The organism is Bradyrhizobium sp. LTSP857, assembly GCF_000938285.1.
In the GTDB taxonomy this organism is placed as follows: Bacteria; Pseudomonadota; Alphaproteobacteria; order Rhizobiales; family Xanthobacteraceae; genus Bradyrhizobium.
In genome coordinates this window covers 1-57,671 of record NZ_JYMS01000038.1, presented here as the reverse complement: position 1 = coordinate 57,671, position 57,671 = coordinate 1, and the positions used below count along the sequence as shown (strand labels likewise).

The window sequence follows — 57,671 nt, the reverse complement described above, 5'->3', positions numbered from 1 at the left end:
ACGGAAAATCCTGGGACGACCACCGCGACGAGGTCGCCGATCTCATGATCGCGACGGTGGACAGCTACGCGCCGGGCTTTGGGACAAGCGTGCTCGGGCGCCAGATCCTCTCGCCGCTCGATCTCGAACGACAATTCGGCCTGCTCGGCGGCGACATCTTCCACGGCGCCTTGACGCTGAACCAGCTGTTCTCGGCGCGACCGATGCTCGGCCATGCCGACTACCGCGGCCCCTTGAAGGGCCTCTACCATTGCGGCTCCGGCGCCCACCCCGGCGGCGGCGTCACCGGCGCCCCCGGCCACAACGCGGCGCAGGCGATTTTGCGGGATCACCGCGGTCTGTTCGCAAGCCGTGGATAGGCCTGTGGATGGGCTGTGGACAGGCTGTTGGGAGAGCTGTGAGAAGGCGGTGCGCGCCGGCCCGACCAAACTGGGTACAAGGCGGTGGAAAACCTGGGGATGAGCGGCGGGATAAGGCCGTGGACAGCATGCGAAAAATGAGCGGACTGCCTGTGGGCATTCGGTAGTGTCTCAGTTTGAAATTGGAGGCTGGGAGCATGGAGATCGGCGACCGCATTCGAATCGACGGTATGACTGGCCGTGTCGTCGCACTAATCTCTGAGGGCAGATTTTCTCCAGATTACCCTGCCGAGCAATGGGCCTATCTTGAAGTAGGGACGCTCGTCGATACCGATGAGGCGGGCCTGATTCATTATCAAAACTTCGACGGCGTCCAGGTCGAGAGAATTTCAAACTGAGACGCTAACGAGCATTTCCGGTGAGAAGCCCCAAAACGACTCCGCCCGCCGGAAGGCAATTCCCCCAGCGGGCGCGTGTCAAAAAAGCTGTCTATGAAGAAAGGAGCCCCCGCTGGGAAATGGGAGGCAGAAATTACTTCAAGGAGCTGCTAATCGAACCGAACTTGTCGTTCAAGCTGGTGCCCAAATTGTTCACCACGGTGATGATCGCCAGCGCGATACCGGCCGCGATCAGGCCGTATTCGATCGCAGTCGCACCGGACTCATCGGACCAGAACTTCGAAACCATGCGCTTCAAGACTCGCCTCCATTTCCATTTCAAGGTGTGTTGGTTGGTTCCAACACCCGGAAAACTACGGAATACAACCTACGGGTAGATTAATCTTGGAACTGCAAGTTATGCGGAAAATTGGGAACAAAAGTTCCAAAAATTGAACCGAGCGGAACCCTAGGATGCAGCCTTCACCTACCCATCGCGCCAGTTTTTCGATCGGCAACGAGGCCGCCGCCAGGCGCGTCGTCGACGTGCTCACGGAGGTCTTTTTCGAGGGTGATGCCGCGGTTGCCGCGTTCGAACGGCCAGACGGAGAATGGGACGTCACGCTGCATTTTGCCGAGGCGCCGGATCAGGTGGGCTTACGCGAACTCATTGTAACTTCAGCAGGAAACGAGATCGCGGCAACGCTCGCCTTCGACACGATCGAGGCCAAGGACTGGGTCAAGGCGAGCCTGGAAGATCTCGTCCCGGTGCCGGCCGGGCGCTTCGTCGTCCATGGCAGCCACGACCGCGACCGCGTGGCGCCAAACAAGCTCAAAATCGAGATCGAGGCGGCACTCGCCTTCGGCACCGGCCATCACGGCACCACCCGTGGCTGTTTACTGCTGCTTGACCATGTCTTGAAACACGCGCGGCCGAAGCGCGTGCTCGACCTCGGCACCGGTACCGGCGTATTGGGAATCGCGGCTGCGAAGGCGCTGCATCGCGCGGTGCTGGCTTCCGACATCGACCCGCCCTCGGTGCGGGTCGCGGCCGAGAACGCGGCCCTGAATGAAGTTCGCAACCACGTGCGGGCGATCCGCGCCACCGGGTTTGCCGCGCCGGACTTTGGCAAGGCCGGCCCATTCGATCTGGTGCTGGCCAACATCCTTGCCAATCCGTTACGACAATTGGCGGGTCCGATGACGCGGCACCTCGCGCCCGGCGCTCGCGTCATCCTCTCCGGCCTGCTGACGCACCAGGCGCCCGCCGTGATCGCTGCCTATCGCGCCCGCGGCCTCGTGCCGCTGCGGCACCTGCGGATCGAGGGGTGGAGCAGTCTATTGCTAAGGAAGGTTGGGTGAGCTGCGTAGGGTGGGCAAAGCGAAGCGTGCCCACCAAATTCATTGCGATCGAGGAAACATGGTGGGCACGGCACTTCGCGCCTTTGCCCACCCTACGGCATCATCAACGTGGTGCTACTTCGCCGGCTTCTCGTGACCAGGCGCAGATGCGCGCAAGGCACGCCGCGCGCGGCGCTCGGCAAAACGACCGATCATCTGGCTGATGAGGCCGCGCGGCTTCTTCGGGGTCGCTACCACGGGCGCGCGGCGCACCGGCGGCGAAATCTTCTCAAACGTGAACGCTGGCATCGTGTGTCCTCTCGCCGTTGAGATGAACCACTTGCTCGAATTTCCCTGTTATCTGGACGAAGCGCAACAGCCGCATCCTTTTACTCCACTCAATTCGAATGGAACTTTTTCAAGCACAGTCCGTGCCAGATGCGACCTCAAATGCGTCCACATTGCGGACTGATCCCCATGATCCTAAACTGAGCCATGTTCGAAGCACACTTCCAGACATTCGAGGAGCCCGAGGCCGGCGTCGCATTGACCGCCCGGCTCTCTGCACTCCGTGAAGAACTCGCCCGCCGCAAGCTGACCGGCTTCGTCATTCCGCGCGCCGACCAGCAGCAGAACGAATACGTGGCGCCATCAGAGGAGCGGCTCGCCTGGCTGACCGGTTTTACCGGATCGGCGGGACTTGCCGTCGTTCTGACCCAGAAGGCCGCGGTGTTCGTCGATGGCCGCTACACGCTTCAGGCGCCCAAGCAGGTCGATACAAGAGCATGGGCGGTGGAATCGCTGATCGATCCGCCGCCGGAAAGCTGGGTATCGGCGCACCTAAAGCCTGGCGACCGCCTCGGATTTGATCCGTGGCTGCACACTTTTGCGGCAGCCGAGCGATTGTCCGCCGCCTGCGCCAAGGTTGGCGCCGAGCTGGTCGCCGTCGACAGCAATCCGGTCGACGCGATCTGGCAGGACCGGCCGCCGCAGCCGATCGCCCCGGTCGCGGTCCACGGCCTGCAACATGCCGGCGTCGCAGAGGCTGAGAAGCTGACGCAGATCAAGAGCGAGATCGACAGGCTCGGCGTCGACGCGCTGGTGCTCTCGGACAGCCACGCGGTCGCCTGGACCTTCAACATCCGCGGCGCCGACGTCGCGCATACGCCGCTGCCGCTGTCCTACGCGGTGGTGCCGAAGGACGGCCGCCCGACGATCTTCATCGACCATCGCAAACTCTCCAACCTCTCGCGCGACCATCTCGAGCAGTCGGCCGACGTACGCGAGCCCGACGCGCTGGCGCCGACGCTGATGGCGCTGGCCAAGAGCGGTGCCGCGATTGCGCTCGACAATGCCACGGCAGCCGACGCACTCAGCCGATTGATTTCGGGAGCCGGCGGCAAGCCGGTGCGCGGCAGCGATCCGATTGCGCTGTTGAAGGCGGTCAAGAACACGACGGAGATCGCGGGTACGCGGACGGCGCATCGGCGCGACGCGATCGCGCTGGCGCGCTTCCTCGCCTTCATCGATCGCGAGGCACCAAGCGGCAAGCTCACCGAGATCGACGCGGTCGAGGCGCTGGAGACCTTTCGCCGCGACACCGGCGCGCTGAAGGACGTGTCGTTCCCGACCATTTCCGGAACTGGGCCGAACGGCGCCATCGTGCACTACCGCGTCACTCGCAAGAGCAACCGGCGGATCGCGCGCGGAGACCTGCTGCTGATCGATTCCGGCGCGCAATATGAAGACGGCACCACCGACGTCACCCGCACCATGGCGGTGGGCGAGCCGACGGATGAGATGCGCGACCGTTTCACCCGCGTGCTGCGCGGCCATATCGCGATCGCGCGCGCGGTGTTTCCCGACGGCGCCACCGGCGCGCAGCTCGACACGCTGGCGCGACAATATCTCTGGGCGGCCGGCGTCGATTTCGAGCACGGCACCGGCCACGGCGTCGGCAGCTATCTCTCGGTGCACGAAGGGCCGGCGCGGATCTCGAAGCTCGGCACCACGCCGCTGAAGCGCGGCATGATCCTCTCCAACGAGCCCGGCTATTACAAGACCGACGGCTTTGGCATCCGCATCGAAAATCTCGAGCTGGTGGTCGCCGCCGACATCAAGGGCGCCGAGAAATCGATGAACGCGTTCGAGACGCTGACCTTGGCGCCGATCGACCGCCGGCTGATCGATGTCGCGATGCTGAACAGGGACGAGCTCGACTGGCTCAATGCGTACCACGCCCGTGTGAGGGCCGAAGCACGGCCGGCGCTGGATGAGGCGACGAAGGCCTGGCTCGATCAGGCGACGGCGGAGCTGAAATAACGCCGCGCATAGTGCTACGCGATTTGCGCAAGGCTGCTTCCTCACCACCATGACTGGATGCCCCGCGAAGGCGGGGCATCCAGTACGCCGCGGCATCTCCGTATACGACTTCTGCCTCTAGAATACTGGATTCCCCGCCTTCGCGGGGAATGACAGCGGAGACAGCAGCGAGAGCAACGCGCCCAATTCGTCGCCATCGCGCTGTTATTATAACCGTCCCGGAATCCGTATAGCCGCATTCCGAAACGCCGATATCCGTCTTGTGTGAGCACGCTACAGTCCGATTCGAATTCGAAAGACGGACACGCATGCACGGCATGATCAGCAAGCCGCCGGGAACGGCGACGACAAACCTCGCGACCTCGCGCCTGGTGCTGCTGCTGCTCGTCGTCATGACCGGGATCGCACCGATCTCGCTCTACATCCTGGTTCCGGCACTGCCAGTGCTTGCGACGACGTTTGGGCGCGACATCTCGATCGCGCAGATGACGGTGTCGCTCTACATGGTCGGCATCGCGCTGTCGCAGCTGATCATGGGGCCGTTGTCAGACAAATTCGGCCGACGCCCGGTGCTGCTTGGAGGCCTCACGCTGATGGTCGCCGCCAGCATCGCCTGCATCTTCGCCGAAACCCTGCCGCAACTGATCGCGGCGCGCTTCTTCCAGGCCTTGGGCGGCGCCTCCGGCATGGTGGTGAGCCGCGCCATTATCCGCGACATCTACGAGCGCGACCGCGTTGCCTCCATGATCAGCCTCGTGGTCGCCGCCCTGATGATCGGCCAGATGGTCTCTCCGCTGACCGGCGGCCTGATCGAGACCGCGTTCGGCTGGCGCGCCATCTTCTACGCCGTCACGATTGGCGCGATCGCGGTCGCAATCGGCATCGCACTGGCCCTGCCGGAGACGCGCCGCAGCCGCGCCGCCGGCAGCGGCTTTCGCGGCGACGTCGGCACGCTGATCAAGAGCCGCGCGTTCGTCGGCTATGTGATGTGTCAGGTGTTGGCTTCGCAGATCATCTTCGCATTCGCCGGTGGCGGCCCCTACATCGTGGTCACCCAGATGGGGCGCACCAGCGCGGAATACGGCGCATGGTTCGCCACGACGGGATTCGCCTATCTGGTCGGCAATCTACTCTGCGTGCGCTTCGCGCCGCGACACTCGCTGGAAAAACTGATCTGGTTCGGGCTCGGGCTGCAGCTGTGCGGCAGCTTTTTGAACCTGCTCTGGAGTTTTACCGGATGGAACGAGGCACCGGGCTGGCTGTTCGGCACGCAGATGATCGTGATGGTCGGCAATGCCTTCGTGATGGCGAATTCGGCCGCGGGCGCCATCAGCATCCGGCCCGAAGCGGCCGGCACCGCGTCTGGCGCGATGGGCTTCCTCCAGCAGGGCATCGGCGCGCTGATCTCGCAATTCGGCGCCTATCTCGGCGGCCACTCCGCCACAACGCTGCCGCTGACCTCAGCCGTCCTCGCGATCTCGCTGCTCTGTGCCTCGACGATGCTCTTCATCGTGCCCCGCCGCGAAGTGGTGGTGAGCGAGACGCTGATCGAGCAGGCGGAGGAGGAAGAGAGCGGGATGATGTGAGGGGTGCGCGGCGCGTCTCCAATGACAGTGTCATGCCCCGCGAAGGCGGGGCATCCAGTACGCCGCAGCCTCTCCGTATCCTCGCTCTGCCTCTGGAATACTGGATTCCCCGCCTTCGCGGGGAATGACAGCGGAGCGTGAGGCCTCAGGACACCCTCCTCACTCCCCGATCAGCGTCAGCCACTCATCCTCGGTCAACACCTTGACGCCGTGCTTGTTGGCCTCTGCGAGCTTCGAGCCCGCACCGGGACCAGCGACCACGAGGTCGGTCTTCTTCGACACCGAGCCCGACACTTTTGCACCTAGCCGCTCCGCGGTCGCCTTTGCTTCGTCGCGCGTCATCTTCTCCAGCGAGCCGGTGAACACAACCGTCTTGCCGGCGACAGCCGAGTTGCTCTTCGGCTTCTCGGCGTCGACGATCTCGACTTCCTTGGTCAGCCGCTCGACGATACCGCGGTTGTGGCTCTCGCCGAAATAGTCGGCGATGCTCTTGATCACGGTATCGCCGATCTGGTCGAGCGCATCCATCTCGGCGATCGCCTCCTCGTCGCCCTTGGCGACCTTGAGACTGGCGTCATGGAAAGCATCCCAGGAGCCGTAGCCGCGCGCCAGCGCCAGCCCCGTCGTCTCGCCGACATGGCGCATGCCGAGCGCGTAGATGAAGCGCTCCAGCGCGATCTTACGCCGGCTCTCGATGGCGCCGAAGAGATTACGCACCGAGGTTTCGCCGTAACCCTCGATCTCCTCGAGCTTGAGCTTTGAATTGCGTTTCTCGAGCGTGAAGATGTCGGCAGGCTCCTTCACAAAACCCTCGTCGAAGAAATACTGGAGCTGCTTCTCGCCAAGGCCGTCGATGTCGAAGGCGCGTCGCGACACGAACAGTTTCAAGTGCTCGATCTTCTGATAGGGGCAGGCAAACTCACCGGTGCAACGGGATCGCGACTCCTCCTCGCCCGCCGCCGTCGCCCCGCGCACGACGTCGGTGTGCAGCGGGCACGGGCACTTCTTCGGGAGGTGAAACTCCTTGGCGCTCTTCGGCCGCTTGTCGATGATGACGTCGACCACCTGAGGAATGACATCGCCGGCGCGCTGGATCACGACAGTGTCACCGATCCGGATGTCGCGCCCCTCGCGCAGCACTTCGCCCTTGTTGCCGATGCCCCTGATGTAGTCCTCGTTGTGCAGCGTGACGTTCTGCACGATCACGCCGCCGACACCGACCGGCTCGAGCTTGCCGACCGGCGTGAACGAACCGGTGCGGCCGACCTGGATCTCGATGTCGCGCAGCACCGTCATGGCGCGCTCGGCGGGAAACTTGTGCGCGACGGCCCAGCGTGGACGACGCGACACGAAGCCGAGGCGCTCCTGCCAATCGATGCGATCGACCTTATAGACGACGCCGTCGATGTCGTAGTCGAGTTCGGAGCGCTCTTCCTCGATGCTATGGTGGAACGCGATCAGCTCCTCGACGGAGTGACACAGCTTGGTCAGCGGATTAGTCTTGAACCCGCAGCGCTCGAACCAATCAATCATACCGCTTTGCGTACCCTTAGGCATCGCGCTCATCTCGCCCCATGCGTACGCAAAGAAGCCGAGCGGGCGCGAGGCGGTGATGGTGGGATCCTTCTGTCGGAGCGAGCCCGCCGCCGAGTTGCGCGGATTGGCGAAAATGGTGTCGCCGGCTGCCTCCTGTCGCTCGTTCAGCGCCAGAAAGGCCTTCTTGGTCATGTAAACTTCGCCACGCACCTCGCAGATGTCGGGGATATTGCGGCCCCTCAGCTTCTGCGGCACGTCTTCGAGAGTGCGGATGTTCGCGGTGACGTCCTCGCCCTCAGCGCCGTCGCCGCGCGTCGCCGCGGTGACGAGCTCGCCGCCCTCGTAGCGCAGCGACATCGAGAGTCCGTCGATCTTCGGTTCAGCCGAGAAATCGATCTCTTGACCGTCTAGCTTAAGGAAACGGCGAATTCCATTTACAAACTCTACGACGTCGTTCTCAGCGAATGCATTTTCGAGCGACAACATCGGAATCGCATGGCGTACCTTCTTGAAACCACGCGCTGGACTCGCACCAACTTGATAAGATTCACTGAAGAGATCAACTAGTTCGGGAAATCGCTCTTCTACCTGTCGATACCGCGATCGCAGCGCGTCATATTCCGCATCCGATATCGTGGGAGCATCCTTTGCGTAGTAGGCATCGCTGTGTTTCTTTAGCTCGCCCGTCAGCCATTCATGCTCCGCCTTGGCCTGCTGCTCGGTGAGTTTGTCAGCGCCTATTAGCAGCGATGTTTTTGGCGCTCGAGCTTTCGCTCGCCCACCAACTGCAATTTTGCGTGAGGACATCTTCGTCATGGCAGGCCTAGCTCGCCGCCTTGAGCAGCCGGTCCGCGGCGGCCCTCGCCTCGGCCGTGATCTCGGCGCCCGCGAGCATGCGCGCGATCTCCTCGCGGCGGTGGTCGGCGGCCAGTGCGTTGACGCGGGTGGCGACGCGTTTGCCCTTGTCGAGGGCATCCTTGGAAATGAGCAGATGCTGGTCAGCACGGGCGGCGACCTGCGGGGCGTGGGTCACGGCCATCACCTGCACCTTGCCGGCAAGCCGCGCCAGCCGTGCGCCGATGGCGTCGGCGACCGCGCCACCCACGCCGGTGTCGATCTCGTCGAACACCAGCGTCGGCGCCGAGCCGCGGTCGGACAGCACGACCTTCAGCGCCAGCAGGAAGCGCGACAGCTCGCCGCCGGAGGCGACCTTCATCAGCGGGCCCGGCTTGGTGCCCGGGTTGGTCTGCACCCAGAATTCGACGCGGTCGAAACCTTGCGGCCCCGGCGAGGTCTCGTCGGTCTCGACCTGGGTCATGAATTTTGCGCGTTCCAGCTTGAGCGGAGCGAGTTCGGCGTTGACGGCCTTGTTGAGCTTCTCGGCCGATTTCTGCCGCGCCAGCGACAGTTTCTTGGCGGCAGCAGCATAGCGCGCATCGGCCTCGATCGCGGCCTGCTCCAGCTTCTTCAGGCGCGAGGCGCCGGCGTCGATCAGCACGACATCGGCGGCGTATTTGGCGGCGAGCGCGGCCAGGCCATCGACCGGCGTCGAATATTTGCGCGAGGCCGCGCGCAACGCGAACAGCCGTTCCTCGATGCGTTCGAGCTCAGCCGGATCGAAATCGGTTGCGGCAAGTGCGGCCTGGAGATGCTGATCGGCCTCCTCCAGCGCGTTGATCGCAATATCGATCGCCCTCACCGCGGGCTCGACCAGTGCCGGCGAATTGACGCCGCGGCGCTCCAGCCTGCGCACCGCGGCCGAGAGAGCCGCGGACGGCGAATTGTGGCCGCCAACGACCTCCTGCGCCTCGCGCAGGTCGGAGGCGATCTTCTCACCCTGCATCATGGTGGTGCGGCGGGAGGCAAGCGAGGTTTCCTCACCGTCCTTGGGCGCGAGCTGCTTCAGTTCGTCGGAGGCGTGGCGCAGATAGTCGGCCTCGCGCGCGGCACGCTCCATGCCCGCGCGATGCTCCTCGAGTTCGGTGTTCGCAGTACGGCGCGCGTCCCAGAGAGCTTCTACGGCCACGACATCCTTCTCCAGTCCGGAGAAGGCATCGAGCAGGCGGCGGTGGGTGGCGGCATCGACCAGCGCGCGCTCGTCATGCTGGCCATGAATCTCGACCAGCGTGGCGCCGACCGCCTTCAGCGTCTGCACGCTGATCGACTGGTCGTTGATGAAGGCGCGGGTGCGGCCGTCGGCAAGCTGGACCCGGCGCAGGATCATCTCACCGGTATCGTCCAGGCCGTTCTCGGCGAGGATCTTCGTCGCGGGGTGATTCTTCGGGACATCGAACACGGCAGTGACCTGCCCCTGCTCCGCGCCATGGCGCACGAGGCCGGCGTCGCCGCGGCCGCCGAGCGCCAGCGCAAAGGCATCGAGCAGGATGGATTTGCCCGCACCGGTCTCGCCAGTCAAAACCGCAAGGCCTGTGGCGAATTCGATATCGAGCCGTTCGATCAGGACGATGTCACGGATCGACAGACGCGCCAGCATGGAACCAAATTTCCTAGCCGAGACCTATCTTCTTGAAGGTCCTGCTGATCCAGGACCCCTGATTCTCGCTCGGTTCGAGACCGCCGGATTTTACAAGATTATAGGCGTCCTTGTACCAGCGGCTGTCAGGAAAATTATGCCCGAGCACGGCGGCGGCGGTCTGGGCTTCGCCGACAATGCCGATCGCCATATAGGCCTCGGTGAGGCGGTACAGCGCCTCCTCGACGTGACGCGTGGTCTGATACTGCGTCACCACGGCCTTGTAGCGGTTGATCGCAGCCGTGTAGTCCTTCTTCTGCATGTAGTAGCGGCCGACATTCATTTCCTTGCCGGCGAGCTGGTCGCGGGCGCCCTCGATCTTGGCCTTGGCGGAGGTCGCATATTCCGAGTTCGGATATTTGCGGTTCACCTCTTCCAGCGAGGCGATCGCCTTCTCAGTCCGGGCCTGGTCGCGGCTGATGTCCGGAATCTGGTCGTAGTGCGAGGCGGCGATCAGATATTGCGCGTAGGCGGCGTCCGGGCTGCCGGGATGCAGGGTGACGTAGCGGGTGGCCGCACCGATGCAGCCGTCATAGTCGCCGCCCTGGTAGGACGCATAGGCCGACATCAGCAGCGATTTGCGCGCCCAGTCGGAATAGGGATGCTGGCGGTCGACCTCTTCGAACTTCTTGTTCGCCGCCTTCATGTCCTTCTTTTCGTTCATGAGGTACAAGCCCTCATTGTAGATCTTGTCGGCAGGCTCTTCGACGAAGGTGTCGTCCTTGGCGGTGAACTTGTCCCAGAGCGCGCCGGTGCCGCAGCCGCCAAGCGGCAGCGCGATCAAGAAGAAGGTCGCAGCCTGGAGCAGCCCGCGAGCCTTTGGCGAAACCGATGGATATCCGCGCGTCATACGCTGTGCCGACATGAATTTAAGACCTGACGCCTTGTGATGCGGTGCCCGCCAGCCCATGAATCCCGTCATGGGCGCAAAATGTAACTGTGGTGCCTGCCATGCGACCACGCCGATGTAACCGAAAAACGATCGTTAACCCACGGGATAGGCAGGCATTCCGCCCGGATTAAGGCGAACGTGCCGCAATCCTAGTGGATCATGGTTACCGGGAGTTTCCCGGGGGAAGCAGCGGCCAACCGCTAGCGGCAACAGATCTTCAGGATACATCCGGCCCGTAGGCCGCGGCAAGCCGGCCACCGACCATGCCGCTGCCGATCTCGACAACGGGACGCGTGGTGCGGCGGGCCGCCTCGCCCTCGACCACCCGCCAAGCGGTACGGTCGGCGAGCAGCGCCGTCAGGACGGCGTGGTTGAGCTTGTGGCCGCCACGCACCGAGCGATAGGCGCCGAGCAGCGGCAGGCCGGCCAGCGCCAGATCGCCGATCACGTCCAGCACCTTGTGACGGGCGCATTCGTCGGCGTAGCGCAGCCCCTCGGTGTTGAGCAGCCGCTCGTCGTCAAATACGACGGTGTTGTCGAAGGAGGCGCCGAGCGCATAGCCCGCGCTCCAGAGCCGGGCGACATCGCCCATCAAACCAAAAGTCCGGGCGCGGCCGACTTCGCGGCGGAAGCGCTCGGGGCTGAGGTCGAAGGCGCAGCTCTGCTGACCGATGACGGGATTGGTGAAGTCGATCTCGACCTCGGCGCGGAACCCGTTGGCGTAGGGCCGGATCTCGCCGAAGGAGTCACCGATCTTGACCGAGACCGGCTTCAAAACCTGGATAAAGCGGCGCTGCGCCGGCTGGTTGACGATCCCGGCCTGATCGATCGCCGCAATGAAGGCCGCGGCGCTGCCGTCCATGATCGGCACTTCCGGACCGTCGATCTCGATAATGGCGTTGTCGACGCCCATGCCCCGCAGCGCAGCAAGCACATGCTCGGCGGTCGAGACCAGCGGACCGCTGCGGTCGCCGAGGACAGTCGCGAAATCGGTCGCGATCACCTGCTCGGCGGTCGCCTGAACTTCGCGGTCACTTCCCTCGAGGCCGGTGCGGACAAAAATATAACCTGCATCGACAGGCGCAGGTCCGAGCGTGAGCGTGACGGGAAGACCGGAATGAACGCCGACGCCGGCCACACTGGCTTGCGCACGAAGCGTTGTTTGCCGGCTAAATTTCATCAGGAACCCGCCCCACTACGACCCAACGCGACTTATACAAGACCCGATTAACCGGCCAAGGCCGACCATCCGAATCCGTATCCCCAAGTCACGCCAAACCATAGTCACTGCCTCAAACAGCGCCAACTCACGCTTTTTTACCGATTGTTACCCCAAACCTGCCGTATTCGCGCCAAGGCTTAACCAAATTACGCCGGGGTTTGGGGCCGTTATCGGCAACTTTACTGAACCACCGAATAAGTAATTAATGATTTAAAATCAGTCGCTTGCGCGCGCAACCCGGGCATGCACCGGACAAAAGGAAAGGTCCCGGCCAGCTTGCTGCCGGGACCTTTTTTCGTCCGCCTTATTGTAACAATCCTCAGGTCGCCTGCCGCCGCAGGAAGGCCGGGATATCAAGATGGTCGTCTCCCTGTGGCGCCGGCGCAACAGGCGCGGGGCGGCCATGGGCGTCGAGACCCTGCGGCGCGGGCCGGCGGGCATACTCGGAGACCGGCTCGCTGGCTGCGATCTGCTGCGCAACGGAGCGCTGCGGCTTGCGATCGGGCAACGCCGGCATCGCCGGAGCAGCGGATCGGGCTGCGATCGGCGCCTCGGTCTCCTCGTCGCGACGGCCAAGGCCGACATTGGCGAGGCGCTGGAGCAGCGACAGCCGGGTCTTTTGCGGCGTCTCGTCCTCCATTTCGCCACGGGCCTGACGAATCTCGGCCTGGGCCGGCATCGGCAGTTCCTCGAGGCGCGGCATCCGCGGCGCACGCACCGGCGCACGCTCGGCCTGCGGCGGGATGAAGGTTTCCGGCATCATCGGCTCATGCATCGCCATCGGCGCCTGCTCGGGCTCCGGGAACAGCGTCGGCTTCTGCGCGATCGGACGCACGGTGACGTCGCCATAGGTCTGCATCGGCGCGGGCGCCTGCGGGACTTCGGAAACGGCGGCGGCGATGGCCGCGAGCGCTGCACGCTCGACATTGGCACGCGGCGCGGCCGGGACCTGCCCTTCCAGTTTCTGGGCACGTTCGGCCAGGCGCTGGTTGTCGGCGCGGAGCCGTGCAGTCAGATCGGCGAGACGGCTCTCGGCAGCCGCAGCAGGCGCCGGGGCCTGCTGGGCCTGCGGGGCCGGGTTCGCAACCGGAGCGCTGGTGGCCTGGGTGTTGCGGGCGATCGCGGCCTGCTCGATGCCGGTGGCAACGACCGAGACGCGGATCAGGCCGTCGAGCGCTTCGTCGAAGGTGGCGCCGACGATGATGTTGGCGTCCTGGTCGACTTCCTCGCGGATGCGGGTCGCGGCTTCGTCGACTTCGAACAGGGTGAGGTCCTTGCCGCCCGTGATCGAGATCAGAAGGCCCTTGGCGCCCTTCATCGAGCTATCGTCGATCAACGGGTTGGCGATCGCGGCTTCAGCGGCGGTCAGCGCGCGCTTGTCGCCGGAGGCTTCGCCCGTGCCCATCATCGCCTTGCCCATTTCCTTCATCACCGCTCTCACGTCGGCGAAGTCGAGGTTGATCAGGCCTTCCTTGACCATCAGGTCGGTGATGCAGGCAACGCCCGAGTAGAGCACCTGGTCGGCCATCGCGAAGGCGTCGGCGAAGGTGGTCTTCTCGTTGGCGACCCGGAACAGGTTCTGGTTCGGGATGATCAAGAGCGTATCGACCACCTTGTGCAGCTCGTTGATGCCGGCTTCCGCGGTGCGCATGCGGCGACCGCCCTCGAAGTGGAACGGCTTGGTCACGACACCGACGGTGAGGATGCCCATCTCGCGCGCGATCTTGGCGATGACGGGAGCTGCACCGGTGCCGGTGCCGCCGCCCATGCCGGCGGTGACGAACACCATGTTGGCGCCGGAGAGATGGTCGCGGAGCTCGTCCATCACCTCTTCGGCCGCGGCCGCGCCGACGACCGGCTGCGAGCCTGCGCCCAACCCTTGCGTCGCCGCCGTGCCCATCTGCACGATGCGCTGCGCCTTCGACATCGTCAGCGCCTGCGCGTCGGTGTTGGCGACCACGAAGTCGACGCCCTGGAGGCCGGCCGTGATCATGTTGTTGACGGCATTGCCGCCAGCGCCGCCGACGCCGAACACGGTGATCCGCGGCTTCAGTTCGTGAATATCAGGAGCATTGATACTGATGGTCATGTTTGCCTCTCGATCACGCGCGCGTGGGTTCGCCCCGGCCGGCGGCCGCGGGAGTTGGTGAAAGTCGGGAATTGCGGAAAGGAGTCATCAGAAGCCCTCGCGTAGCCATCGTCCGACCTTTCCGAAATAACCGCCGGTCCCTGTCTTGACCTGCTGCCGCGTATGCCGCGGTTCGACATGTTCGTGGTGAACATATTGCGGGTAGACGAGAAGTCCGGCCGGCACCGCGAACGCGGCGTTCTTCGCCTCGTTGGGCAGCCGGCCAAAACCGAGCGGACGTCCGACCCGCACGGGCCGGCCGAGAATTTGCGTTCCGAGTTCGACGAGACCGGTGAGCTGCGAGGCGCCGCCCGAGAGCACGACACGGCCCTTGGGCTCTGCCGCGAAGGGCGAATCCTTCAGCTTGTCCCGAACCATTTCGAAGACTTCCTCAGCACGGTGCTTGACGATGTTGGCGATGGTGGCGCGCGAAACGATCTGCGGCAGATCCTGCTCATCACCGGCCGTCGGTACAGACATCAGCTCACGCGAGTCCGATCCGCCGGTGAGGACGGTGCCGTATAAAGTCTTGATTCGCTCGGCATCGGCAATGGTCGCGGAGAGTCCACGCGCGAGATCCATCGTGATGTGTTGCCCGCCGACCGCAAAACCGGCCGCGTGCACGAAGCGGCCGCCGGCATAAACCGCGATCGTGGTGGTGCCCGCGCCCATCTCGACCACGGCGGCGCCGAGATCGGCCTCGTCGTCGGTTAGCACCGACAGGCCGGCGACATAGGGGCTCGCCGCCATGGCTTCGACGTTGAGGTGGCAGCGTTCCACCGCCAGCATCAGGTTCCGCGCCACCGTGGCGTCGCAGGTGACCACGTTCATGTCGACGCCGAACTGGCGCGCGACCATGCCGCGGGGATCGCGGATGCCCTTGACCCCGTCCAGCGTGTAGCCGACCGGAAGCGCGTGCAGCACGGTGCGGCCATCGCCGGTGGCGTGGCGCATGCCAGTGGAGGTGACGCGGCTGACGTCGGCCGGCGTCACTGCGCCGCCGCGGATGTCGGCCGCGGCTTCGACGAGCTGGCCGGAGAGCCGACCGCCGGAGACCGACAGCAGCACGGACTCGACCCGCACCTTGGCCATTTTCTCGGCAAGCCCGACGGCCTGGCGCACTGCCTGCTCGCATTCGGCGAGATCGACCACCGCACCGGCCTTCATGCCGCGCGACTGGATCTGGCTGTAACCGATCAGCTCCACCGCATGGGTGCGGCCGCCCAGGGCTTCGCTCGGAGCCGACGGCTTCAGCCGCGCGATCATGCAGGCGATCTTGCTGGTGCCGATGTCGAGGCAGGCGACGAGGCCGCCGCGCTTGTGCGGCATCTGGCGCGTCTTCGGCGTCTGGGTGCGATCAAGACCGGTCATGCGGCGTCCCCGGCCTTCTTTTTCTTTTTGTCTTTGAACAGGTCCTCACGCACCTTGGCGGCGTCGTCGGACAGCTGCACCACCAGGCGATCGGGCAATCGCATGTCGACCGCGACGATATCGCGGGAGAACAGCTTGTCCTCCTTGTCGAGCTTGGAGAGCGCGGCAAGTGCGTTGCCGACGTCCTGCTCGGGCAGGCGGATGTCGAGGCCATCCTTCAGCCGCAGATTCCAGCGCCGCTCACCGACCAGGATTGCAGCTTTGGTCACCGAATTCACCTGCGGATAGCGCGCCAGCAGCGCGAGGAAGTCGCGGGCCTGCGCGTCGGCACCCTTGCCGACCACGAGCGGCAGCGACAGGAACCGGCGCGAGACATAGGGTTCGAGCAGGGCACCGTCGTCGGCGATGACGGAGAGCCGGCCGCCCTCCTGCCACAGCGCGAACGCCTGGCGCTCGGTGATCTCGATCATGAGCCGGCCCGGATAGAGCTTCAGCACGGTCGCATCCGCGATCCAGGGATTGGCCTTCAGCTTGTCGCGAACGCTGTCGGCGTCGAGGAACAGCAGCGAGGAGCGGCCGCTGACGCCGCCGATCGCGAGAATCTCGTCCTGGCTGAGCTGCTTGCGGCCGTTGATTACGACCGAGGTGATGCGGAAGCCGGCGGAATTGGCCATCGCATTGCGCGCGTCGCTGACGGCGGTGATGAAATCCTGGAGATGGCCGCCCTTGACGATGCCGAAGCCGCAGCTTCCGATCAGGAGCAGCACGGTCATGCTGATCCCGACCCGGCGCGGCAAATAGCGCTCGACCAGCGCGATCACGCGCGGCGGCGGCGTGCGTTCGACGACGGCCTTGGCCTTTTGCTTGGCGACGGCGCGCTTTCCTTGAAGTCGTTCCTGGCGCTTGTCCTGCACCCACTCGCGCAGAAGCACGACCGCTCCGATAGCGGCCGCCTTCAGGTCAGCTTGGGGCCTCAGCGATCTGAAAAACGACCGGGTGAGGCTTCCTGCTCCATCCATTGCACGAGCTCGTCAACAGTTTGCCCGCGACATCGCGCGGGTCCTGGCGAACATGACGTCTCGGTCTTGCCGGGCCGGGTACTGGTCTTCAGCAGAAGAAGCCTCTCCCCATCAAAGCGTTCGCTGCTGTCGGAGACATCCGCAACAGTTCACGCGCCGGCAGCCAAAACGCCATATGCGCCGCCAGCGTTAACCTTCGGACTTCCTGGTAAACAAAAGGTAAAGTTCGTTAACGGCCGATGCTTTTTGCCCAGCCGTGTGAGGCAGTTATGCCACGATGTCCGGCATTTTACCGGTTTTGGCCGCCGAACCGGGCGTTTTCGCCGGTTTGGCCGTTAACCAATCCTAACTATTTCTGTACCCGCCGCTCGGCGAGCTCGATCAGGCCCCGCAGGAAGTCGACGAACGCGATGCCCTCGGCCTTCAGCGCCTTGGGGTAGAGCGAGGACTTCGTCAGCCCGGGCAGCGTGTTGGTTTCGAGATAGACCAGCCCCTTGTCCGAGACGATGAAGTCGGAACGGGAATAGCCGGTGCAGGACATCGCCCGATGCGCCAGCATCGCCTGCTCCTTGAGCGCGGCGGTGACCTCCGCCGTGAAGCGGCCTGGGCAGATCTCCTGGGTCGACTTCAAAAGATATTTTGCGGCGTAGTCGAAATTGCCCTCACCCGGAATGATCTCGATCGGCGGCAGCGAGATGATCGAGCCGTCGGTGCGCTCCAGCACGCCGCAGGTCGCCTCCACGCCGGCGATGTAGGGCTCGATCACATATTCTTCGTGCTTCGCCGCATTGCGGACGGCGACGAGGTCCTGCTTGGCATTGACGAAGATCAGGCCGTAGCTCGAGCCATCGCGCGCCGGCTTTGCAATCAACCGGCCGTATTCGGCGAAGGCCTCATCGATATTGTCCAGCGCGACGCTCGCCGGCGGCGTCACGCCGCCGAGCGTGGCAAACCGCTTGGCTGCGATCTTGTCGAAGGCGAGATGCGAAGAGGCCGATCCCGATCCGGTGAAGGCCACGCCGCGCGCTTCGCACATCACCTGCAATTCGCCGTTCTCGGCACGCCCGCCATGCAGGCCGAGCACCAGCACGCGGTCCTCGGTCTTGGCCTGGTCGAGCGCCTGCTCCAGCGGAATGCCGCGTGTGCCCGGCTTGAACTCGTCCTCGAACGGACGGGCATGTTCAAGCAGTTGCTTCGACTGGACGGTGTGTACCTTGTCCTCGACGTCCCACCACCAGAGATCGGCCTCGGGCAGCGCCTGATGCAGCGCTTGCGCTGAGGCGACCGAAACCAGACGCTCCCGGTTGGAGCCGCCGAAGAGGATGGTGATGCGCATGTTCTCTCGCCCGCCTGCGTCGTTCAACCGGAAACCCCGATCCGCTTGATTTCCCAATGTAGCTCAATTCCGGAATTTGCCTTCACCCGTTCGCGCACGGTCTCGCCCAGGGTCTCGATGTCGTGCGCGGTGGCGTCGCCCGTGTTGATCAGGAAATTGCAGTGCATCTCGGACACCTGCGCGCCGCCGACACGCAGGCCGCGGCAGCCGGCGGCGTCGACCAGCTTCCAGGCGGAATGGCCGGGCGGATTCTTGAAGGTCGAGCCGCCGGTTTTTTCGCGGATCGGCTGCGCGGTCTCGCGATGGCTCTGCACCTCCGCCATGCGCGCACGGATCGCATCAGCGTCCCTGATCTCGCCGCGAAACCGCGCGGAGGTGAAGATGATGGAGGGATCGACGCCGCTGTTGCGGTAGACGAATTTCATCTCGGCGTTGGAGAAGACATGCTTGCTGCCGTCACGGGCGATACCGGTCGCCTCGATCAGCACGTCCTTGGTCTCGCCGCCATTGGCGCCCGCATTCATGCGCAGCGCGCCGCCGATCGTGCCGGGAATGCCGAAGAAGAATTCGAGCTCCCCGACATCAGCGCCAGCCGCCACCTCCGCCACGCGCTTGTCGAGCGCAGCTGCGCCCGCCGTGACGATGTCGCCGCTGGCATTCGCCTCACCAAAAGCGCGCGGAGCCAGCCGGATCACGACGCCCGCAATGCCACCGTCGCGCACAATGAGATTGGAGCCGACACCGACGACATAAACGGGAATGTCGCTGGCGAGATGCGCGAGGAAATAGCCAAGATCGTCTTCATCGGCCGGCGTGAACAGCACCTGCGCCGGACCGCCGACGCGAAACCAGGTGAGTTCAGCGAGCGATTGGTTGGCGAGCAGCCGGCCGCGCAGATCAGGCATCGCGGCTTTGAGAGCGGGGGTGATGTCGGGGAAGCTCATGGCCCGCAGACCCAAATGCGAGCTGGATTGAGATTGCGTCGCGTGACGTTGTCCGCCAGCGCCCGGGGCTTACCCCTCTCCCCAACCCTCCCCCGCAAGGGGGGAGGGAGCTTGACCAGCGTGCTCGCCTCACCTAGCGCCACAGCTGCGCTCTGCTCCTTTGCGAGAGTCAGGGAGGCACCGGCGGATGGGTTCCCTCCCCCCTTGCGGGGGAGGGTTAGGGAGAGGGGTGGCCACACGGGCAGTGATCGATGATGACTCGACATCCGCTCGCCCTCACCCCAACGCTTTCAATTCACCCGGCAAGGCATACGCCCATTGCGTGATGTTGCCGGCCCCTAAGCACACGACGAGATCGCCCGACTTCGCCAATCCCTTGACGATGCCCGCGAGCTCCGGCGCTGCCGGCAGCGGGATCACCTCACGGTGGCCGTGCGCGCGCAGGCCCGCGACAAAATGATCGCGGTCGATACCTTCGATCGGCGTCTCGCCGGCAGCATAGACATCTGCAACAATCACCGAATCGGCATCGTTGAAGCAGGTGCAAAATTCCTCGAACAGCGATTGCAGGCGGGTGTAGCGATGCGGCTGCACCACGGCGACAATCTTGCCGTTGGTGGATTCCCGCGCAGCCTTCAAGACCGCAGCGATCTCGACGGGATGATGGCCGTAATCGTCGATCACGGTGACGCCGTTCCACTCGCCGGTCTTGGTGAAGCGGCGCTTGACGCCGCCGAAGCCGGCGATTGCCTTGCGGATGGCTTCGTCGGACACGCCGAGCTCCCGCGCCACCGCGATCGCCGCCGTCGCGTTGGAGGCGTTGTGGCGCCCCGGCATCGGCAGCATGAGATCGACGATCTCGTGCACGGCGCCGGTCTTGCGATCGCGGAACGCGACCTTGAACTTCGATCCGCCGCCCATCGGGGTCAGATCGAGCAACCGCGCATCGGCCTGCGGATTCTCGCCATAGGTGATGATGCGGCGATCCTCGATCTTGCCGACGAGGGTCTGCACCACGGGATGATCGATGCACATCACGGCAAAGCCGTAGAACGGCAGGTTCTCGACGAAGTTTCGGAACGCGTCCTGCACGGCGTCGAACGTCTTGAAGTGGTCGAGATGCTCGGGATCGACATTGGTGACGATCGCGACCTCGGTCGGCAGCTTCAAAAACGTGCCGTCGCTCTCGTCGGCTTCGACCACCATCCAGTCACCGGCGCCGAGCCGCGCGTTGGAGCCGTAGGCATTGATGATGCCGCCATTGATGACGGTGGGATCGAGCCCGCCGGCATCGAGCAGTGTCGCCACCATCGTCGTCGTCGTGGTCTTGCCATGGGTGCCGGCGATCGCGACGCAGCTCTTCAACCGCATCAACTCGGCCAGCATCTCGGCGCGACGCACGACGGGAATGCGCCGTTCGCGCGCCGCCATCAATTCCGGATTGTCGCGCTTGATCGCCGAGGACACCACGACGACATCGGCGCCGTCGACATTCTCCGCCTTGTGGCCGACCGAGACCTTTGCGCCCGCTTTGCGGAGACGGTCGAGATTGTAATTGTCGGAAGCGTCCGAGCCCTGCACGGCATAGCCGAGATTGACCAGCACCTCGGCGATGCCGCTCATGCCGATCCCGCCGATCCCGACGAAGTGGATGGGTCCGATCTCGCGCGGCAGTCTCATGCTCTGTTCCCTGACCTCACCGCCACAGGGGCAGCCTTGGCTAAAGGTTGCGGATCAAATCAGCCGCATTCATGACTACTGGATGCCCCGCTTTCGCCGGTCATGACAAGACAAATCTGCCGTTACGACAGGCTAGAATCGGCAGGAATCGAGGCGCCGCATGTCGGGCAAAACTTGTCGCTCCAGCCAACGTCGTGGCCGAACGGGCAGTGTCGCTGGAGGTTCGAAAGCCCTCGCCGATAGGCCGTGGTCAGGACCGCGAGACCCGCGGAATAGAATGCCATCCAATGGCCGGAAAAGCCGTGAAGCTCGACAGCCGAAGGAGCTCCGCTGACCTGCTTAACAGAGGGATGCCCGACCGCGAGAAAAAAGAAGATCGCAAAATTCACGATCGCATAGATGAAGAACCCGCGCGTCATGTACCGCATCCAGGGAGGACACCCTGAGAGCGCGACCTTCCAGAAATCCCTACGGCTTGTGCCGCTGGCCATCTTCATCGACAGAAAAACGACTGGAATCCAGAGCGGAAAAATCCCGACATGCAGAGCAAAGAACAGCGCTGTGCCAAACTCCACCCCGAACAGGGAGAGAATGTGGGCAGCCAAACTCAGCACGAGGCCGCACGCGGCATAGACCATCAAGGGCAGAAGCAACAACTGCGTCATGAGTATGAAGGGGTAAACCGTCGCGCGAAGGCAGGAAGAAAAAAACTCAGATCATTCTTAGCATGTTCCGAGATCGACGCGCTACTGATGGTTGCGCAAGAGCCGAGCCCTCAGATTCCCGCGACCTTGACCACCAGATCGGCCAGACGCTCAGCGGCATCGAGCCGGCCGGCACTGTGGGCGGCATCGGCCATGGCGGCCAGGCGCGCCGGCTCGGCGGCGAAGGTGGATATCTCGGCGGCCAGTCGATCGGAGGTAAATTCGGCCTGCGGGATGCGGATCGCGCCGTCGACCTTGGCCAGCACACCAGCATTGGCGAACTGGTCCTGGTCGATCGCACCCGGCAGCGGCACCAGGATCGAGGGCCGACCGATTGCGGCGAGCTCGGCGACCGTGCCGGCGCCGGAGCGCGACACCACCAGATGGTTGGAGGCGAGCCGCGCCGGCAAGTCGGTGAAGAACGGCGCGAGCTCCGCATTGATCTTGAGCTTGTCGTAGACCGCGCGCACGCGCGCCATGTCCTCGTCGCGCACCTGCTGGGTGAGGATCAGCCGGCTCCACAGCGCAGGCTCGAGCCGCTCGATCGCGCCCGGCACGATATCGGCCATGATGCGCGCGCCCTGGCTGCCACCGACGACGAGCAGACGCAGCGGTCCGTTCATTTCGGGTGCGGCATATTTCACTGCGGCAGCGGCGAGGATCGCGGGCCGCATCGGCGTGCCGACCGTCGTGGTCTTGCCGGCGAGCGCCGGATCGCGATCGAGCACGCCGGGCAACGACGTCGCAATGGCGCGGACACGGCTTGCGAGAAACCGGTTGGCGCGGCCGAGCACCGCGTTGGCGTCGTGGATGATGCCGGGCACGCCGGCGAATTTCGCAGCGACCAGCGGCGGCAATGTCGGATAGCCGCCGAAGCCGACGACGGCGGCCGGCTTCAGTCGCTTGATCAAGCCGTAAGCGGACAGCGTGCCCGTGGCGAGCGTGAGGCCGGCATAGGCGATCTGCAACGGATTGCGGCCGCGCGCGGTCTCGCTTGCAACGACGTCGATCATGTCCTTGGTGAACAGCCCGCTATAGCGCAACGCGCGCTCATCCGTGACGAGACGAACGCGAAAGCCGCGCCGGATCAATTCGACGCCGAGCGCCTCGGCCGGAAACAGATGACCGCCGGTGCCGCCCGCGGCGAGAAGAATCAAGGGGGATTTGTCCATGGAGACAGCTTTTACAATGTCTCTCACGTTATTGCGAGCGAAGCGAAGCAATCCAGACTACCTGCGAGGAGACAGCCTGGATTGCTTCGCTGTGCTCGCAACGACGAAAAACTACGCGTAACTCCGCATCGCTTCGGCGCGGCCGATCGACTCCACCTCGGTGCGCGGGCGCAGCCGCGTCAGCGCCAGCATCATGCCGACGCCATAAGACAGCGACACGATCGAGGAGCCGCCATAGGAAATGAATGGCAGCGTCATGCCCTTGGCGGGGATGAGCTGGAGATTGACCGACATGTTGATCGCGGCCTGTACGCCGAACAGGATCGCGAGGCCCGAGGCGGCGAAGCGCGAGAACATGTCCTCGTTGGCATAGGCGCGCGACAGCGTGCGGATGACGACGAAGGCGAACAGCGCCAGCATCGCAAGGCACAGGATGATGCCGAACTCTTCGGCGGCAACCGCGAACACGAAGTCGGTGTGGCTGTCCGGCAGGCTGCGTTTGGCGATGCCCTCGCCCGGTCCGAGCCCGAACCATCCGCCGTTATAGAAGGCCTCCATGGCGGTATCGACCTGGAAGGTGTCGCCCGAGCCCGGATTCATGAAGCGCTTGATGCGGCCCGCAACGTGCGGAACGAATAAGTACGCGCTGAACAGGCCAGCCGCGCCGATGCCGGCAAGGCCGAATACCCAGATCATGCGCATGCCCGCGATGAAGAACAACGAGCCCCATACCATCAGGATCAGCATGGTCTGGCCGAAGTCGGGCTCCATCACCAAGAGCGAAACCAGCATCAACAGCAGCACCAGCGCCATCGAGGTTGCCGGCATCTCCGGCCGCTTGGTCGATTCCGCGAACAACCAGGCCGCGATGACGACAAACGATGGTTTTGCAATTTCGGAAGCCTGGATGTTGACGCCGAGCAGCGTGATCCAGCGCCGCGAGCCCTTCACCTCGGGGCCAACCGCCAGCGTCAGCACGATCAGGATGATGCTGGCCGCGAAGATGATCAGGGCCGAACGGCGGATCGCCCGCGGCGACAGGAAGGAGACGCCGACCAGCACCATGAAGGACGGCGCCAGGAACATCACGTGCCGGCTGAAGAAGTGAAAGGGATCGAGCCCGATGCGGGTCGCAACCGGCGGGCTCGCCGCCAGTGACAGAATGACGCCGGTCAGCATCAACACCAGGATCGCGCCGAGCAGCGGCTTGTCGACGGTCCACCACCACTCGGTAAAGGGGGTGCGTTCTTCACGGGAGAGCATGCGCGGCCGACTTTCGGACAGAGATGGTCCATTGGTCGCCGAGGTTGGTTACCGGGGGGTTAAGGGAATGCGGATGTTTGGAGATAGCGGGGGAGCGCACCTCAAATGCTGGTCATGCCCCGCGAAGGCGGGGCATCCAGTACGCCGCGGCCCCTCAGCTCAAGCACCGCCTCTGGATACTGGGTCGCCCGGTCAAGCCGGGCGACGACAAAGAATGAGGAGCAAGCGAGCCCTACACCACCGGTTTCACACCCGGCAGCGCCTGCACCAATTCGCGGAACTTGGTGCCGCGGATCTCGAAGTTGCGGTACTGGTCGAAGGAAGCGCAGGCCGGCGACAGCAGCACGACCGCGTCAGAGAGCCCCGAGGCTTCCGCGTCGCGCGCGGCATGCGCAACCGCGACGTCGAGCGTCTGGCTGATTTCGTGCGCCACCACACTGCCGAGCGTGCCGGAAAACTCCTGTGCGGCCTCGCCGATCAGGTAGGCTTTTCGGATGCGCGGGAAGAAACCGGTGAGGCCAGTGATGCCGCCGGCCTTCGGCTTGCCGCCAGCGATCCAGAAGATTTCCGAAAAGGATGACAGCGCATGCGCCGTAGCGTCGGCGTTGGTGCCCTTGGAGTCGTTGACGAACAGCACGTTGGCGCGGCGGCCGACCTGCTCCATGCGGTGGGCCAGGCCCGGAAAGCTGCGCAGGCCGTTCTGAAGCACATCGAGACTGATGCCCATCGCGAGCGCGGCAGCCGCGGCGCAGGCCGCGTTCTGCGCATTGTGCAGGCCGCGCAGCGAACCGATGCCGCCGAGCTTGGCGACCTCGCTCTTCGCACCGCCTGACGCACGCACGATGGTCCCGTGCTCGACATAAATGCCGCTCGCCAGCGGATTCTTGACGGAGATGCGCTCGACCTTCTTGCCGGCGCGGTCGAGGCGATCGGCGATGTCGCGGCAAAAGCCGTCGTCGACGCCGACGATCGAGGTGCCGCCTCCTTGCACGCCTGCGACGAGGCGTTCCTTCACCGCGGCATAATGCGCGATGGTGCCGTGGCGGTCGATATGGTCCTCACTGACATTGAGCAAAATGCCGACGGAGGGATCGAGCGAGGGCGTGAGGTCGATCTGGTAGGACGACATCTCGATCACATGGACGCGGCCCATGCGCGGCGGCTCCAGCGACAGGATCGCGGTGCCGATATTGCCGCCCATCTGGGTGTCGTAGCCCGCGACTTTGGTCAGATGCGCGATCAGCGCCGTCGTGGTCGACTTGCCGTTGGTGCCGGTAATCGCGAGGAAGGGCGCATCCGGTGCGTGCCGCCGGCGCTCGCGACAGAACAGCTCGATGTCGCCGATCACCTCGCAGCCTGCCTCGCGCGCCTTCAGCACGCTCCAATGCGGCACCGGATGGGTGAGCGGCACGCCGGGCGCGAGCACGAGCGCCGCAAAATTCGTCCAGAAGACGTTGCGCAGATCCGCAGTGATGAAGCCCGCTTGCACGGCCTTGGCGACATTCTCGGCATTGTCGTCAGCGGCGATCACCTCGGCACCGCCCGCCTTCAGCGCGTGGCAGGAGGCGAGCCCCGAGCCGCCGAGGCCGAACACCGCGACCGTCTTGCCGGCGAAGGACGTGACCGGGATCATCGATCGATCACCGCAGCTTCAGCGTGGAGAGGCCGGCGAGCGCCAGCATCACCGAGATGATCCAGAAGCGGATCACAATCTGCGGCTCGGTCCAGCCCAACTGCTCGAAATGATGATGGATCGGCGCCATGCGGAAGATGCGCTTTCCCGTGAGCTTGAACGACACCACCTGCACGATGACGGAGACCGCCTCCAGCACGAACAGGCCGCCGATCACCGCGAGTACGATCTCGTGCTTCACCGCGACCGCGATCGAACCCAACATGCCGCCGAGCGCGAGCGAGCCGGTGTCGCCCATGAAGATCGAGGCCGGCGGCGCGTTGAACCAGAGGAAACCAAGGCCGGCACCCAACAGCGCGCCGCAGAGCACCGCGAGCTCGCCGGTGCCGGCGACATATTTGATCTGGAGATAGTCAGCGAACACCGCGTTGCCAGCGAGATAGGCGATCATCGCAAAGCTCGCAGTCGCGATCATCACGGGCACGATTGCCAAGCCATCGAGGCCGTCGGTGAGATTCACCGCATTGCCGGCGCCGACGATGACAAAGGCGCCAAACACGACGAAGAACCAGCCGAAATGCAGCACCGTGTCCTTCAAGAAGGGAATCGTCAGCGCGGTCGACGCGGGATCGCGGTTCAACCGCACCAGCGCATAGCAGGCGACCAGCGCAATCAGCGCCTCGATCAGCAGGCGCAGCTTGCCGCCGAACCCGGTCGTGGTCTGCTTGGTCACCTTGAGGTAATCGTCATAGAAGCCGACGAAGCCGAAGCCGAGCGTGACCGCGAGCACGATCCAGACATAGGGATTGAGCGGATTGGCCCACAGCACCGTGCCGACCGTGAGGCCGGACAGGATCATCAGCCCGCCCATGGTGGGCGTGCCCTTCTTGCTCAGATGCGATTGCGGACCGTCGGCCCGGATCGGCTGACCCTTGCCCTGGCGGATGCGTAAGTGGTCGATGATCCAGGGTCCGAACAGGAACACGAACAGCGCGCCGGTGACGACGGCGCCGCCGGTGCGGAACGTGATGTAGCGGAAGACGTTCAGAACGGTGCGAATTGCACCGAAGCCCGGAAATGTGTTGGAGAGCTCGATCAGCCAGTAAAACATTCAGACGGTCCTATAGCGCCTTCCGCACGCGGGCTTTTTCAGACGCAGATTTCGCCTCAGGCGCATTTGCTGGTCTTCATCATGGGTCGGGCGACCTCCAAGAAACGTGATTGCAAGAAACCTGATGGCTTCGCGCCGCAATAAGGTGGGGTCGGGAACAGCGCCTTCCAAGCAGTTTACGCCTTTGCCTGCAAGGCGGCCACTAGGCCCGGCACAAACTTGTTGACCCAGAACATCTTCTTGCTGCCCTTGACAACCACCACATCGCCTGCCTTCAGAAGCGCCGCAACATCGCTCGGATTCAACGTGGCAGGGTCGTGGTGCCAACCGATGCCCTTGCCGGCGGGAAGCAAATCATAGAGGTGGCGCATCAGGGGCCCGACGCAATAGACGCCGTCGATGCCGGCAAGGTGCGCGGCAAGGGCGGTGTGATAGTGAGGCGCGTCGCCGCCCAGCTCCAGCATGTCGCCGAGCACCGCAATGCGACGGCCGCCGGTCATGTGACGCGCCTGGAGACTTTGCAGTGCAGCAGCCACGCTGGCCGGATTGCCGTTAAAGCTGTCGTCGATCACGGTGACGCCGCCGACCGCCTGCTCGACGCCGCGGCCCGTCATGATGCCGACGCGGTCGAGCTTGATCGCAAGCATCGCAACTTCGAGCTTGGCGGCATGGATCGACGCGAGCGCGGCCAGCGCGTTCTGAACGCGGTGCGGCGCGCCCGGCGTCAGGCTGAACGCGATCTCTTTCTTGCCGATCCCGGCCACGACCTGCCAGCTCTCGCCATGCGGCGCGTGGGTAATCTCATGCACCTCGGCCTTCTCGCCGAAGCGCACAACCTTGCCCTTCCAGTCCGGCGCCTTGATCCCGACCGGCAGCACCAGCACACCACCCTCGGGCAGGCCGAGCGCGATCGACACCTTCTCGCGACGGATCGCCTCGAGCGAGCCGAGCTTTTCCAGATGCACCGGCTGGACGTTGACGACGAGCGCGACGGTCGGCCGCGTCAATTCGCTCAGCCGCGCGATCTCGCCGGTCTGATTCATGCCCATCTCGACGACCCAGAGACTCGCATTGGGCCGGGCGTTGCACAGCGTCAGCGGTACGCCCCAGAAATTGTTGAAGCTCGACGGGCTCGCATACGCATTCGGATAGGCCGCCAGAAATTCCTTGGTGCTGGTCTTGCCGGCGCTGCCGGTGAGCCCGATCACCGGCCCGTTGAAGCGCGCGCGTGCGGCACGCGCCAGGCCCCAGAGCCCGTCGATCAGCGTGTCCTTCACGACGATCTGCGGAATACCGATGCCTGCGATCTCGTGCGGCACGATCATCGCCACCGCGCCCGAGGCTTCCGCCTTGTCCGCGAACTCCCATCCGTCGCGCGCGCTGGCGAAGGCCGAGATGAAACCGCCGCTCGGCGTGCCGCTCAGCGCGACGAACAGACTACCCGGCTTCACCAGCCGGCTGTCCTGGGTGACGAAGTCGATCGGCGTATCGGGGAACGATCCGACCACGCCCAGCGCGCGCGCCACCTCGGCCACCGTCCAAATTGGCGCGCTCATGCGACCCTCGACGCTAATGCGGCGGCGACCGCCTCGTGATCACTGAAGGGCAGCACCTCTCCGCCGACGATCTGCCCGGTCTCATGGCCCTTGCCTGCGACGAGCAGCGCATCACCTTCTTCAAGTTCCTCGATCGCAGCGCGGATCGCGGCGGCGCGGTCGCCGATTTCGCGGGCACCCTTGGCGGCGGCGAGGATCGCGGCGCGAATGGCTTCCGGCTTCTCGCTGCGCGGATTGTCGTCAGTGATGATGACACGGTCGGCGTTGTCAGCCGCGATCTCGCCCATGATCGGCCGCTTGCCGGCATCGCGATCGCCGCCGGCACCGAACACGACGACCAGCTTGCGCTTGGCGTAGGGACGCAACGCCTGCAACGCCTTCGCCAGCGCATCGGGCTTGTGCGCATAGTCGACGAAGATCGGCGCGCCATTGCGCTCGCCGACACGCTCGAGCCGGCCCTTGGCACCTTCGAGATGTTCGAGGCTCGCAAACACATTGGCGGCATCGCTGCCGGTCCCGATCGCAAGACCGGCCGACACCAGCGCATTCTCGATCTGGAATTCGCCGACCAGCGGCAGCCGGATCGCATAACGCTTGCCGCCATGCTCAAGCGCAAGCTTCTGCGAGAAACCTTCGACCTCGGCTTCAGTGAGACGGATGCCATCGCCTGCTCCGTCGCCGTTGCGGCCAACCGCCATCGCGCGCAGGCCGCGCGTCCTGGCGGCGTCGATCACTTCGGCCGAACAATCATGATCGGCCGAGATCACGGCAGCACCGCCCGGCGGAACCAGCTCGCGGAACAGCCGCAGCTTGGCCGCCAGATAATGCGCGACGGTCGGATGGTAGTCCATGTGGTCGCGCGAAAGATTGGTGAAGCCGCCGGCGGAGACACGCACGCCGTCAAGGCGATATTGATCGAGCCCGTGCGAAGATGCCTCGAACGCAAGATGCGTGACGCCATCGTGTGCGATCTCGTCGATCTGCCGATGCAGCGCGATCGGATCCGGCGTCGTCAGCGAGCCGTAGACCGTGCGCTTGGGCGAGACCAAGCCGATCGTGCCTATGCTGGCGGAGGCATGCCCGAGCCGCTCCCAGATCTGCCGCGTGAACGCCGCCACCGAGGTCTTGCCGCTGGTACCGGTCACCGCCGCGATGGTCGCAGGCTGCGCGGGGAAGAATTTTGCCGCAGCCAGCGCCAGCGCGCGGCGCGGATTGGCGACAGCGATGAAGGGCACCTTGCAGGCGGCTGGCGCATGATCGCCGACGACCGCCGACGCACCCGCGGCAACTGCAGCCTCAATGAAGCGCGCGCCGTCGGTCTTGCTGCCTGCCAGCGCAAAAAAGAGGTCGCCGGGCCTGACCACGCGGCTGTCCAGCGCAATCCCCGTCACCTCCAGCGCGCAAGTCGCGTCGAGCGCTGCGACAGCGGGCTCGATTGCGGCATCATTGCCAAGAAGATCGCGCAGCTTCATGGTCTTCCAGTCGACATGCCGGAAAGCCGAATCTTCGGGAAAATCCCGACTCAGCAGCGGCAGTGGCCCACCCCGTTGATTACTGGGTTGCCCTGGATGCTGCAAGAATAAGGCGGTCGGACGGCGGCAAATCGAAGCGAGGCTCGATGCCCAAGAGCGGCGCGATCCGCTCGATCACCTTGCCGCCCGTGGGCACGGCGTTCCAGCCCGAGGTGATGAAACCATGCGTTTCAGGCAGCGCCTGCGGCTCGTCCAGCATGACGAGAATCTGATATTTTGGATCGTCCGACGGCATGATCGCGGTGAAGGAATTGAGCACCCGCTTCTTGGCATAGCGGCCGTTGATGACCTTCTCCGACGTGCCGGTCTTGCCGCCGACATAGTAGCCTTTGACATCGGCGGACTTGGCGGTACCGATTTCGGCATTGAGCCGCATCAGATACCGCATCTTGTCGCTAGTCTCCTGCTTGATCACGCGCTTGGCCATCGCCTGCGCTTCTGCTTCGCTGCGCTTCAGGAATGTCGGCGGAATCAGGTAGCCGCCGTTCATCAGGGCGTTGATGCCCATCACCGCCTGGAGCGGCGCGACCGACAGGCCCTGACCGAACGCGATGGTGACCGTGTTCAGCTCGCTCCAGCGACGCGGCACCAGCGGAGCCGCGCTCTCGGGCAATTCGGTACGCAGCCGCGTCAACTGGCCCATCTTGGCGAGGAACGCCTTGTGCGCCTCGACGCCCTGGCCGAGCGCGATCCGCGCTGCGCCGATATTGGACGAGTAGGTGAACACTTCCTTGGTGTTGATGAAACGCCCGAGCGAGTGGCTGTCATGGATGGTGAACTTGCCGTAGTGCAGGTTCCCACGGGCGTCCCACGACGAGTTCAGGTTGATCTTTCCGGAATCGAGCGCCATCGCCAGCGTGAACGACTTGAACGTCGATCCCATTTCATAGACGCCTGTGGTCAAGCGGTTGATGCGATCGGGATCGTGCGCTTCCTTCGGATTGTTGGGATCGAAGTCCGGCAGCGAGACCATGGCCACGATCTCGCCGGTCTTGACGTTGGAGATGATGCCGGACGCCGCCTTGGCGTGGAATTTCTCCTTGGCCTTCTGAAGCTCGTCGCGCAGCGCGTGCTCGACGCGCAAATCGACCGACAGCTCGATCGGCTTTTGCAGCCGGTCGGTGGCAAAGCCCGCGCGGTGGAGATCGGCGAGCCCTTGATTGTCGAGCCACTTCTCCATGCCGGCGATGCCCTGGTTGTCAATGTTGACCAGACCAATGACGTGGGCGACCTCGTTGCCGGTCGGATAGACGCGCTTGTTCTCGCGCAGGAAGCCGACGCCGGGAAGGCCGAGCTTGTGGATGTCCTGCTGCTGCTTCGGCGTGATCTCGCGCTTGAGCCAGACGAAACCTTTCCGCGACGACAGCCGCTCGCGCACCTCGGCCTCGTCGAGGTCGGGTACGGTGGCAGTCAGAAGCTCGATCGCCTCGTCCTTGTCGATGATACGGCGCGGCTCGCCGAACAGGCTCGCCGCCTTGACGTCGGTTGCGAGGATCGCACCGTTGCGGTCGACGATATCGGGCCGCGCGGTGGCGACCACCTCCTGCGCCGCGGCGCGCCGTGCGCTGTGGGCGTCGGCGCCGATCGCGAACATCACGAGCCGGCCGCCGATCAGGGCGTAGACCCCGGCGAAGGCGAGGATCGCGAGCCCGACGCGCGCCCGCGCTTTCGCGGCGCGATCGACGTTGCGCCCGTAGAGCAGGCTGCGGATCAGACGCTGCCGCCAAGGTTCGGTCGGTTTTGCAGGCGTCGCCGGGCTCATTGCTTGTCCTCGGACTGAGGCACGGAGCCCGTCACCGTATCGGGATCGCTTGCGGCTTCGATCGTGTTGATCATGGACCCGATCGGATCAGGCTCACCCTGCCTGAACATCCGCGGCGGCCGCTCCGGCAGGTTCTTCAACGAGTCATATTGCGTGGCGTTGACGGGTTTGAGCGGCAGATGCCGCTCGGACAGGCCTTGCAGGCGCAAGGGCGCGTCGAGCCTGGCCCAGTCGGAACGCAGCGACGCGATCGCGTCGCGCTGCTCGCGGATCTCCGCATGCAGCCGCAGCACCTTCTCGGTGCGGGCGGTGGAGTCCATCTTGATCCGGTAGACATAGGCGGCCGCGAAGATCAGCGCGCCAATGACGAGGAGGTGAATGAAGCGCATGCGCTAGCCACCCCTCATGATGTCGGAGAGTTGTGGCCAGGACGATGGCTCGCGAGCGTCATGCGCGGGCGCATCGGTGCGCTCGGCGGCGCGCAGTTTTGCGGAGCGGGCGCGCGGGTTATGCGCAACCTCCTCCTCGCCGGCGATCACGGGCCGTCGCGTCAGAAGCTGGAAGCTCGGCGCAGTCTGCGCCATTTCCGGCCGATGCCGCGAGCCGCCGCCGGTCTTGGAGCGCTCGGAGAAGAAATTCTTGACGATGCGGTCTTCCAGCGAGTGGAACGACACGACCACGAGACGGCCGCCGGGCTTGAGCACGCGTTCGGCCGCCGCAAGCGCGGTCTGGAGTTCCTCGAGCTCTTCGTTGACGAAGATGCGCAGCGCCTGAAACGTCCGCGTTGCCGGATGAATGTCGCCGGGCTTGGAGCGGACCACCCGGCCAACGAGATCCGCGAGCGAACGCGTGGTCGTGAACGGCGTCTCCTGCCGGTCCGCCACGATGGCGCGGGCGACACGGCGCGAATGCCGCTCCTCGCCGAAGAGATAGATGATGTCGGCGAGATCGCTCTCCGAGGCGCGCGCGACGACATCGGCGGCCGTCGGTCCCTCCTGCCCCATCCGCATGTCGAGCGGACCATCGAGGCGGAACGAGAAGCCGCGGCCGGCCTGGTCGAGCTGCATCGAGGACACGCCGACGTCCATCACGACGCCGTCGACGGCATCGATGCCTTGCAACGCGCAGACCTCGGCGAGATTCGAGAAGCGGTCCTCGACCAGCGTCAGCCGGCCGCCTGAGCGCTCGACCAGCTCGGCACCACCGGCGATCGCCGTGCTGTCGCGATCGATCGCGATCAGGTGGGTTCCCGGCACATCGAGGATGGTACGGCTGTAGCCGCCGGCACCGAAGGTTGCGTCGACATAGATGCCGCCCTCGCGCGGCGCGAGATGATCGATCGCCTCGCGGCCAAGCACGGGAATGTGAGGCGCGGAGCTCATGCGCCACGCCTGTCGAACGGACAGGTGAAATCGGGGGCGAGCCAGCCCATTACGCCTCGAATAATTCCGCGTCGCGGCGGTTCCACGACCCAACCCCTGTGCAGCACGGTAACCGAGCCCGGTCGTCCCAGGTGGCACCCCCGGTGTTCCCAGTGGAGTTTGTCGGGCAGCCATGGGATTTCGAGCCAAGAACGCTTTGGCCGCCTCCGGACGCGGGTCGGCTCTTCACCTCTCAGTAACGGCCCTTAGCGTTAAGAAAGCGTTGATCGCTCGGTTACAAGTCGAAAAGGTGAAGGAGCGGTGATGCTTCATCCACACAGTGACCCCAAAATGCGCCCGTTAACCGTGACGCGCGATTGCGCGAAGCGGAGGGTAAAGGAATAGTAAAGAGAAGGGCTTGGCGGCTTGGCCCACCTCTTCTGTCCGACTTGAGCGGTTTATGTCGTCCGGTTCGTCCACGCCATCTGGAACTGATTCGAAGCGTCAACGCGTTCTCCCGGTTCCCAAGGCCGCGGCGAACATGCGGACGTTCGAGCCGGATTCCTCGATCGTCTCCGACATCATCCCCTCGCCCAATCATGGCGACCGCAACAAGGGACGGCAGCCCGACATGATCGTGCTGCACTACACCGGCATGCCCGACGTCGAGGGCGCGCTGGCGCGGCTGTGCACGGCCGGCACCGAAGTCTCGGCCCATTACGTCGTGCTCGAGGATGGCCGCATCGTGCAATGCGTGCCGGAGGCCAGGCGCGCCTGGCACGCCGGCGTCTCGTCCTGGGCCGGCGAGGACGACATCAACTCCTGCTCGATCGGCATTGAGATCATCAATCGCGGGCACGATTGGGGTTACCCGGAATATCCGCTGCGCCAGATCGCCGCCGTGATCGCGCTGTGCCGCGGCATCATGCTCCGCCGCAAGGTCGCGCCGCAACGGGTGCTCGGTCATTCCGACGTCGCGCCGGCGCGCAAGAAGGACCCTGGCGAAAAGTTTCCGTGGCATTCGTTGGCCAATTCGGGCGTCGGTCATTGGGTGACGCCCGCGCCGGTCGTGCGCGGCGAGAGCCTGATGCTCGGCACCATCAGCGACGAAGTGCTGAGCCTTCAGCAGGCACTCGCACGATATGGCTACGGCGTGCCGCTGACCGGCAAATACGACGCATCGACGATGGAAGTCGTCACCGCCTTCCAACGCCATTTTCGCCCGGCACGGCTCGATGGTGTCGCGGATCATTCGACACTGTCGACGCTACAGGCGCTGCTGGCGAGCCTGCCGGCGGAGGAGACGACTGTGGCTGCGAAGTAACGAACGTCCTTTGCAATAAGAATTCTTCCGCTGTTCGCTTGAATGTGATCACGCGATCGTCGCCGCGATTGCGGACGTCGGGCTATTGTCCGACGGTCATGTGCGAGCGGGGCGAACGAAATGACGCAGATTGATCGCAAGCCGCTGATTGACCGACTCGCAGCTTTTCCTCGCCTGGGCTTGGCCGATCTTCCCACGCCACTCGAGCCGATGAAACGGCTGACGGCTCATCTCGGCGGGCCGCGACTGTGGATCAAACGCGACGATGCGACCGGGCTCGGATTTGGCGGCAACAAATTGCGCAAGCTCGACTACGTCCTGCACGATGCTGTTCTAGAGGGCGCCGATACGATCGTCTCAGGCGGTGTTGTGCAATCGAACAGCCAGCGGCAGGTTGCCGCGGTTGCAGCAAAGCTCGGGCTGGCATGTCATCTGGCCGTCTATCACGGTCGACTCGCGCCGCCGACGCCGGAATACGAAACCTCGGGCAACGCCTTTCTCAACCGGCTGTTCGGCGCGCACCTGCACGATGTGCCATGGACCGGCGACCGCAATGCGGCCATCCGCGCGCTGGTCGACGATCTCCGGGCGTCGGGGCGCAAGCCGTATTTCGTGCCCTACGGCGTCTCGAATGCGCTGGGCGCGGTCGCCTATGCCACCACGATCTCCGAAATCGAGCAGCAGGCGGCGCTGGCGGGCTTCGCGCCGGCCGCGATCGTGCATTGCACCGGAAGCGCCGGCACGCAGGCCGGTCTCGTCATCGGCGCGGCCGTGGCCATGCCGGGCACGAGAATCGTCGGGATCGATATCGATGCCGAGCCCGCGCGGGTGCGCGCTGATGTGGTGGCTCTTGCACGGCAAGCGGCGGACCTGCTTGGCGCAGGCATCGACGAGGCCATGGTGGAAGTCGTTGCCGGTCATGCCGGACCAGCCTACGGGGTACCGCACGAGGCCACGATCGAAGCGATCCGGCTTGCAGGAAAATCGGAGGCTCTTGCGCTTGACCCGGTCTATTCGGGCAAAGGGCTCGCCGGTCTGATCGCGATGATCCGCCAAGGCCGTTGGCGCAACGACGAGGATGTCATCTTCCTGCACACAGGCGGCGCGCCCGCCCTCTTCGCCTACCAGAGCGCGCTCGGCATCTGATTGCTGCCGTCCACGTCTAACCAAGCTCCCTCACCCTTCGCGCATACAGTCTTCGCAACGGCTCGAGTTGCGTCACCTCCGTCGCTACGCGATAGGACTCGCGCGCCTCTTCCTTGCGCTCCAGCCGCCGCAACAGATCCGCGCGCACCGCCGGCAGCAGCTCGTAGCCATCGAGCCCGCCGCGCGCGGCAATCGCATCGACGAGATCGAGCGCGCGCGCGGGACCATCGACCATCGAGACTGCGGCAGCGTGGTTGAGCTCGATCACCGGCGACGGATTAATGCGCATCAGCACCTCATAGAGCCCGGCGATCTGCGGCCAGTCGGTCTGCTCGTAACTTGGCGCGCGTGCATGCAGCGCGGCAATCGCGGCCTGCACCACATAGGGCTGCGGCCGACCAGGCACGCGCAGCGCGTCGTCCACCAGTCGCAATCCCTGCTCGATCTGCGCGCGATCCCAGAGCGAACGGTCCTGCTCTTCGAGCAGAACGATGTCGCCCGCCGCCGTTTCGCGCCCGGCGCGGCGCGCATCGTGCAGCAGCATCAGCGCAAGCAGGCCCTTGATCGCGGCGCGATCGGGCATCAGCCGATCGAGCAACCGGCCGAGCCTGATCGCCTCGACCGCGAGATCGGGCCGCATCAGATCCGCGCCTGATGTTGCGACATAGCCTTCGGTGAAGACGAGATAGATCACGGCGAGCACGCCGTTGAGCCGCGGCGCCAGCGCGGCGTGCTCCGGCACTTCATAGGGAATGCCGGCGAGCCTGATCTTCTGCTTGGCGCGGACGAGGCGCTGCGCCATCGCATCCTCACTGATGAGGAAGGCGCGCGCGACCTGCGCCATGGAAAGCCCGCAGACGGTGCGCAGCGTCAGCGCGACCTGCACCTCGGCCGCGAACGCCGGATGGCAACAGGTGAAGATCAGCCGCAGCATGTCGTCATCGACCATCGCCGGCGGCTCGGCGGGTGCTTGCGCGTTGAGCTCGAGCTCGTGCACGAGCGCCTGCTGCTTGCCGCGGAAGACGGCCTGCCGCCGGACACGGTCGATCGCCTTGTTGCGGCCGACATTGACCAGCCAGGCACGTGGATTGTCGGGCACCTCGCCGGCCGACCAGCGCTCCAGTGCAACCGTGAAGGCATCCTGGAGCGCGTCCTCGGCAAGATCGAAATCACCGACGAGGCGGATCAGGGTGGCCAGCGCCCGCCCCGCCTCGTCGCGGAAGATCTTGTCGATGTCGGCGGAAGAGATCACTTGTAGATCATGACCGGCCGGATCTCGATCGAGCCTGCCTTGGCCCCAGGAATCCGCGCAGCCAGCCCAATGGCGGTGTCGAGATCCTTGGCCTCGACCAGATAGTAGCCACCAAGCTGCTCGCGGGTTTCCGCGAACGGACCGTCGGTCGTCAGGGTCTTGCCCTCACGCACGCGCACGGTGGTCGCCGTCGTGGTCGGCTGAAGCCCGTCACCGGCCTTGAAATGGCCGCTCTGGACGATGGACTGCGTGTACGTGCCGTACTCCGCCGACATCGCCTGACGGTCTGCGGGGGTCATCTTGCTCAATTCCGCTTCGTTCCGGTAGATCAGCAGCAGATATTGCATCACTTAACTCCTGTTGTTCGGGGGATCACCGACATCCAGTCGAACCGGGCACACACCAAACGACATCTTCAGGATAAATTATTTCTGGCAATGCGTGCGCGGCGATATCGGCTTGACGAAACCGTCACAAATGCCCATGCGTAGGCCGTCAGTCGGCCGGACGGCCGCCCCTGTAGGTGCCGAAAGGCCTCCGGGGAGGAAAGTCCGGGCTCCCTTGACATACGGTGCCGGATAACGTCCGGCGGGGGTGACCCCAGGGAAAGTGCCACAGAGAACGAACCGCCCGCCTTCGCCCCTAACGGGGCTATGGCGTGACAAGCCCGCAAGGCTCGCCACGCCGAAGCTGCGCAAGCAGCGTAGACGGGTAAGGGTGAAAAGGTGCGGTAAGAGCGCACCGCGGCTCCGGCAACGGGGTCGGCATGGTAAACCCCACCGGGAGCAAAACCGAATAGGGACGGCAAATGCGGGCCGATCGCGCAAGCGATAACGCCGCGGGGCGATGTCAGGCCCGCCGTCCGGGTAGGTTGCTCGAGGCAATGTGCAAACATTGTCCCAGAGGAATGGCCGTCACGTATCGTTCGCGCAAGCGGGCGGTGCCTTACAGAACCCGGCTTACAGGCCGGCTGATATTCTAAAGCGTTTTCGAGCGAAGTGGTTTTCCGGTTCGCGTAAAGAAAACGCGTCTTACTAAGAAAGTGACGAGGGGTTCGATGCTAACGCATCGGGCCCCTCACCATTTTTGGTGACGAAGGAGCTAGCCGACGATCTCGCCCAACACGCCCATTAGCGCCTCCGGCGCCGTCACGTTCGGCGCATGACTGGCGTCGAGCTCGAAATAGCGCCAGCCATCCTCGCCCTTGGCCCGCTTCGCGAACTGTCCGAACACATCGCCGGGCGGAATGCGTTTGCAATAGATGTAGCTGCGCGGCATTGCCGGCTCGCCGTGCTCAAGCTTCAGCTTGGTCTCGAAACACTTGAGCGGCATGTTGATGCGGCGCGCGTTGAGCCAGTCGAGATCGGCCTGCGGCGTATCTGATGGCGGCGGGTTCGGCGGAATGCGATAGCCGTCACCCGCAGCTGCCGCCTTGCGCATCGGCTCGCGCCCACCCTCATTGAGGTCGAACAGCGACTGGCCGTCGCGCGGCACGAAGGCGTCGAGATAGATCAATTGCCTCACGCGCTCGCGCGCGCGGTCGGCGACACCGGTTGCGACCATGCCGCCATAGCTGTGGCCGAGCAGCACGATATCGCTGATATCCTCGAACTTGATGACGTTGAGGATGTCCTGGATGTGTGTCTCGAGGTCGATCGCGGGACTGGCGAGATGCGATCGCTCGCCGAGCCCGGTGTAGGTCGGTGCGATCAGGCGATGGCCGGCCTGCGCCATCAGCGGATACATCTTCTTCCAGGCCCATCCGCCGGACCACGCGCCGTGACAAAGCAGGAAGGTCTTCGAGCGCGCGGCCATCGGCGTTTCCATCGTTCTTGTTTGATACGATGGAGTGTAGCGGCCGAGTTCTGGATGTAAACGCCGCGACGTGCCTCAGGCCACGCGCGCGTTCGCTTTAGCGAGCACGGGTGCAAGCTGACCGGCCTCGCGCCGCAATTTGCTTGCCTCAAAACCATGCATGCCGATCTGCCATTGCAGGCCGACGATGGCGCCCTTGGTCGGTTGCAGCAGTGCGAGCGAGGCAAACAGCGTCACCGGCAGCCACACCGCCAATTGCAGCCAGACCGGCGGCGCGTAGACGGTCTCGACCGCGAGGATCGCGGGCACCACGAGATGTCCGACCACGACCATGACCAGATAAGCTGGAAAGTCATCGGCACGCTGGTGAAACAGCTCCTCGCCGCAATGATCGCAAGCGTCGGCGACCTTGAGGAAGCGCCCGAACATGTGCCCTTCGCCGCAGTTCGGGCACTTGCCGCGAAAACCGCGCCACATCGCCTGTGCGAGAGAGATTGAACCGGTCGCCATGACATCACCTCTTCCTTTTCGATGATCCATACAATAATATCTTGCATCCATACATTCAAAGGATATGGGCCTAAATTGCATGGATTGGACCCCTACAATCTCGGAGCTGAGCGGGCCGCGCTATCAGCGCATCGTCGAAGCCATGGAGGCCGACATCGCCGCCGGCCGGCTGGTGCGGGGACAGCAACTGCCGACACAGCGCGCGCTCGCCAAAGCGCTCGGCATCGACCTGACCACCGTGACACGCGCCTACACCGAGGCGCGGCGCCGCGGCATCATGGAGGCCAGGGTCGGTCAGGGATCGTTCGTATCGGAGACCAGCGCGCGCCGCGCGGTCGACATGCCGCATCCGGTCGCGATCGACCTCTCGATGAACGTGCCGCCACATCCGCTCGAAGCGCAGCTCGACGAACGCATCATCGCAGGGCTGGAGGTTATCCGCGCGCAATCGGGCCTGACCGCGCATCTCAACTACCAGCCCCCCGGCGGCAGCGCGCATGAGCGCGAGGTCGCGGCGCGATGGATGCGCGCACGCGTTCCGCATGCGCATGCCGATAAGCTCGTGATCTTTCCGGGCGCGCAGACCATTCTGTTCAATCTGCTCGCTTATCTCGCGCGGCCCGGCGATGTCGTACTGACGGAAGCCCTCACCTTCCCAGGCATCAAGGCGGCCGCCACGCGGCTCGGGGTCAAGCTCGTCGGCGTGGCGATGGATGAAAATGGTGTTCTTCCAGACGCGCTGGCGAAAGCCTGTCGCACGCACAGACCGAAGGCCGTCTATCTCATTCCGACGCTGCACAATCCGACCACGGCGACGGTTGCTCCCGAACGGCGCAACGCGATCGCAAAGATCATCCGCGATGCCGACACGGTGCTGATCGAGGACGACGCCTATGGGCTGCTCGATCGCGCGGCATCGCCGATCGCCAACCTCATTCCGGAGCGGACGTATCTCGCGACCACGCTGTCAAAATGCATCGCGCCGGCGTTGCGCGTCGCCTATCTGCTGACGCCCGACAGCAATTCGCAGCAGGAGATGCGGAGCTGGTTGCAAGCCACTGTGCAGATGCCAGCGCCGCTGATGGTCGCGCTGGCCACGCACTGGCTCGAGAGCGGCATCGCCGACCGCATCATCACCGCGATCCGCAACGAGGCCGTCGGCCGCCAGCAACTGGCGCAGCGCGCGCTGAAGGGCTTTCAGTTCCAGGCAAAACCAGCCGCCCATCATCTGTGGCTCATGCTGCCGGATAGTCGACCCGACGTCGCGGCGCATCTCTTACGACATGGGCTCGCGGTCGTTGCCGGCGATGCCTTCGCAGTCGACGGAACATCGCCCCATGCCGCGCGCGTCTCGCTGGGCGCCGCGCGCAACAGATCGGAATTGACGGAGGCGCTGCGCATCCTCGTCGGCGCGCTGCACAAGCCCGCCGATACGAGGCAGATCGTCTAGCAGAAATTACTGATGCTGACGGCGATGGCGGGGGCGGAGGGCCGGCACCGCAGGCGACGGATAGGCCGCGTAGGCATCGCTCGACACGACCGGCTCACCGCGGGCCGCGCGCCCCGCCGGCGTGAGCTGCCCACCGTTCAGCACGTCACGATCGGGGTGCGCGGCCTGATAGGCGGCAGGCTCGGAAAACTGCGCCTGCGCCATTGTCGGCATCAGGGCCGCCGCCGACAGCAACGCGGCCGAAATGGCAATCTTCGTGCGGGTCATGGTCATTCTCCATCATCTCGTTCGGGGACAGGCAAACCGGAGCGCATGATGGCGTCGGGCGGGCCCCAGATTGAAGTACGAGCATCATGTAGGCGCGTCTTCCGAGAACGCCCGCCCTTGCCCCGCCCTTGGGGATCACGCTTGCGTGCGGTTTTGAAATTGACCTCCCCGGCCGCATCTGTGCTATGCGCCAAACGGCGATCAACGCCTCGGGATCGCCCGTAACGACAGGAATTGTTTGGTGGAAACGTCCCACACTGCGCTGCTGCTGTTCGGCGCGCTGGCCGGCGGCTTCGTCTCGGGACTGGCCGGATTCGGCACGGCGCTGATGGCGCTGGGCATCTGGCTCTACGTGCTGCCGCCCTCGCTTGCGGTGCCCCTGGTGCTGATCTGTTCGGTGATCGCGCAGACCTCGACACTGCCGTCGATGTGGAAGAGCTTTGACCTCTCGCTGGTCTGGCCGTTCCTGATCGGCGGACTGATCGGCGTGCCGCTGGGGACCATGCTTGTGGCTTCCGCCGATCCAAAAGTGTTCAAGCTGAGCGTCGGCGTACTGTTGCTGATCTTCTCGACCGCGCTCTATTTGAACAAGCGGCCGCTCGCCATCACGTTCGGCGGCCGCATCGCCGATGGCGCGATCGGCTTTGCCGGCGGCATTTTGGGCGGCCTTGCCGGACTGTCGGGGCCGCTGCCGATCCTGTGGGCCAACATCCGCGGCTGGAACAAGCATGAGCGGCGCGGCATCTTCCAGCTCTTCAATTTCACCGTGCTGGCGACCGCATTGGTGTTGCAGACCGCATCAGGCCTGGTCGCGTTCAAGGTGGTGTGGCTCGCGCTGGTCGCGTTTCCAGGCACCTTGATCGGCGCATGGGCCGGGGCGCGCGTCTATCACGCGCTGAGCGACAAGCATTTTGGCGATGTCGTGCTCGGCCTGTTGTTCCTGTCCGGTGCCGTCCTCGTCTGGAACAGCATCGGCACGCCCTAGCCCTTCGTTTTGTTCGCGAGCGCCATGCCACCGGCAACGCCGACGCCGAGCACGTAGATCCAGCCCGACGTGAAGTCGAACAGATGGGTGTTGAACAGCGAGGACAGCATGTTCTGCACGACGACAAGCAGGCCGATCCAGCAGGCCAGCCCCTCGCCGCGAAACATCAACAGGTGCGCGAACCAAAGCGCGTAGAGAACCAGGACGCCCACTGCGCCCCATTGCACGGCAACGCTCAGCGTCTGATTGTGCGGATTGCTGACGACCTCGCCGCGCAGCGGATCGATCTCCGCATCGGCAGCCGCGCTTGCGAACAGGCCGCGGATCGAGCCGGTGCCGTGACCCAACAGCGGAGCGTCGGCAATGAATTGCACCGACTTGCGCCAATATTCCAGGCGTGAACCCATCCCGCTAACCTGGTTGCCTTCCACGCTCATTGCATAATCGCCCTGGAATTTCGCGATGGTCTCTCGCAGATGCGGCGAGGTGTTCCACAGCACGACCGCCACCAGCACCAGCGCACCGGCGGCGACGAGCGCGGTGCGCCGGCGTAGATGCAGGAGCGCAATTATCACGAGGAGGATCGGCAGCGTCACCAGGGCCGTGCGCGACACCACCACGAACATCATGTTGGCCAGGAAGCCGATTGCCAGCGCCGCGAGCAGCACCGCGATGCGAACACGGCCGGCGCGGAACAGCGTCACGACCGGATAGACCAGCGCGATCGCGCAGAGCGCGAACTCCTGACTCTGGTCGATATAGTTGCGTACCGCGACCCCGCTCTCGACCTTGTAGGGCCCGCGCGACAAATAGAGTTTCAGCGAGAGATTGGGATCGATCGCGGCGGCGAAGGAGTACAGCATCAGCAGCGCGCAGGATGCGAGGAAGGCCTTAAACACCCAGTCGCCGTAGGGCCAGCGCTCGAACTGGTAGATCAGGAGCGGCAGCACCAGCAGCTTCGCCGACGGCCCGATCGCATGCAGCCGCTCGGGCCAGGCTGCCTCCGACCAGAGCGTGCCGACGACGGCGAGCGCAAACAGCGCGATCGGCAGCAGGCAGACCGGGCGGAGCAGCGAGCGCGGGAACGCGCGAAGATCGACGAAGGCGAAAGCGATCAGCCAGGGGATGAGCGCGAAGGTCAGTCCGGTCGTCGTCCACGGCAACAACAGCGCAACCAGCGCGACGAAACGGGCCGGCGTGCGGTAGCGCGCCGCCCAGATCGCGGCAAGCCAAGATGCCGGCTGCTGCTCGTTCGTCACTCCGTTCATTCCGCCTCTCTACTACAGCCCGCCATCCCATCAGCCCGGCAAATTAGCCGGAGCCGAGGGGATGGAACAGACTGTCGTTACGCAGGCTCGCGTGCGAGAGGCGCGACGGGCTTGGGGCTCGCTGGCTCCCCAGCCTTCTCCTTCTGCGACACCAGGCGCTTCCTGAACTCGCGGCGCAGCAGCCACAAGCTCAACCCGGCCTGTAGCGTGGTCGCCGCGATCGACAGGTACCAGACGTGCTCCATGCGGAAGCCGGGTCGCGTCGAGAGCCAGATCGCCGGCAGCGAATAGGTGAACACGCGCGTCGCCGAGCTCCACAACACCGGCTTGGTATTGCCGAGGCCCTGGAACATGCTCGAGCAGGTGAAGATCAGGCCCTGCGCCACCATGTTGAGCGAGATGATCCGCAAGAACAGGAAGGCAATCGCCATGGTCTCCTGGTCGTTGGAGAATCCGGCCAGCAGGAGCTCCGGCTTCAACTGCGCGAGGAGCATGAAGCCGATCATCACGACACTGGTGATCAGCGCCGCCTTGACGAAGGTTTCCCACACGCGCTCGCCGTTCCCGGCGCCGACGTTCTGGCCGGCAATCGGCCCCGCGGCGAGCGCAACCGCAAGCGCCGGCATCTGGATCAGGCCGAGCACGCGCTGTCCGATCCCGAAGCCCGCCTGGGCCGCCGCGCCGAAATCGCGAAGAACGTAATAAACCACCGCCATGAAGATGAACATCATCGCGAACTCGCCGCCCGCCGGCAGACCGACGTTGAGGATGCGCTTCAGATGGCGCGGCTGCGGCCGCCACTGCGCCGGATTGAAGACTACGTAGCGCTCGACCTTGCGGAAATACGCAAGCAGCATCAGAACGCCGATCGCGACCGCAATCGAGCTCGACAGCCCCGCGCCGGCAACACCGAGCGCATAGCCGGTGCCCCACCCCGAGATCAGCACCGGCGCCAGCGCGATGTTGATGGCGACCGCGAGGACCCGCACCAGCATGGCGGGGCGCACGATGCCGGTCGCGCGCAGCGCGGATGCAATCACCTGCATGATGAATTCCAGCGCGAGCGCCGGCATGAACCACAACAGGTAAGTCGTCCCCGCCTCGACCGTGGCCTGGTCCGCCGCAACCGAACGCATGTAGAGGCGCGACAGCGCCGCGCCCGCGACCAGGGTCAACAGGCCGAAGATCACCGACAGCGCGACCGCCTGGTTGAAGATCAGATTCGCATCCGGCCGATCCTTGCGTCCCACCGCATGCGCGATCAGCGCCACCGCGCCGACGCCGAGCACTTGCAGCAGCGCGTTGACGAGAAAACCGGCATTGCCGGCCGCGGCGACACCCGCAACGGCGGCATCGCCCAATCCCGAAACGAAATACAGATCGACCAGCTGGCAGATCATGATCGAGATCATCCCGGCCATGATCGGCGGCGCCATGGCCAGGATGTGTTTCACGATGGAGCCGTGCGTCAGGTCTTTCATCTCATTCCATCCTCTGGCGGCGTGGCCGGCATTCGTCTGCCGGCCACGCGCGTCATTCCGCTGCTGCGATGTGCCCGAGCTCCACCACTTGGCGCTCGAACAGGCTGCGATAGATGCCGCCAGACTTCCCGGCGAGCATCGCGTGCGTACCCTGCTCGACGATCTCGCCGCGATCGAACACCAGGATGCGATCGAGGCTGCGCACCGTCGACAGCCGATGCGCGATCACGATCGAGGTGCGGCCCTTCATCAGCCGCTCCATCGCCTGCTGGATCAGCGCCTCCGATTCCGAATCGAGGCTCGAGGTCGCCTCGTCCAGGATCAGCACCGGCGCATCCGCCAGGAAGGCGCGCGCCAGCGCCACGCGTTGCCGCTCGCCACCCGACAGTTTGACGCCACGCTCGCCGACCAGCGTGCCGTAGCCCTTGGGCAGGCGCAGGATGAAGTCGTGCGCATTCGCCAACCGCGCCGCCTGCTCGATCGCCTCCAGGCTGGCACCGAGCCGGCCATAGGCGATGTTCTCGGCGAGCGAGCGGTGAAACAGGATCGGGTCCTGTTGCACGATCGCGATCTGGCTGCGCAGCGATTGCTGCGTCGCCAGCGCGATATCCTGCCCATCGATCAACACGCGGCCGTCCGTGACGTCGTAGAGCCGCTGCACCAGCTTGACGAAGGTGGTCTTGCCGGAGCCGGAACGGCCCACGAGGCCGACCCGCTCGCCGGCACGGATCGTGACCGACAGCCCGTCGTACAGCGGTGCGCGATGACCGCCATAGTGGAACGTGACGTCGTCGAACACGATCTCACCGCCCGCAATCGCGATCGGCCGCGCGTCCGCGGCATCCGCGATCCCGATCGGCTCGTCATGGATCGCCACCAGCTCCTCCATGTCGTTGACCGAGCGCTGGAGGTTGTTGATGTGCATGCCGACGTCACGCAAGTACGCGTGGATGACGTAGTAGCTGGTCAGCACATAGGTGACGTCGCCGGGCGAGGCATGCCCCGACATCCACAGCAGCACCGATCCGCCGATCACCGACGCGCGCAGGCACAGCAGCAAGGAGAGCTGCGTCATCGCGGTGTAGTTGTAGCGGAACCACGTCCGCCGCACCCGCACGCGCCAGCGGTTGATGACGCGGGCGAGCCGCGCATCCTCACGCGCTTCGGCGCCAAAGGATTTCACCACCGCATTGCATGTCAGCGCATCCGCCAGCGTGCCGCCGACCTTGGTGTCCCAGGCGTTGGAGATGCGCGCGGCCGGCGCGATGTAGCGCGTCGAGAACAACACCGTCATCGTGACATAGGCGGCCGCGCCGAGCGCGATCACCACGCCGAGCGAGGCCCAGTGCACGCCGAGCAGGATCATCGATCCGATCAGCACGAACAGCGAAGGCAGAAGCGCCAGCAGGATGGTGTCGTTCAACAGGTCCAGCGCCCACATCCCGCGGGTGATCTTGCGCACGGTGGAGCCGGCGAACGAATTGGCATGCCAGTCGGTCGAGAAGCGTTGCACGCGCAGGAAGGCATCCTGCGCCACATCGGACATGATCTTCAGCGTGAACGGCACGATCACCTGGAGCCCGGTCAGCCGCAGCACCATCGAGGCCGCGCCCAGGATAACGATGCCGGCCAACGCCACCAGCGCCGCGTGGCGCGCGGCGGGATCGGACGGGCCGCGCGTCAGCGCGTCGACCAAATGTCCCGAAAACACCGGCATGAACAAATCGGCGACAGTCGCACCTAACAGGCCGCCGGCAATGGCAGCCGTACGCCCCGGCTGCTTCAGCCAGTGCCGGAACACGAAGGGCAGCACCACGCGTATCGCCGCGGGCTTTTTTGACAGAGCGGTCATGGCATCATCCGGCCGCTTTGGCGCGGGCCGGCTCCATCGATGGACGCAGGCCAGCCGCGCGGGCCGAAACAGCGTCACTTAGGATTGATTTTGACTTGGGAAGCGAGGCGACCGGGACACAAAACCCAATCGAATCTGGCGGAAAGGGCCTCTAAAGGGCCGAGCACATACCGAGCCAGAACATCATCGAGCGCGGGTGTGCGATCTGCGAATGCGACGAAATCATGCAAATCCTCCCCGGTTCAAATGAATGAGGTGCGCTTTATAGATGCGTCGTTTGTGATTTGCAACGGGGCCCAGCGAGATCACGCGCGAGTGTTGCAAATAAGTGCGCGTCGTCGGCCGCCGATCTGATTTCCGCCGTCATGCCCCGCGAAGGCGGGGCATCCAGTACGCCGCGGCCCGTCGGTTCAATCACAGCTGTCTCGGAGTACTGGATCGCCCGGTCAAGCCGGGCGACGACACCGAGTATACAGCTCGCTTAGTGCGCGTCGCCGCCGCTGGTCATGGACGCCGGCTTGTTCAGCAGCGTGACCAGCAGGCTGAGGCCCAAATAAAACAGCGTCAGGATGAAGAAGGCGTCGCCATAGCCCATCACCGCGGCCTGGCGGTGCACGATCTGGCTGAGCTGCTTCATCGCCATCAGCGTGGCGTCGCCAAGCCCCTGGAATTTCTGCGTGAGCATGGTCAGGGTTTCGGTCGCGGTCGCATTGCCCCAGGTCACGCGCTCCTGGAGGCGCGTGATGTGCAGATCGGTACGGTCGTTGAGCACGGTGTTGATCACGGCAAGGCCAACCGCGCCGCCGAGATTGCGCATCAGGTTGAACAGGCCGGACGCGTTCTTCACCCGCTCCGGCGCCAGCGTGCCGAGCGCGATGTTGTTGGTCGGCACCATCGCGAACATCATGCCGACGCCGCGCAGGATCTGCGGTATCAACAGCTCGTAGAAGTCGAAGTCGCGCGTGATCCAGGTCATCTGGTACGAGCCGATCGCAAACACGATCAACCCGAACGCGATCATGTAGCGCATGTCGAGCTTCACCATGAGACGGCCGACCAGCGGCGCGACCAGGAACATGGTGATGCCGGAGACGAACATGGTCTCGCCGATCATCAGCGCGCTGTAGCCACGCACTTCGGCGAGATAGCGCGGATAGATGTAGGTCAGGCCATAGAGCCCGATGCCGATGCAGAACTGCAAGACGCAGCCCACGGCGAAATTACGATTGTTGAACGCGCGGAGATCGACAATCGGCTCGGCCGCCGCGAAGACGCGCCAGAAGAAGGCGATCGCCGAGATGACGCAGATCAAGGCGCAGATCGCGACCGACGTATCCTGCAACCATTCATATTGCGGGCCCTCCTCAAGCACATATTCCAGCGTGCCGAGGAAGCCGGCCATGAAGATCAGGCCCCACCAGTCGAAACGATCGAGCAGCGCGAAGTTCGGTTGGTCGAAATCGACCAGCGCCAGCACGCCGATGGTGATGCCGATGCCGGGCACGATGTTGATGAAGAACAGCCAGTGCCACGACATCAGATCGGTGATGTAGCCGCCGACCGTCGGTCCGATGGTCGGCGCCAGCGTCGCGACCAGCCCGATGATGGGACCGACGATGTGGAATTTGGAGCGCGGGAAAACAGTATAGGCCGAGGCGAACACCGTCGGGATCATACCGGCGCCGAGAAAGCCCTGGAGCGCGCGCCAGAGGATCATCTCCTCGATGGTCGTGGCAAAGCCGCAGAGCAGGCTCGAGATGGTGAAGCCGGCGGCCGAGACCGCGAACAGCAGCCGCGTGCCGAACGCGCGCGACAGGAATCCCGACAGTGGAATCGCAATCACTTCGGCGATCAGATAGGCGGTCTGGACCCAGGAGACTTCGCTGGAGCTTGCCGACAGTCCGGCCTGGATCTCGCTGAGGGAGGCCGAGACGATCTGGATGTCCAGGATCGACATGAACATCCCGAACACCATGATGATGAAGGCGATCAGCCGCTTCGGCGCAATGCGCTCCGAAGCGGCTGCCGCCATCATGGCAGGTGAAGCAGTCGTGGCGTTCGCCATGGTCTGACCTCGCAGCGCTTGAAGTGCTCTACTGCGGATGGATCATGGTGGGATCGTCGAGATCGATCTCGCTGTCGGCGTCGGCCGCGCCCTTGTTGGTGTCGACGCTCGCATAGACCGACATGCCGGCGCGCAGCAGGTTCTGCCTCGCGACCGCCTTCGGCACGCGGATGCGGACCGGCACGCGCTGCACGATCTTGGTGAAGTTGCCGGTGGCATTATCCGGCGGCAGCAGCGTGAACACCGAGCCCGAGCCGGCCGCGATGCTGTCGACGACGCCAGAGAACTTGCGCATGCCGTAGGCATCGACCTTGATCGTCACCGGCTGGCCGGGACGGATGCGCTTGAGCTGGGTTTCCTTGAAATTGGCGTCGATATAGACGTCGTCGAGCGGCACGACGTTGCCGAGCCGCTGGCCGACGGCGATGAAGTCGCCGGCGCTGACGAGGCGGTTGGAGAAGATGCCGTCGACCGGCGCGCGCACCGCGGTGAAGGAGAGGTCGCGCTCGGCCTTGGCGAGCGTGGTCTTGAGCTCGGCAAGCTGCGCCTGTGCTTCGGCCTGCTGCGCCTTGGCGACGTCGACATTGCTGACGGCGACGTCAAACGCGGCCTGCGCGGCCTTGACCGCGGCGGCGCCCTGGTCGCGTCCGGCTTCCGCGGTTTCGAACGTGGCGCGGGAGGCAAAGCCCTTGCTGCTCAGCGCCTGCTGGCGCTCATAATCGAGATCGGCGCGCTTGAGGCCCGCTTCCGCGGAGACGAGTTGCGCCCTGGCCTGCGCGACCTGGCTGTCGAGCGCCGCGACCTGGCGGCCGATGCGATCAATGGTGGCCTGCTGGGTCGCGATCCGGGTCGCGGCGGCATCGACCGCGATCTTGTAGTCGCCGTCGTCGATGCGAAGGACGGTGTCACCGGCGTGCACCAGCGTGTTGTCGCCGGCGAGGATCGAGGAGATATGGCCGGCAACGCGCGCGCCCAGCATGGTGTTGTTGGCACGGACATAGGCGTCGTCGGTGGACACGTAGAAGCGGCCGACCAGCGTGTAGTAGCCGGCATAGCTCGCGGCCGCGAGCGCCAGCACCAGGCCGATGCCCATCATGACGAATTTGCGCTTGCCGGATTTTGGCGCGGCAGCGGCGGGCGCGGCAGTGGGCGCAGCGGGGGCCGGCTTGTCGGTCACGGGCTTCTCCGGCGCCTCGTTGGTGCGGCGCTTGGCCTCTTCGGACACATGAGAGCGCAACTGCTCGGCGAGCGCTGCCGATTTCTCGGTCGCAGCTTCATCATTCGCCGAATTCGTCTCCACCGCTTCCTGGCGAAGGACGCGCGCAGCTTGGTCTCTCGATACGGCCATAAAGGCCTCCCCAATAAAAAGCACGATCAGGGACGGCCGTCGCACGGCCTCTTCCCCCTCGCCCATCCCAAATACCATTGACCGAACGGTTCGGTCAATATAGATAATATTCCCAGGCGAACCGTACTGGCCCGAATCCTTTATTTGCGTTCATTGTCCGCGGCCCGATCCAAAAACCTTCCGAGACCCTGAACCAATGGTTGTAGCCGGCCGCGAACATCTGCAAGTCATCCCAGAGGAGGACAGCTCCAAGCGCCGCCAGATCCTGGACGGTGCCCGCAAGGTGTTCATGGATCTGGGTTTTGACGGCGCCAGCATGGGCGAGATCGCGCGCGCCGCCGCCGTCTCCAAGGGCACGCTCTATGTCTACTTCGCCGACAAAACCGCCCTGTTCGAAGCCATCCTCGAGCAGGAGGCCTTCCAGTACGGCCAGGTCGTGTTCAATTTCGACCCCGCGCGCGACGTCGAGACCACGCTAAAGGATTTCGGCCAGGGCTATATCCATTTGCTCTGCCGACCCGGCGGCGGATCGGCGATCCGCACCGTGATGGCGATCGCCGAGCGCATGCCTGATGTCGGCCGCCGCTATTATTTGCGCGTGCTGGACCAGACCATCAACCGGCTCTCAGACTATCTCAAAGCCCATGTCGCCTCCGGCGATCTCGAGATCGACGATTGCGACCTCGCCGCCTCGCAGTTCATGGAATTGTCCAAGGCCTCGCTGTTTCTCCCCTTCGTCTTCCAGGCCGCGCCACCGCCGTCGGAAGAACGCATGGCCGAAGTCGTCGACAGCGCTACGCGGATGTTTCTGGCGGCCTATCGGGCGAAGTAAGGCGAGATCGTCGTCAAACACTCACCGTCGTCCCGGCGAAGGCCGGGACCCATACTCCCAGGGAGAAGTTGCGGTGCGAGGCCGGCAACCACGAGTCTTCGCCAAACTGCATTTCGTGGTTATGGGTCCCGGCCTTCGCCGGGACGACGCTGGGAAATCTCTTCCAGTCTTCGCCAGCCATGCAGGATCTTCCGCCCGTCGCGTGTGAACGCGAAGACGTGGCCTCCGCCGGCGGATTGATCGTGGCGGCGGTCGATGGCCTGGCCGGCAGTGTGACAGAACAACAGCGTGCCGACGGCGCCGTGGCCGACGAGGAGAACATCGCCCGGCCGGTTGCGCGTCAGCACCGCTTCGGCTTCACGGACGATGCGCGCCTGTGCGTCGATGGCGCGCTCCCAGCCGCGGACGCTGAGATGAGGTTGCGCGAAAAACTGATCGGCGACCTCCTCGAACTCGGCCGGCTTCAGGAAGCCGGTCGCGGAGCGATCGTTCTCGTGCATGGCCTCGCGGATCTCGATCATGAGGCCGAGTGAGCCCGCGATGATCTCGGCGGTCTCGATCGCCTTGCGCTCGCCGCTGGCGACGATCTGCGTGGTGCGCGCAAGCCAGCTCGCATTCGCGACCGTCTCGGTCCGCGCACGTCCGATCGGGCTCAGGCCCCATTGCGGCACCGGCACGTCGGGATCGATTTGCACCTGCGGGTGGGTGAGATAGCGGACGATGTCGGCAGGCATCTGATTGCACATTGCGTCCGGCTAATCGTCCGAGAACTCGTCTTCCTCGTTGACCTTCTCGTGCTTGCTCTTGTGCGCACCGAGCGCGCCGGTCACAGAGGGATCGCGCGAGTTCGCGTAAGGGTTGCGACCGCCGGCGCGCGCGGCGACTTCTTCGCCGGAGACCGCGGCGGGCTGGCAGATCAGGCGGCGGCTGGCGCGGCGCATCAAATCGACGTGGATGTGATCGTAGTGATAGACGTTGGAGCCCGGCGCCAGCACCGTGGTAAAATGCGCGCACGCGCCCGACTGCACGTCGCGCAAGAAGCCCTGCTCTTCCGGCATGCCGCGCCAGCCGTCCTTCACACTGATGCGGCGGCCGTCGGCGAGCACGAAGGCGGCGACATCGAGCGCGTTGCCGAAGGCGTGCTCGGAAATGTGGGCGCTCGGGTTGCCGTTCATGCCGCGGCAGGAATAGGCGGAGATCTGCTTGATCTCGACCACGCGGGCGCCGAACCAGCGCATCGCCGAAGGCTGCACGGTGTCGGCGAACCAGCGGTCGAGCTCGGACACGATCGGACAGGCCAGCGTCGCGGTCGGCTTGATCGCGACCGGTCCGACGGCGGTGACGGGATTGCCCTGCGCGGGGCCGAGCCGCGGCGGCGGCTGTTGCGCAGGAGCCTGGGAGTAAGGTGACGGACCGGGCTGCCGCGCGGGATAGCTCGGCGCATTCATATAGCGTGCGGCACCCGCGGCGTCGGTGCCATCAGGCGGCAAATCGATCTCGTCTTCCTGCGCCGCAACGCCGGGCGCGCTGAGCGAAACCGGGCCTGAGGATGCGCCATAGCCTGACGGCTGGCGCACCGCGCTCTCGGGATAGTTCGACCGCTGCGGATAGGACGACGCCGGATAATTCGACTGCGGCTGCCTCACCGGCCAGCGCGGCTGGTTGCCAACATTCCCGGGCGGGCGCAGTTCCTCGTCGGCGAAACCATAGCTGCTCGACGGATCGCCGATGGCGGCGACCTTCAGCGGAAACTCGGCGCCGCACATGCCGGGGCCGGAGATCGGCTCGATGCGGACGATGTCCGCGTTTTCCTTGACCGCGCCGGATTTCAGGCACGCCGCTTCGGCCTCGGCCCGCCACGGTTCACGTTCGGCCTGGAAAAAGCCGCGTCCGCAACCCGCGAGCGAAACAAGGACGATGGAGCCGACGAGATACAAACGAACTCCGCGCGTCATGCGCGCAGGTTCGGTGAATTTACTTAAAGACTCTTCAACGTGTTGATTTCAGCTTTCTTTAACCATGCCGGTCGCGAAGCGTGAGGTCGCCGCGCCGGGTGAACGACAGCAAGACTGACTTTTTTGGAAGGTCACTCTCTGTTAACCATGATGGTCGCGTGCAAAGCGGCGCGCGGAGGGAGTGATCCCAAGGGGATCTCAGGGAGCAACGTCATGACGTTCGTCGGGAGACTGAGCGTTATCACTGCGTACCTCGCCATGGCCTTTGTCGGCGCCATCGTGCTCGGGATGATCTAGAGCATTCATCGACAACATCACGGGCTCGCCCGGCTGCACCGGATCATCCGGCCGCCGGGCGTTGTGTGCTGCTCAGAAATTCGAGCAGTCCGATCCCTTGATGCCGCCGATCTTGAAACTGCGGCACATCATCCCGGGATTGTCGGGATCGGGATAGCGATCGTCCCTCTCGTGACGCGTATAGCTGAAGCGCCAACCGCGTGCGCGCATGCAGCGCCTGTAGTCTGCGGATGTCGCCGTGCCGTTTTGCGGCGCGCCGAACTGCGCATCACAAAACCCGCTGTCGACATTCAGCGCATCGTCGCCGCGCTTCTGCTTCAGAACGTTGGTCCAGATATCGGTGTCGGCGTGAGCCGAGATCGCGCTGCCGATCAGCAGTGCAGCGATGAGGGCGAGACGTTTCATATGAGCTCTCCTTGCTTGCGTCGTCAGCCATCGGTCGCGTGCAAGGGAGAGGCAGGTTCGGTGCGGGACGATTACAAATTGGACAGGGGGTGCTCCCACTCTCTCCCTCCAGGGGAGGGTGAGCGAAAAACTACGACCGCGCGCTCCATTGCCGCGACGTCGTGATCACCTTCTCCTGCTGCTCGTCGACGCGGGCCCAGTCGTTGCCTGAACACCAGAAGTGGCCGAGCGCGCAGGCTTCGACGTGGAGCTTGCCGGACGCTTTCAGCGTCATCGTTGCGTAATAGGTGTTGCCGCTCGAGCGGCTGTAGATGTTGCCGGTCCAGACGCCGTCCGATTTCGGCTTCATGTTGACGAGCACGCTCTCGCCCTTGCTCGAAGCTTCAGTCAGCGCGTAACCGCACAGCGCGGTGCCGCAGGGCTCGATGCGGACCACGCCCTTGGCACCTGTGCTCTCCCATTGGCCAAGCGGCGTGGGCTTATCGTCGCTATGCTGTGAGATCGTCACCGGCTTTGGTGCGGCGACCGGCGCGGCAACGCGTGGCGGATCGAGAGACGTCGTTTGCGGCAGCTCGATCCGCGGCGGCTCGAGCCTCAGTGCCGGCGGCAGGACGACGGGCTGGGAAGTCGCAGCCGCAAGGACGGGCGCAGGCGGAGCCGGTGCGGATGGCGCGTAGACCACGCTCGCTTGCGGCGGCCTGACCGGAGCGACAGAGCAGGCCGGCTGAGGCGGAAGGACGACCGGCGTCGGCGCAGGAGGCGGAACCGGCGTCGCGCCAACATCGTCTGTTGGCCGAACGCCGCGTTCGGAAGACACCGAGACACACGAGGCAGACCGGCAGTTTCGCGGCGCCTCGACATGGAACCGATGGCCGCTGATCGAGAAGGAATAGGAGCCGGCCTCGGCTGCGGGCGAGACCGCCATCAGTGCGATCAATGTGCCAAGCAAAGTCGAAAGCCGCTTCATCGACGCCTCCCTCTGTGTCGCGACGATGGTACGCAGATGAACAGCCGCTGAATGTGCGCTGGCTCACCCAGGCGGCGGCGCGACCGTTGTGACGTCCATCACAGAAGGCGAGACGGGCTCGGCATAGGGTCGAACCACATCCAGTCGTTCACCGACTTTGGGTGATCGGGACCACGAATTTTGGGAGGTTGTCATGAACAAGCTCTACATCGCCACCACCGCGCTCTTCCTCGCTTCGACCGCCGCAGCCCATGCCGGCAATTCGATCTCGTTCGAGATCGAAGGCCAGCACATCCGCATCGAGACATCGCGCAACTGCGCCTCGCTCGACTGCGTCACCATCGTGGCACCGGGCCTGTCGAACAAGCCGATCAAGCTGAGCAACATCAACCTCAACGGCCTTGCCTCCAAGCACGACGACGACGACGACGCCACGCCGGCGACGACGACCACGCAGCCGGCGCCGGTGCAGCAGCAGCCCGTCCAGCAGGCAGCCGCGCCGGCCGCTCCCGCTGCCCCGGCCACCCCCGTTGCCGCTGCGTCGTCCGTCGACACGGTCGCACAGCCTGCGCCGGTTGCGGCTCCCGCGCCGGCCGCGACCGCGCCGGCGCCCGCTCCGGTGGCGGCCGCGCCCGTGCAGGCCACGAACACACCGATCGGCGTGTGGGCCGTTGAGGATAACAAGGGCAATGTGCGCGTCGAGCAGTGCGGCACCAATCTCTGCGGTTACGCCGAGAAGAACAACGAGCGCATCCTGATCAACATGAAGCCCGACGGCGCCAAGTGGAGCGGCACCATCCGTGATCCCGAGTCCGGCAAGAACTACGACTCGACCATCGCCATGAAGAGCCCGAGCACGATGCGCGTGCAGGGCTGCGCCTTCGGCGGCATGTTCTGCGGCGGCCAGACCTGGAAGCGGGTGAGCTGAGGCGACCGCTTCATCCCCCGCGGCTGACAAGCTTTCTTGTTTTTATAATGGCGCCACGTCCCTGACACGGGGACGTGGCGTTTGAACGTTCGGCCCTCCCATGCGACAGATGTTCATCCGCCGTTCAGCCGGCCCCGGCTGATATCGGTCGATCTCGCCTCGCGTTCTCACCGGGACTTCATTGTGGCTTTGATGGTGGCTTGGCGCCGCTTCGTGTTTGTCATTACGTTGCTGGCGTTGCCGCTGGCCGGCGCGGGCAATGCGTACGCATCCGATGCGATCGAGCTTGCGCAGGTGCAGCCGCAAGCACAGCCGGCGCCCGCGCCCTCCCCGGCACCATCAGTCTCGCCGACGCCGGCTGCGGATACGCAATCTGCCGCCGTCGAGCCGATCGGCAACGTCGCGACCGTGACGGGGATCGCGACCGTGATCCGCGACAAGAATTCATATCCGCTGAAAGTGCGCGACGATATCTATCTCAACGACGTCGTGCAGACCTCCTCGAACTCCGCGCTCGGCATCACCTTCAACGACGCCACCACGTTCAACCTCTCGGCCAGCGCCAAGATCACCATCGACAATTACGTCTATGAAGACGGCGGCAAGCAGAATTCGGCGATCTTCGACATCGGCAAGGGCACGGTCGCCTTCGTTGCGGCGGCAGTGGCGAAAACCGGCGACATGAAGATCGCGACGCCGACCGCAACGCTCGGCATCCGCGGCACCACCGGCGTCGTTGACGTCCCCGAGGGCGCGGCCGCGAGCACCGCCAACAACGTCAACATCAAGCTCTATCCCGACGCCGACGGCCGGGTCGGGCACATCGACGTCAACGACCGTGCCAGCGGCACGCGGCTCGGCGCACTGACGCAGGCCTCGAGCGGCTTTGCGATCCGGCCAGGTGCCGGCGGCCCCGGCGGCATGCGCTTTGCCGCGGTGCCGATCACGATTCCGCCGCAACAGATCGCGCGCGACCGCGGCTTCGTCAGCCAGGTGCATGCAGCGCAGGCCACGGGCAGGCAGATCGTCACCGAGCAGCGCGACTTCCGCCGCGCCAATCCTGCCGCAAGCAGCCGCATTCCGCGGCCGGCGCAGCCGCCGCAGCAGCAGCAATTGCGTCCGAACACAGCGCCGGGCCAACAGCCGCAACGACCGAACGGCCAGCCCGGTCAGAACAACCGTCCGGGTCAGCAGACGCCGGGAACGCAGACCCCGCAACGGCAAGGCGGCGCCACGCAACCAGGCACGCCGCGCGCGGGCCAGGGTCAGCAGCAACCAGGTCAGCAAGGTACGGGACAGCCGACAGGCCAGCCGCGCACCGGACAAGGCACGCAGCCCGGCGGCACAGGGCTGACGCAGCCCCAGCGCAGCGGACAGACCCCGCAGCAGCCAGGCAGCACCACGCCGACGCAACCGGGCACGGCTCCGCAGACGCCGCGTACCGGATTGCAGCCCGGCGCACAGCCGGCGGTCCAGCCGCAACAGGGCGGCGTGCAACGCCAGCCCGGCTTGCAGCAGCGCTTGCCAGGCGCACAGCGCCCCGCCGCGCCGCGTAAGCCTGCGGCAGCTCCGAAAGAGAAGAAGAAGCGGTGACCTTTCTTCCTTCTCCCCTTGTGAGGGCTTTGCACAGAGGGGCGAGCGGGCGCTTGAGGTGCGTCGCGGGCTTTTTTGATGTCAGCCCGCTACAGTGAGCGGCATTTTGCTCATTTCATCCCCTGTTGTCCTCTGTTTTTTCATGCGGAGACGGACTCCTGGCGTTGTGCGGCCAATGCGCCGGCCGCACGCCGTAGGTTGTAGGCGCAGCAGGCCAGCACGATGTGCACCTGATTGCGCTCGAAGTTGAAGAAGCGCATCCGCCGGAGACCATAATGCTCCTTGAACACGGCGTACGGACGCTCGACGGCGGCGCGCACCTTGGCGATTAGTTTGTTGCGCAGCTTCTGCCGCGGCGGCAGTTCGGGATGATGCTTGTTGGGCCGATGCATCAGGCGGTCCTTGATGCCAGCTTCTTTAAGACGCGCGTGCCGGGCATGCGTGTAGTAGGCCTGATCGCCATAGACCGCGGCCTCATCGCCGCAGAACAGACGATCCGCTGGCTCGGTATCGGTGATTGAGGCGTCCGTCACATGGACGCGACGAATGAGGGTGTGACCTGCATCCACGCCCGTGTGGATTTTATAGCCGAACACGCTCTTTTTGCCTTTCCGGCCCCAGCGAGCATCGCGATCCGCAGATGGTTTGGGTGGCGTATCCTCGCCATCCTTGCGTGCCTTGCGGGGCGGAGTGGCTCGTGCCGCGATTAACGAGGCGTCGACCAGCGTTCCCTGCTTGAGGATCAGCTTCTTGGCCTCCAACTGCCGATTGATCTCAGTGAAGATCTTCTCGATCAGACCGTCCTTGGCGAGTTCCTGCCGAAACCGCCACAATGTCGTGTGATCCGGGGTCTGATCGTGCAGGCTCAGACCAACAAAGCGGCGGAACGACAACCGGTCTGCAATGGCCGCTTCCAGCGCGGGATCAGACAGATTGTGCCAGATCCCGGCGAGCAAGCAGCGAAGCAAGACTTCCGCCGGATAGCTGCTGTTGCCGGCACCATCGCCGCCCCGCTTGCCAAGCAGCGAGCGCAGCGGCGCCCAATCCACAACAGCCTCCACCTCATCCAGGATGCTGCTTCGCGGTGCCCGAACCAGGCCATCCGCCAAGCTCATCTGACCGACATTGCGCTCAACCATGGCTCCCCTCGCTAGAATCAGCCATGATTCAAAGAATCACGTGCAGCCGATT

The 57,671-nt window shown here is 64.7% G+C and carries 49 protein-coding genes and 1 other RNA gene (1 of these 50 running past the window's edge); 13 read left to right on the top strand and 37 right to left on the bottom strand.

The genetic code is table 11. The features are described from left to right. Together UP06_RS24055 and UP06_RS24050 are read left to right on the top strand one after the other, a co-directional pair. Positions 1-359 carry the end of a phytoene desaturase family protein gene (locus UP06_RS24055; protein ID WP_045006142.1) on the top strand. Its footprint begins 1,252 nt before the window's first position, so the window shows 359 of its 1,611 coding nt (coding positions 1,253-1,611); its start codon lies off the left edge, out of view; the stop codon is at positions 357-359. 197 nt (positions 360-556) lie between these two features. Next, a complete protein-coding gene (locus UP06_RS24050; protein WP_045006141.1) occupies positions 557-757 on the top strand; it encodes a hypothetical protein in 201 nt (66 codons plus the stop codon). Positions 758-890: 133 nt separating this feature from the next. Here UP06_RS24050 and UP06_RS24045 read toward each other — a convergent pair whose 3' ends face one another. After that, complete coding sequence (locus UP06_RS24045) at positions 891-1,046, bottom strand: Flp family type IVb pilin (RefSeq protein WP_502691264.1); 156 nt, start codon at positions 1,044-1,046, stop codon at positions 891-893. 164 nt (positions 1,047-1,210) lie between these two features. On the opposite strand from UP06_RS24045, the gene UP06_RS24040 reads away from it, so the two are divergent. After that, on the top strand, positions 1,211-2,098 hold the full coding sequence (locus tag UP06_RS24040; RefSeq protein ID WP_045006139.1) for a 50S ribosomal protein L11 methyltransferase: 888 nt from the start codon (positions 1,211-1,213) through the stop codon (positions 2,096-2,098). Positions 2,099-2,212: 114 nt separating this feature from the next. On the opposite strand, the gene UP06_RS41600 is transcribed toward UP06_RS24040, so the two are convergent. Beyond that, positions 2,213-2,386 carry a hypothetical protein gene (locus UP06_RS41600; RefSeq protein ID WP_197087366.1) on the bottom strand — a complete coding sequence of 58 codons (174 nt, stop codon included), beginning with the start codon at positions 2,384-2,386 and terminating at the stop codon, positions 2,213-2,215. A gap of 186 nt (positions 2,387-2,572) precedes the next feature. Here UP06_RS41600 and UP06_RS24035 point away from each other — a divergent pair, with 186 nt between their 5' ends. Together UP06_RS24035 and UP06_RS24030 are read left to right on the top strand one after the other, a co-directional pair. After that, the gene (locus tag UP06_RS24035; RefSeq protein WP_045006138.1) at positions 2,573-4,399 is read left to right on the top strand and encodes an aminopeptidase P family protein; all 1,827 of its coding nucleotides are present in this window, start codon (positions 2,573-2,575) and stop codon (positions 4,397-4,399) included. Between the two features lie 308 nt (positions 4,400-4,707). Beyond that, positions 4,708-5,985: a multidrug effflux MFS transporter gene (locus UP06_RS24030; protein ID WP_045006137.1), complete on the top strand. Its 1,278-nt coding sequence runs from the start codon at positions 4,708-4,710 to the stop codon at positions 5,983-5,985. Positions 5,986-6,144: 159 nt separating this feature from the next. Here UP06_RS24030 and ligA read toward each other — a convergent pair whose 3' ends face one another. From ligA to rsmH, 20 genes are all read right to left on the bottom strand, one after another. After that, on the bottom strand, positions 6,145-8,337 hold the full coding sequence (gene ligA, locus UP06_RS24025) for an NAD-dependent DNA ligase LigA (RefSeq protein ID WP_245305526.1): 2,193 nt from the start codon (positions 8,335-8,337) through the stop codon (positions 6,145-6,147). A 7-nt stretch (positions 8,338-8,344) separates the two neighbouring features. Then, the gene (gene recN / locus UP06_RS24020; RefSeq protein WP_045006136.1) at positions 8,345-10,015 is read right to left on the bottom strand and encodes a DNA repair protein RecN; all 1,671 of its coding nucleotides are present in this window, start codon (positions 10,013-10,015) and stop codon (positions 8,345-8,347) included. Positions 10,016-10,028: 13 nt separating this feature from the next. Next, positions 10,029-10,919: an outer membrane protein assembly factor BamD gene (locus tag UP06_RS24015; protein WP_045006135.1), complete on the bottom strand. Its 891-nt coding sequence runs from the start codon at positions 10,917-10,919 to the stop codon at positions 10,029-10,031. Positions 10,920-11,163: 244 nt separating this feature from the next. Then, positions 11,164-12,126 carry a UDP-3-O-acyl-N-acetylglucosamine deacetylase gene (gene lpxC, locus UP06_RS24010; RefSeq protein ID WP_045006134.1) on the bottom strand — a complete coding sequence of 321 codons (963 nt, stop codon included), beginning with the start codon at positions 12,124-12,126 and terminating at the stop codon, positions 11,164-11,166. 361 nt (positions 12,127-12,487) lie between these two features. Further along, a complete protein-coding gene (ftsZ, locus tag UP06_RS24005; RefSeq protein WP_045006133.1) occupies positions 12,488-14,257 on the bottom strand; it encodes a cell division protein FtsZ in 1,770 nt (589 codons plus the stop codon). A gap of 87 nt (positions 14,258-14,344) precedes the next feature. Then, positions 14,345-15,667: a cell division protein FtsA gene (ftsA, locus tag UP06_RS24000; RefSeq protein WP_045006132.1), complete on the bottom strand. Its 1,323-nt coding sequence runs from the start codon at positions 15,665-15,667 to the stop codon at positions 14,345-14,347. Beyond that, on the bottom strand, positions 15,664-16,686 hold the full coding sequence (locus UP06_RS23995) for a cell division protein FtsQ/DivIB (protein ID WP_045006131.1): 1,023 nt from the start codon (positions 16,684-16,686) through the stop codon (positions 15,664-15,666). The genes ftsA and UP06_RS23995 overlap by 4 nt, the downstream gene beginning before the upstream one ends. A 349-nt stretch (positions 16,687-17,035) precedes the next feature. After that, the gene (locus UP06_RS23990) at positions 17,036-18,022 is read right to left on the bottom strand and encodes a D-alanine--D-alanine ligase family protein (RefSeq protein ID WP_045006274.1); all 987 of its coding nucleotides are present in this window, start codon (positions 18,020-18,022) and stop codon (positions 17,036-17,038) included. A 23-nt stretch (positions 18,023-18,045) separates the two neighbouring features. After that, entirely contained in the window at positions 18,046-18,966 is a 921-nt protein-coding gene (gene murB, locus UP06_RS23985; RefSeq protein WP_045006130.1) for a UDP-N-acetylmuramate dehydrogenase, read from the bottom strand. A gap of 276 nt (positions 18,967-19,242) precedes the next feature. Next, positions 19,243-20,646 carry a UDP-N-acetylmuramate--L-alanine ligase gene (gene murC / locus UP06_RS23980; protein ID WP_045006129.1) on the bottom strand — a complete coding sequence of 468 codons (1,404 nt, stop codon included), beginning with the start codon at positions 20,644-20,646 and terminating at the stop codon, positions 19,243-19,245. A 122-nt stretch (positions 20,647-20,768) separates the two neighbouring features. Continuing rightward, a complete protein-coding gene (locus UP06_RS23975; protein WP_156163181.1) occupies positions 20,769-21,287 on the bottom strand; it encodes a hypothetical protein in 519 nt (172 codons plus the stop codon). A gap of 134 nt (positions 21,288-21,421) precedes the next feature. After that, positions 21,422-22,522 (bottom strand): undecaprenyldiphospho-muramoylpentapeptide beta-N-acetylglucosaminyltransferase, encoded by a 1,101-nt coding sequence (murG, locus tag UP06_RS23970; RefSeq protein WP_045006127.1) that lies wholly within the window; start codon positions 22,520-22,522, stop codon positions 21,422-21,424. 111 nt (positions 22,523-22,633) lie between these two features. After that, positions 22,634-23,785, bottom strand: coding sequence for a putative lipid II flippase FtsW (ftsW, locus tag UP06_RS23965; RefSeq protein WP_045006126.1), 1,152 nt, complete (start codon positions 23,783-23,785; stop codon positions 22,634-22,636). A 232-nt stretch (positions 23,786-24,017) separates the two neighbouring features. Next, on the bottom strand, positions 24,018-25,418 hold the full coding sequence (gene murD / locus UP06_RS23960; RefSeq protein ID WP_045006125.1) for a UDP-N-acetylmuramoyl-L-alanine--D-glutamate ligase: 1,401 nt from the start codon (positions 25,416-25,418) through the stop codon (positions 24,018-24,020). Between the two features lie 7 nt (positions 25,419-25,425). After that, the gene (mraY, locus tag UP06_RS23955) at positions 25,426-26,529 is read right to left on the bottom strand and encodes a phospho-N-acetylmuramoyl-pentapeptide-transferase (RefSeq protein WP_045006124.1); all 1,104 of its coding nucleotides are present in this window, start codon (positions 26,527-26,529) and stop codon (positions 25,426-25,428) included. Between the two features lie 176 nt (positions 26,530-26,705). Continuing rightward, positions 26,706-28,085, bottom strand: a complete 1,380-nt coding sequence (locus tag UP06_RS23950; protein ID WP_045006123.1) for a UDP-N-acetylmuramoyl-tripeptide--D-alanyl-D-alanine ligase — start codon at positions 28,083-28,085, stop codon at positions 26,706-26,708. Then, complete coding sequence (locus UP06_RS23945; RefSeq protein ID WP_045006122.1) at positions 28,082-29,557, bottom strand: UDP-N-acetylmuramoyl-L-alanyl-D-glutamate--2,6-diaminopimelate ligase; 1,476 nt, start codon at positions 29,555-29,557, stop codon at positions 28,082-28,084. The genes UP06_RS23950 and UP06_RS23945 overlap by 4 nt, the downstream gene beginning before the upstream one ends. 79 nt (positions 29,558-29,636) lie before the next feature. Further along, positions 29,637-31,379, bottom strand: a complete 1,743-nt coding sequence (locus UP06_RS23940) for a peptidoglycan D,D-transpeptidase FtsI family protein (RefSeq protein ID WP_045006121.1) — start codon at positions 31,377-31,379, stop codon at positions 29,637-29,639. After that, entirely contained in the window at positions 31,376-31,768 is a 393-nt protein-coding gene (gene ftsL, locus UP06_RS23935) for a cell division protein FtsL (RefSeq protein WP_045006120.1), read from the bottom strand. The genes UP06_RS23940 and ftsL overlap by 4 nt, the downstream gene beginning before the upstream one ends. A 3-nt stretch (positions 31,769-31,771) precedes the next feature. Next, positions 31,772-32,761, bottom strand: coding sequence for a 16S rRNA (cytosine(1402)-N(4))-methyltransferase RsmH (gene rsmH, locus UP06_RS23930; protein WP_045006119.1), 990 nt, complete (start codon positions 32,759-32,761; stop codon positions 31,772-31,774). A gap of 520 nt (positions 32,762-33,281) precedes the next feature. Here rsmH and UP06_RS23925 point away from each other — a divergent pair. Further along, the gene (locus UP06_RS23925) at positions 33,282-34,064 is read left to right on the top strand and encodes an N-acetylmuramoyl-L-alanine amidase (protein WP_045006118.1); all 783 of its coding nucleotides are present in this window, start codon (positions 33,282-33,284) and stop codon (positions 34,062-34,064) included. A 120-nt stretch (positions 34,065-34,184) separates the two neighbouring features. Further along, on the top strand, positions 34,185-35,210 hold the full coding sequence (locus UP06_RS23920) for a D-cysteine desulfhydrase family protein (RefSeq protein ID WP_045006117.1): 1,026 nt from the start codon (positions 34,185-34,187) through the stop codon (positions 35,208-35,210). Between the two features lie 16 nt (positions 35,211-35,226). On the opposite strand, the gene UP06_RS23915 is transcribed toward UP06_RS23920, so the two are convergent. Continuing rightward, positions 35,227-36,462, bottom strand: coding sequence for an RNA polymerase sigma factor (locus tag UP06_RS23915; RefSeq protein WP_156163179.1), 1,236 nt, complete (start codon positions 36,460-36,462; stop codon positions 35,227-35,229). Next, positions 36,459-36,809: a YciI family protein gene (locus UP06_RS23910; RefSeq protein ID WP_045006116.1), complete on the bottom strand. Its 351-nt coding sequence runs from the start codon at positions 36,807-36,809 to the stop codon at positions 36,459-36,461. Before UP06_RS23910 ends, UP06_RS23915 begins: the two co-directional genes overlap by 4 nt. 148 nt (positions 36,810-36,957) lie before the next feature. On the opposite strand from UP06_RS23910, the gene rnpB reads away from it, so the two are divergent. After that, positions 36,958-37,440, top strand: an RNA gene (rnpB, locus tag UP06_RS39285) — RNase P RNA component class A. 123 nt (positions 37,441-37,563) lie between these two features. Here rnpB and UP06_RS23905 read toward each other — a convergent pair. Next, entirely contained in the window at positions 37,564-38,277 is a 714-nt protein-coding gene (locus UP06_RS23905; protein ID WP_045006272.1) for an alpha/beta fold hydrolase, read from the bottom strand. A gap of 75 nt (positions 38,278-38,352) precedes the next feature. Continuing rightward, positions 38,353-38,817: a DUF983 domain-containing protein gene (locus tag UP06_RS23900; RefSeq protein ID WP_082081564.1), complete on the bottom strand. Its 465-nt coding sequence runs from the start codon at positions 38,815-38,817 to the stop codon at positions 38,353-38,355. A gap of 49 nt (positions 38,818-38,866) precedes the next feature. Between UP06_RS23900 and UP06_RS23895 the strand changes: the two genes are divergently transcribed. Continuing rightward, positions 38,867-40,237 (top strand): aminotransferase-like domain-containing protein, encoded by a 1,371-nt coding sequence (locus tag UP06_RS23895; protein WP_045006114.1) that lies wholly within the window; start codon positions 38,867-38,869, stop codon positions 40,235-40,237. Positions 40,238-40,243: 6 nt separating this feature from the next. Here the strand turns inward: UP06_RS23895 and UP06_RS23890 are convergent, their stop codons facing one another. Beyond that, positions 40,244-40,504: a hypothetical protein gene (locus tag UP06_RS23890; protein WP_045006271.1), complete on the bottom strand. Its 261-nt coding sequence runs from the start codon at positions 40,502-40,504 to the stop codon at positions 40,244-40,246. 241 nt (positions 40,505-40,745) lie between these two features. On the opposite strand from UP06_RS23890, the gene UP06_RS23885 reads away from it, so the two are divergent. Next, the gene (locus UP06_RS23885; protein ID WP_045006270.1) at positions 40,746-41,489 is read left to right on the top strand and encodes a sulfite exporter TauE/SafE family protein; all 744 of its coding nucleotides are present in this window, start codon (positions 40,746-40,748) and stop codon (positions 41,487-41,489) included. On the opposite strand, the gene UP06_RS23880 is transcribed toward UP06_RS23885, so the two are convergent. From UP06_RS23880 to UP06_RS23860, 5 genes are all read right to left on the bottom strand, one after another. After that, a complete protein-coding gene (locus UP06_RS23880; protein ID WP_045006113.1) occupies positions 41,486-42,757 on the bottom strand; it encodes an O-antigen ligase family protein in 1,272 nt (423 codons plus the stop codon). The two genes, UP06_RS23885 and UP06_RS23880, sit on opposite strands and share 4 nt — an antisense overlap. 77 nt (positions 42,758-42,834) lie before the next feature. Next, entirely contained in the window at positions 42,835-44,238 is a 1,404-nt protein-coding gene (locus UP06_RS23875) for an MATE family efflux transporter (RefSeq protein WP_045006112.1), read from the bottom strand. Between the two features lie 52 nt (positions 44,239-44,290). Beyond that, positions 44,291-46,090 carry an ABC transporter ATP-binding protein gene (locus UP06_RS23870; protein ID WP_045006269.1) on the bottom strand — a complete coding sequence of 600 codons (1,800 nt, stop codon included), beginning with the start codon at positions 46,088-46,090 and terminating at the stop codon, positions 44,291-44,293. A 481-nt stretch (positions 46,091-46,571) separates the two neighbouring features. After that, positions 46,572-48,155 (bottom strand): DHA2 family efflux MFS transporter permease subunit, encoded by a 1,584-nt coding sequence (locus UP06_RS23865; RefSeq protein WP_045006111.1) that lies wholly within the window; start codon positions 48,153-48,155, stop codon positions 46,572-46,574. 28 nt (positions 48,156-48,183) lie between these two features. Continuing rightward, positions 48,184-49,503 (bottom strand): HlyD family secretion protein, encoded by a 1,320-nt coding sequence (locus tag UP06_RS23860; RefSeq protein ID WP_045006110.1) that lies wholly within the window; start codon positions 49,501-49,503, stop codon positions 48,184-48,186. Positions 49,504-49,699: 196 nt separating this feature from the next. On the opposite strand from UP06_RS23860, the gene UP06_RS23855 reads away from it, so the two are divergent. After that, positions 49,700-50,335 (top strand): TetR/AcrR family transcriptional regulator, encoded by a 636-nt coding sequence (locus UP06_RS23855; RefSeq protein ID WP_045006109.1) that lies wholly within the window; start codon positions 49,700-49,702, stop codon positions 50,333-50,335. 119 nt (positions 50,336-50,454) lie between these two features. Here the strand turns inward: UP06_RS23855 and UP06_RS23850 are convergent, their stop codons facing one another. The 4 genes from UP06_RS23850 to UP06_RS23835 all read right to left on the bottom strand — a co-directional run bounded on the left by UP06_RS23850 (position 50,455) and on the right by UP06_RS23835 (position 53,959). Then, on the bottom strand, positions 50,455-51,069 hold the full coding sequence (locus UP06_RS23850) for a histidine phosphatase family protein (protein WP_045006268.1): 615 nt from the start codon (positions 51,067-51,069) through the stop codon (positions 50,455-50,457). A gap of 21 nt (positions 51,070-51,090) precedes the next feature. Then, entirely contained in the window at positions 51,091-52,290 is a 1,200-nt protein-coding gene (locus tag UP06_RS23845) for an extensin-like domain-containing protein (protein ID WP_045006107.1), read from the bottom strand. Positions 52,291-52,659: 369 nt separating this feature from the next. Beyond that, positions 52,660-52,992, bottom strand: a complete 333-nt coding sequence (locus tag UP06_RS23840) for a hypothetical protein (RefSeq protein WP_045006106.1) — start codon at positions 52,990-52,992, stop codon at positions 52,660-52,662. A gap of 130 nt (positions 52,993-53,122) precedes the next feature. Further along, a complete protein-coding gene (locus UP06_RS23835) occupies positions 53,123-53,959 on the bottom strand; it encodes a DUF2147 domain-containing protein (protein WP_045006105.1) in 837 nt (278 codons plus the stop codon). 193 nt (positions 53,960-54,152) lie between these two features. Between UP06_RS23835 and UP06_RS23830 the strand changes: the two genes are divergently transcribed. Beyond that, positions 54,153-54,887 carry a DUF2147 domain-containing protein gene (locus UP06_RS23830; RefSeq protein ID WP_045006104.1) on the top strand — a complete coding sequence of 245 codons (735 nt, stop codon included), beginning with the start codon at positions 54,153-54,155 and terminating at the stop codon, positions 54,885-54,887. 192 nt (positions 54,888-55,079) lie between these two features. Beyond that, positions 55,080-56,480 carry a FecR domain-containing protein gene (locus UP06_RS23825; RefSeq protein WP_045006103.1) on the top strand — a complete coding sequence of 467 codons (1,401 nt, stop codon included), beginning with the start codon at positions 55,080-55,082 and terminating at the stop codon, positions 56,478-56,480. A gap of 140 nt (positions 56,481-56,620) precedes the next feature. Here the strand turns inward: UP06_RS23825 and UP06_RS23820 are convergent, their stop codons facing one another. Next, entirely contained in the window at positions 56,621-57,619 is a 999-nt protein-coding gene (locus tag UP06_RS23820; protein WP_044999899.1) for an IS5 family transposase, read from the bottom strand. Between the last annotated feature and the right edge of the window lie 52 nt (positions 57,620-57,671).

Excerpts from the sequence above, each read along its gene's own strand:
- UP06_RS24050 (WP_045006141.1), top strand. The coding sequence starts at position 557 with ATGGAGATCGGCGACCGCATTCGAATCGACGGTATGACTGGCCGTGTC.
- UP06_RS24045 (WP_502691264.1), bottom strand. The coding sequence starts at position 1,046 with ATGGTTTCGAAGTTCTGGTCCGATGAGTCCGGTGCGACTGCGATCGAA.
- UP06_RS24040 (WP_045006139.1), top strand. The coding sequence starts at position 1,211 with ATGCAGCCTTCACCTACCCATCGCGCCAGTTTTTCGATCGGCAACGAG.
- UP06_RS41600 (WP_197087366.1), bottom strand. The coding sequence starts at position 2,386 with ATGCCAGCGTTCACGTTTGAGAAGATTTCGCCGCCGGTGCGCCGCGCG.
- UP06_RS24035 (WP_045006138.1), top strand. The coding sequence starts at position 2,573 with ATGTTCGAAGCACACTTCCAGACATTCGAGGAGCCCGAGGCCGGCGTC.
- UP06_RS24030 (WP_045006137.1), top strand. The coding sequence starts at position 4,708 with ATGCACGGCATGATCAGCAAGCCGCCGGGAACGGCGACGACAAACCTC.
- ligA (WP_245305526.1), bottom strand. The coding sequence starts at position 8,337 with ATGACGAAGATGTCCTCACGCAAAATTGCAGTTGGTGGGCGAGCGAAA.
- recN (WP_045006136.1), bottom strand. The coding sequence starts at position 10,015 with ATGCTGGCGCGTCTGTCGATCCGTGACATCGTCCTGATCGAACGGCTC.
- UP06_RS24015 (WP_045006135.1), bottom strand. The coding sequence starts at position 10,919 with ATGTCGGCACAGCGTATGACGCGCGGATATCCATCGGTTTCGCCAAAG.
- lpxC (WP_045006134.1), bottom strand. The coding sequence starts at position 12,126 with ATGAAATTTAGCCGGCAAACAACGCTTCGTGCGCAAGCCAGTGTGGCC.
- ftsZ (WP_045006133.1), bottom strand. The coding sequence starts at position 14,257 with ATGACCATCAGTATCAATGCTCCTGATATTCACGAACTGAAGCCGCGG.
- ftsA (WP_045006132.1), bottom strand. The coding sequence starts at position 15,667 with ATGACCGGTCTTGATCGCACCCAGACGCCGAAGACGCGCCAGATGCCG.
- UP06_RS23995 (WP_045006131.1), bottom strand. The coding sequence starts at position 16,686 with ATGGATGGAGCAGGAAGCCTCACCCGGTCGTTTTTCAGATCGCTGAGG.
- UP06_RS23990 (WP_045006274.1), bottom strand. The coding sequence starts at position 18,022 with ATGCGCATCACCATCCTCTTCGGCGGCTCCAACCGGGAGCGTCTGGTT.
- murB (WP_045006130.1), bottom strand. The coding sequence starts at position 18,966 with ATGAGCTTCCCCGACATCACCCCCGCTCTCAAAGCCGCGATGCCTGAT.
- murC (WP_045006129.1), bottom strand. The coding sequence starts at position 20,646 with ATGAGACTGCCGCGCGAGATCGGACCCATCCACTTCGTCGGGATCGGC.
- murG (WP_045006127.1), bottom strand. The coding sequence starts at position 22,522 with ATGGACAAATCCCCCTTGATTCTTCTCGCCGCGGGCGGCACCGGCGGT.
- ftsW (WP_045006126.1), bottom strand. The coding sequence starts at position 23,785 with ATGCTCTCCCGTGAAGAACGCACCCCCTTTACCGAGTGGTGGTGGACC.
- murD (WP_045006125.1), bottom strand. The coding sequence starts at position 25,418 with ATGATCCCGGTCACGTCCTTCGCCGGCAAGACGGTCGCGGTGTTCGGC.
- mraY (WP_045006124.1), bottom strand. The coding sequence starts at position 26,529 with ATGTTTTACTGGCTGATCGAGCTCTCCAACACATTTCCGGGCTTCGGT.
- UP06_RS23950 (WP_045006123.1), bottom strand. The coding sequence starts at position 28,085 with ATGAGCGCGCCAATTTGGACGGTGGCCGAGGTGGCGCGCGCGCTGGGC.
- UP06_RS23945 (WP_045006122.1), bottom strand. The coding sequence starts at position 29,557 with ATGAAGCTGCGCGATCTTCTTGGCAATGATGCCGCAATCGAGCCCGCT.
- UP06_RS23940 (WP_045006121.1), bottom strand. The coding sequence starts at position 31,379 with ATGAGCCCGGCGACGCCTGCAAAACCGACCGAACCTTGGCGGCAGCGT.
- ftsL (WP_045006120.1), bottom strand. The coding sequence starts at position 31,768 with ATGCGCTTCATTCACCTCCTCGTCATTGGCGCGCTGATCTTCGCGGCC.
- rsmH (WP_045006119.1), bottom strand. The coding sequence starts at position 32,761 with ATGAGCTCCGCGCCTCACATTCCCGTGCTTGGCCGCGAGGCGATCGAT.
- UP06_RS23925 (WP_045006118.1), top strand. The coding sequence starts at position 33,282 with ATGCGGACGTTCGAGCCGGATTCCTCGATCGTCTCCGACATCATCCCC.
- UP06_RS23920 (WP_045006117.1), top strand. The coding sequence starts at position 34,185 with ATGACGCAGATTGATCGCAAGCCGCTGATTGACCGACTCGCAGCTTTT.
- UP06_RS23910 (WP_045006116.1), bottom strand. The coding sequence starts at position 36,809 with ATGCAATATCTGCTGCTGATCTACCGGAACGAAGCGGAATTGAGCAAG.
- UP06_RS23905 (WP_045006272.1), bottom strand. The coding sequence starts at position 38,277 with ATGGCCGCGCGCTCGAAGACCTTCCTGCTTTGTCACGGCGCGTGGTCC.
- UP06_RS23900 (WP_082081564.1), bottom strand. The coding sequence starts at position 38,817 with ATGGATCATCGAAAAGGAAGAGGTGATGTCATGGCGACCGGTTCAATC.
- UP06_RS23895 (WP_045006114.1), top strand. The coding sequence starts at position 38,867 with ATGGATTGGACCCCTACAATCTCGGAGCTGAGCGGGCCGCGCTATCAG.
- UP06_RS23890 (WP_045006271.1), bottom strand. The coding sequence starts at position 40,504 with ATGACCCGCACGAAGATTGCCATTTCGGCCGCGTTGCTGTCGGCGGCG.
- UP06_RS23880 (WP_045006113.1), bottom strand. The coding sequence starts at position 42,757 with ATGAACGGAGTGACGAACGAGCAGCAGCCGGCATCTTGGCTTGCCGCG.
- UP06_RS23875 (WP_045006112.1), bottom strand. The coding sequence starts at position 44,238 with ATGAAAGACCTGACGCACGGCTCCATCGTGAAACACATCCTGGCCATG.
- UP06_RS23870 (WP_045006269.1), bottom strand. The coding sequence starts at position 46,090 with ATGACCGCTCTGTCAAAAAAGCCCGCGGCGATACGCGTGGTGCTGCCC.
- UP06_RS23865 (WP_045006111.1), bottom strand. The coding sequence starts at position 48,155 with ATGGCGAACGCCACGACTGCTTCACCTGCCATGATGGCGGCAGCCGCT.
- UP06_RS23860 (WP_045006110.1), bottom strand. The coding sequence starts at position 49,503 with ATGGCCGTATCGAGAGACCAAGCTGCGCGCGTCCTTCGCCAGGAAGCG.
- UP06_RS23855 (WP_045006109.1), top strand. The coding sequence starts at position 49,700 with ATGGTTGTAGCCGGCCGCGAACATCTGCAAGTCATCCCAGAGGAGGAC.
- UP06_RS23850 (WP_045006268.1), bottom strand. The coding sequence starts at position 51,069 with ATGCCTGCCGACATCGTCCGCTATCTCACCCACCCGCAGGTGCAAATC.
- UP06_RS23845 (WP_045006107.1), bottom strand. The coding sequence starts at position 52,290 with ATGACGCGCGGAGTTCGTTTGTATCTCGTCGGCTCCATCGTCCTTGTT.
- UP06_RS23840 (WP_045006106.1), bottom strand. The coding sequence starts at position 52,992 with ATGAAACGTCTCGCCCTCATCGCTGCACTGCTGATCGGCAGCGCGATC.
- UP06_RS23835 (WP_045006105.1), bottom strand. The coding sequence starts at position 53,959 with ATGAAGCGGCTTTCGACTTTGCTTGGCACATTGATCGCACTGATGGCG.
- UP06_RS23830 (WP_045006104.1), top strand. The coding sequence starts at position 54,153 with ATGAACAAGCTCTACATCGCCACCACCGCGCTCTTCCTCGCTTCGACC.
- UP06_RS23825 (WP_045006103.1), top strand. The coding sequence starts at position 55,080 with ATGGTGGCTTGGCGCCGCTTCGTGTTTGTCATTACGTTGCTGGCGTTG.
- UP06_RS23820 (WP_044999899.1), bottom strand. The coding sequence starts at position 57,619 with ATGGTTGAGCGCAATGTCGGTCAGATGAGCTTGGCGGATGGCCTGGTT.